The sequence below is a fragment of the Actinomadura kijaniata NBRC 14229 genome (genome assembly GCF_001552175.1).
Lineage (GTDB): Bacteria > Actinomycetota > Actinomycetes > Streptosporangiales > Streptosporangiaceae > Spirillospora > Spirillospora kijaniata.
The window spans coordinates 1-53767 of record NZ_BCQR01000058.1; the positions used below are offsets into that span (position 1 = coordinate 1).

General features: G+C 73.2%; 62 protein-coding genes (1 of these 62 cut by a window edge). 33 read left to right on the forward strand and 29 right to left on the reverse strand.

Annotation, left to right across the window (positions count from 1 at the left end; translation table 11 throughout):
* The 3 genes from AKI01S_RS19130 to AKI01S_RS19140 all read left to right on the forward strand — a co-directional run.
* On the forward strand, window positions 1-661 hold a 661-nt coding region (locus tag AKI01S_RS19130; protein WP_067819334.1), incomplete at its 5' end, for a S1C family serine protease.
* A gap of 6 nt (window positions 662-667) precedes the next feature.
* Entirely contained in the window at window positions 668-1360 is a 693-nt protein-coding gene (locus tag AKI01S_RS19135; RefSeq protein ID WP_067819337.1) for a response regulator transcription factor, read from the forward strand.
* Entirely contained in the window at window positions 1357-2586 is a 1230-nt protein-coding gene (locus AKI01S_RS19140) for a sensor histidine kinase (protein WP_067819340.1), read from the forward strand. The genes AKI01S_RS19135 and AKI01S_RS19140 overlap by 4 nt, the downstream gene beginning before the upstream one ends.
* Here AKI01S_RS19140 and AKI01S_RS19145 read toward each other — a convergent pair.
* Complete coding sequence (locus tag AKI01S_RS19145) at window positions 2564-3040, reverse strand: MarR family winged helix-turn-helix transcriptional regulator (protein ID WP_067819343.1); 477 nt, start codon at window positions 3038-3040, stop codon at window positions 2564-2566. The genes AKI01S_RS19140 and AKI01S_RS19145 overlap by 23 nt on opposite strands.
* Before the next feature lie 80 nt (window positions 3041-3120).
* Between AKI01S_RS19145 and AKI01S_RS19150 the strand changes: the two genes are divergently transcribed.
* Both AKI01S_RS19150 and AKI01S_RS19155 read left to right on the forward strand, forming a co-directional pair.
* Window positions 3121-3570: an SgcJ/EcaC family oxidoreductase gene (locus AKI01S_RS19150; RefSeq protein ID WP_067819346.1), complete on the forward strand. Its 450-nt coding sequence runs from the start codon at window positions 3121-3123 to the stop codon at window positions 3568-3570.
* Complete coding sequence (locus AKI01S_RS19155) at window positions 3567-3890, forward strand: hypothetical protein (protein ID WP_067819349.1); 324 nt, start codon at window positions 3567-3569, stop codon at window positions 3888-3890. The genes AKI01S_RS19150 and AKI01S_RS19155 overlap by 4 nt, the downstream gene beginning before the upstream one ends.
* Here the strand turns inward: AKI01S_RS19155 and AKI01S_RS19160 are convergent.
* The 5 genes from AKI01S_RS19160 to AKI01S_RS19180 all read right to left on the reverse strand — a co-directional run bounded on the left by AKI01S_RS19160 (window position 3880) and on the right by AKI01S_RS19180 (window position 8428).
* Entirely contained in the window at window positions 3880-4707 is an 828-nt protein-coding gene (locus AKI01S_RS19160) for an oxidoreductase (protein ID WP_067819351.1), read from the reverse strand. The genes AKI01S_RS19155 and AKI01S_RS19160 overlap by 11 nt on opposite strands.
* 116 nt (window positions 4708-4823) lie before the next feature.
* The gene (locus AKI01S_RS19165) at window positions 4824-5792 is read right to left on the reverse strand and encodes a zinc-binding dehydrogenase (protein ID WP_067819354.1); all 969 of its coding nucleotides are present in this window, start codon (window positions 5790-5792) and stop codon (window positions 4824-4826) included.
* Between the two features lie 105 nt (window positions 5793-5897).
* The gene (locus AKI01S_RS19170; RefSeq protein ID WP_083999823.1) at window positions 5898-6770 is read right to left on the reverse strand and encodes an ATP-binding cassette domain-containing protein; all 873 of its coding nucleotides are present in this window, start codon (window positions 6768-6770) and stop codon (window positions 5898-5900) included.
* Between the two features lie 4 nt (window positions 6771-6774).
* Complete coding sequence (locus tag AKI01S_RS19175; protein WP_245681695.1) at window positions 6775-7530, reverse strand: amino acid ABC transporter permease; 756 nt, start codon at window positions 7528-7530, stop codon at window positions 6775-6777.
* Between the two features lie 109 nt (window positions 7531-7639).
* Window positions 7640-8428: an ABC transporter substrate-binding protein gene (locus AKI01S_RS19180; protein ID WP_245681696.1), complete on the reverse strand. Its 789-nt coding sequence runs from the start codon at window positions 8426-8428 to the stop codon at window positions 7640-7642.
* Between the two features lie 441 nt (window positions 8429-8869).
* Here AKI01S_RS19180 and AKI01S_RS19185 point away from each other — a divergent pair, with 441 nt between their 5' ends.
* Window positions 8870-10057 carry an NAD(P)-dependent malic enzyme gene (locus AKI01S_RS19185; RefSeq protein ID WP_067819360.1) on the forward strand — a complete coding sequence of 396 codons (1188 nt, stop codon included), beginning with the start codon at window positions 8870-8872 and terminating at the stop codon, window positions 10055-10057.
* A gap of 277 nt (window positions 10058-10334) precedes the next feature.
* Window positions 10335-10913 carry a CGNR zinc finger domain-containing protein gene (locus AKI01S_RS19190; RefSeq protein WP_067819363.1) on the forward strand — a complete coding sequence of 193 codons (579 nt, stop codon included), beginning with the start codon at window positions 10335-10337 and terminating at the stop codon, window positions 10911-10913.
* On the opposite strand, the gene sodX is transcribed toward AKI01S_RS19190, so the two are convergent.
* Window positions 10874-11272, reverse strand: a complete 399-nt coding sequence (sodX, locus tag AKI01S_RS19195) for a nickel-type superoxide dismutase maturation protease (RefSeq protein ID WP_245681697.1) — start codon at window positions 11270-11272, stop codon at window positions 10874-10876. The genes AKI01S_RS19190 and sodX overlap by 40 nt on opposite strands.
* A 186-nt stretch (window positions 11273-11458) precedes the next feature.
* On the opposite strand from sodX, the gene sodN reads away from it, so the two are divergent.
* From sodN to AKI01S_RS19215, 4 genes are all read left to right on the forward strand, one after another.
* Complete coding sequence (sodN, locus tag AKI01S_RS19200; RefSeq protein WP_083999825.1) at window positions 11459-11866, forward strand: superoxide dismutase, Ni; 408 nt, start codon at window positions 11459-11461, stop codon at window positions 11864-11866.
* A 106-nt stretch (window positions 11867-11972) separates the two neighbouring features.
* Window positions 11973-12467, forward strand: coding sequence for a GNAT family N-acetyltransferase (locus AKI01S_RS19205; RefSeq protein ID WP_067819370.1), 495 nt, complete (start codon window positions 11973-11975; stop codon window positions 12465-12467).
* 161 nt (window positions 12468-12628) lie between these two features.
* Window positions 12629-13057, forward strand: coding sequence for an ATP-binding protein (locus tag AKI01S_RS19210; RefSeq protein ID WP_067819373.1), 429 nt, complete (start codon window positions 12629-12631; stop codon window positions 13055-13057).
* A gap of 71 nt (window positions 13058-13128) precedes the next feature.
* Window positions 13129-13887 carry an RNA polymerase sigma factor SigF gene (locus AKI01S_RS19215; RefSeq protein ID WP_067819515.1) on the forward strand — a complete coding sequence of 253 codons (759 nt, stop codon included), beginning with the start codon at window positions 13129-13131 and terminating at the stop codon, window positions 13885-13887.
* 69 nt (window positions 13888-13956) lie between these two features.
* On the opposite strand, the gene AKI01S_RS19220 is transcribed toward AKI01S_RS19215, so the two are convergent.
* Complete coding sequence (locus AKI01S_RS19220; RefSeq protein ID WP_067819375.1) at window positions 13957-14367, reverse strand: hypothetical protein; 411 nt, start codon at window positions 14365-14367, stop codon at window positions 13957-13959.
* A 155-nt stretch (window positions 14368-14522) separates the two neighbouring features.
* Between AKI01S_RS19220 and AKI01S_RS19225 the strand changes: the two genes are divergently transcribed.
* A complete protein-coding gene (locus tag AKI01S_RS19225; protein WP_369688729.1) occupies window positions 14523-15455 on the forward strand; it encodes a diacylglycerol/lipid kinase family protein in 933 nt (310 codons plus the stop codon).
* Window positions 15456-15748: 293 nt separating this feature from the next.
* A complete protein-coding gene (locus tag AKI01S_RS19230) occupies window positions 15749-16015 on the forward strand; it encodes a WhiB family transcriptional regulator (protein ID WP_067819381.1) in 267 nt (88 codons plus the stop codon).
* A gap of 171 nt (window positions 16016-16186) precedes the next feature.
* Here AKI01S_RS19230 and AKI01S_RS19235 read toward each other — a convergent pair whose 3' ends face one another.
* Window positions 16187-17860: a GAF domain-containing sensor histidine kinase gene (locus AKI01S_RS19235; RefSeq protein WP_067819384.1), complete on the reverse strand. Its 1674-nt coding sequence runs from the start codon at window positions 17858-17860 to the stop codon at window positions 16187-16189.
* Window positions 17861-17930: 70 nt separating this feature from the next.
* On the opposite strand from AKI01S_RS19235, the gene AKI01S_RS19240 reads away from it, so the two are divergent.
* The 3 genes from AKI01S_RS19240 (at window position 17931) to AKI01S_RS19250 (ending at window position 20691) form a co-directional block, all read left to right on the forward strand.
* Window positions 17931-19094: an 8-amino-7-oxononanoate synthase gene (locus AKI01S_RS19240; RefSeq protein ID WP_067819387.1), complete on the forward strand. Its 1164-nt coding sequence runs from the start codon at window positions 17931-17933 to the stop codon at window positions 19092-19094.
* 91 nt (window positions 19095-19185) lie between these two features.
* Complete coding sequence (locus AKI01S_RS19245; RefSeq protein ID WP_083999843.1) at window positions 19186-19935, forward strand: GntR family transcriptional regulator; 750 nt, start codon at window positions 19186-19188, stop codon at window positions 19933-19935.
* Window positions 19936-20016: 81 nt separating this feature from the next.
* On the forward strand, window positions 20017-20691 hold the full coding sequence (locus AKI01S_RS19250) for a Uma2 family endonuclease (RefSeq protein ID WP_169813978.1): 675 nt from the start codon (window positions 20017-20019) through the stop codon (window positions 20689-20691).
* A 129-nt stretch (window positions 20692-20820) separates the two neighbouring features.
* On the opposite strand, the gene AKI01S_RS19255 is transcribed toward AKI01S_RS19250, so the two are convergent.
* Window positions 20821-21366, reverse strand: coding sequence for a TetR/AcrR family transcriptional regulator (locus AKI01S_RS19255; RefSeq protein ID WP_067819393.1), 546 nt, complete (start codon window positions 21364-21366; stop codon window positions 20821-20823).
* 275 nt (window positions 21367-21641) lie between these two features.
* On the opposite strand from AKI01S_RS19255, the gene AKI01S_RS19260 reads away from it, so the two are divergent.
* A complete protein-coding gene (locus tag AKI01S_RS19260) occupies window positions 21642-22094 on the forward strand; it encodes a nuclear transport factor 2 family protein (RefSeq protein ID WP_067819395.1) in 453 nt (150 codons plus the stop codon).
* Window positions 22095-22233: 139 nt separating this feature from the next.
* Here AKI01S_RS19260 and bioB read toward each other — a convergent pair whose 3' ends face one another.
* A complete protein-coding gene (gene bioB / locus AKI01S_RS19265; protein ID WP_067819398.1) occupies window positions 22234-23229 on the reverse strand; it encodes a biotin synthase BioB in 996 nt (331 codons plus the stop codon).
* Window positions 23226-23957 carry a dethiobiotin synthase gene (gene bioD, locus AKI01S_RS19270; RefSeq protein ID WP_067819519.1) on the reverse strand — a complete coding sequence of 244 codons (732 nt, stop codon included), beginning with the start codon at window positions 23955-23957 and terminating at the stop codon, window positions 23226-23228. Before bioD ends, bioB begins: the two co-directional genes overlap by 4 nt.
* A 204-nt stretch (window positions 23958-24161) precedes the next feature.
* Here bioD and AKI01S_RS19275 point away from each other — a divergent pair, with 204 nt between their 5' ends.
* Together AKI01S_RS19275 and AKI01S_RS50675 are read left to right on the forward strand one after the other, a co-directional pair.
* Window positions 24162-24890: a hypothetical protein gene (locus AKI01S_RS19275; RefSeq protein ID WP_067819401.1), complete on the forward strand. Its 729-nt coding sequence runs from the start codon at window positions 24162-24164 to the stop codon at window positions 24888-24890.
* A gap of 116 nt (window positions 24891-25006) precedes the next feature.
* Complete coding sequence (locus AKI01S_RS50675; protein WP_157419940.1) at window positions 25007-25225, forward strand: hypothetical protein; 219 nt, start codon at window positions 25007-25009, stop codon at window positions 25223-25225.
* Here AKI01S_RS50675 and AKI01S_RS19280 read toward each other — a convergent pair.
* The 4 genes from AKI01S_RS19280 to AKI01S_RS19290 all read right to left on the reverse strand — a co-directional run bounded on the left by AKI01S_RS19280 (window position 25182) and on the right by AKI01S_RS19290 (window position 28296).
* Window positions 25182-26861, reverse strand: a complete 1680-nt coding sequence (locus AKI01S_RS19280; protein ID WP_067819404.1) for a carotenoid oxygenase family protein — start codon at window positions 26859-26861, stop codon at window positions 25182-25184. The genes AKI01S_RS50675 and AKI01S_RS19280 overlap by 44 nt on opposite strands.
* Window positions 26862-27095: 234 nt before the next feature.
* Complete coding sequence (gene bsaP, locus AKI01S_RS49300) at window positions 27096-27293, reverse strand: biotin synthase auxiliary protein BsaP (protein WP_245681698.1); 198 nt, start codon at window positions 27291-27293, stop codon at window positions 27096-27098.
* Window positions 27294-27425: 132 nt separating this feature from the next.
* On the reverse strand, window positions 27426-27827 hold the full coding sequence (locus AKI01S_RS19285; protein WP_067819407.1) for a PPOX class F420-dependent oxidoreductase: 402 nt from the start codon (window positions 27825-27827) through the stop codon (window positions 27426-27428).
* 73 nt (window positions 27828-27900) lie between these two features.
* Window positions 27901-28296: a RidA family protein gene (locus tag AKI01S_RS19290; protein WP_067819410.1), complete on the reverse strand. Its 396-nt coding sequence runs from the start codon at window positions 28294-28296 to the stop codon at window positions 27901-27903.
* Window positions 28297-28379: 83 nt separating this feature from the next.
* Between AKI01S_RS19290 and AKI01S_RS19295 the strand changes: the two genes are divergently transcribed.
* A complete protein-coding gene (locus tag AKI01S_RS19295; RefSeq protein WP_218009729.1) occupies window positions 28380-29114 on the forward strand; it encodes a winged helix-turn-helix transcriptional regulator in 735 nt (244 codons plus the stop codon).
* On the opposite strand, the gene AKI01S_RS19300 is transcribed toward AKI01S_RS19295, so the two are convergent.
* From AKI01S_RS19300 to AKI01S_RS19325, 6 genes are all read right to left on the reverse strand, one after another.
* A complete protein-coding gene (locus AKI01S_RS19300; RefSeq protein WP_245681699.1) occupies window positions 29078-30436 on the reverse strand; it encodes an acetyl-CoA carboxylase biotin carboxylase subunit in 1359 nt (452 codons plus the stop codon). The two genes, AKI01S_RS19295 and AKI01S_RS19300, sit on opposite strands and share 37 nt — an antisense overlap.
* A gap of 107 nt (window positions 30437-30543) precedes the next feature.
* Window positions 30544-31905 (reverse strand): HD-GYP domain-containing protein, encoded by a 1362-nt coding sequence (locus AKI01S_RS19305; protein WP_067819414.1) that lies wholly within the window; start codon window positions 31903-31905, stop codon window positions 30544-30546.
* 18 nt (window positions 31906-31923) lie between these two features.
* Window positions 31924-33273 carry an HD-GYP domain-containing protein gene (locus AKI01S_RS19310; RefSeq protein ID WP_067819417.1) on the reverse strand — a complete coding sequence of 450 codons (1350 nt, stop codon included), beginning with the start codon at window positions 33271-33273 and terminating at the stop codon, window positions 31924-31926.
* A gap of 407 nt (window positions 33274-33680) precedes the next feature.
* Window positions 33681-34592: an NAD-dependent epimerase/dehydratase family protein gene (locus AKI01S_RS19315; protein WP_067819419.1), complete on the reverse strand. Its 912-nt coding sequence runs from the start codon at window positions 34590-34592 to the stop codon at window positions 33681-33683.
* An 87-nt stretch (window positions 34593-34679) separates the two neighbouring features.
* Complete coding sequence (gene rsrA / locus AKI01S_RS19320) at window positions 34680-34958, reverse strand: mycothiol system anti-sigma-R factor (RefSeq protein ID WP_067819422.1); 279 nt, start codon at window positions 34956-34958, stop codon at window positions 34680-34682.
* Window positions 34959-35002: 44 nt separating this feature from the next.
* A complete protein-coding gene (locus AKI01S_RS19325) occupies window positions 35003-35608 on the reverse strand; it encodes a sigma-70 family RNA polymerase sigma factor (RefSeq protein ID WP_067819425.1) in 606 nt (201 codons plus the stop codon).
* A gap of 356 nt (window positions 35609-35964) precedes the next feature.
* Between AKI01S_RS19325 and AKI01S_RS19330 the strand changes: the two genes are divergently transcribed.
* Window positions 35965-36843, forward strand: a complete 879-nt coding sequence (locus AKI01S_RS19330) for a methyltransferase domain-containing protein (RefSeq protein WP_083999833.1) — start codon at window positions 35965-35967, stop codon at window positions 36841-36843.
* Between the two features lie 77 nt (window positions 36844-36920).
* On the opposite strand, the gene AKI01S_RS19335 is transcribed toward AKI01S_RS19330, so the two are convergent.
* The 3 genes from AKI01S_RS19335 to AKI01S_RS19345 all read right to left on the reverse strand — a co-directional run bounded on the left by AKI01S_RS19335 (window position 36921) and on the right by AKI01S_RS19345 (window position 39244).
* Window positions 36921-38012, reverse strand: coding sequence for a hypothetical protein (locus AKI01S_RS19335; RefSeq protein WP_157419941.1), 1092 nt, complete (start codon window positions 38010-38012; stop codon window positions 36921-36923).
* Between the two features lie 66 nt (window positions 38013-38078).
* A complete protein-coding gene (locus tag AKI01S_RS54285) occupies window positions 38079-38411 on the reverse strand; it encodes a TraR/DksA family transcriptional regulator (RefSeq protein WP_067819436.1) in 333 nt (110 codons plus the stop codon).
* 68 nt (window positions 38412-38479) lie between these two features.
* A complete protein-coding gene (locus AKI01S_RS19345) occupies window positions 38480-39244 on the reverse strand; it encodes an SOS response-associated peptidase (protein ID WP_067819524.1) in 765 nt (254 codons plus the stop codon).
* Window positions 39245-39345: 101 nt separating this feature from the next.
* Here AKI01S_RS19345 and AKI01S_RS19350 point away from each other — a divergent pair, with 101 nt between their 5' ends.
* From AKI01S_RS19350 to AKI01S_RS19360, 3 genes are all read left to right on the forward strand, one after another.
* Window positions 39346-39993, forward strand: a complete 648-nt coding sequence (locus tag AKI01S_RS19350) for a DoxX family protein (RefSeq protein ID WP_067819439.1) — start codon at window positions 39346-39348, stop codon at window positions 39991-39993.
* Between the two features lie 127 nt (window positions 39994-40120).
* Window positions 40121-40714, forward strand: coding sequence for a sigma-70 family RNA polymerase sigma factor (locus AKI01S_RS19355; protein WP_067819442.1), 594 nt, complete (start codon window positions 40121-40123; stop codon window positions 40712-40714).
* On the forward strand, window positions 40711-41445 hold the full coding sequence (locus AKI01S_RS19360; protein WP_067819445.1) for an anti-sigma factor family protein: 735 nt from the start codon (window positions 40711-40713) through the stop codon (window positions 41443-41445). Before AKI01S_RS19355 ends, AKI01S_RS19360 begins: the two co-directional genes overlap by 4 nt.
* A 54-nt stretch (window positions 41446-41499) precedes the next feature.
* On the opposite strand, the gene AKI01S_RS19365 is transcribed toward AKI01S_RS19360, so the two are convergent.
* Window positions 41500-42453 carry an SDR family NAD(P)-dependent oxidoreductase gene (locus AKI01S_RS19365; protein WP_067819448.1) on the reverse strand — a complete coding sequence of 318 codons (954 nt, stop codon included), beginning with the start codon at window positions 42451-42453 and terminating at the stop codon, window positions 41500-41502.
* 53 nt (window positions 42454-42506) lie between these two features.
* On the opposite strand from AKI01S_RS19365, the gene AKI01S_RS19370 reads away from it, so the two are divergent.
* Window positions 42507-42908, forward strand: coding sequence for a MerR family transcriptional regulator (locus AKI01S_RS19370; RefSeq protein WP_067819451.1), 402 nt, complete (start codon window positions 42507-42509; stop codon window positions 42906-42908).
* A gap of 88 nt (window positions 42909-42996) precedes the next feature.
* A complete protein-coding gene (locus tag AKI01S_RS19375; protein ID WP_067819454.1) occupies window positions 42997-43902 on the forward strand; it encodes an alpha/beta hydrolase in 906 nt (301 codons plus the stop codon).
* Between the two features lie 16 nt (window positions 43903-43918).
* Here the strand turns inward: AKI01S_RS19375 and AKI01S_RS19380 are convergent, their stop codons facing one another.
* Together AKI01S_RS19380 and AKI01S_RS19385 are read right to left on the reverse strand one after the other, a co-directional pair.
* Complete coding sequence (locus AKI01S_RS19380; RefSeq protein ID WP_067819457.1) at window positions 43919-44587, reverse strand: cysteine hydrolase family protein; 669 nt, start codon at window positions 44585-44587, stop codon at window positions 43919-43921.
* Window positions 44588-44621: 34 nt separating this feature from the next.
* Window positions 44622-45128 (reverse strand): MarR family winged helix-turn-helix transcriptional regulator, encoded by a 507-nt coding sequence (locus AKI01S_RS19385; protein WP_067819460.1) that lies wholly within the window; start codon window positions 45126-45128, stop codon window positions 44622-44624.
* Between the two features lie 99 nt (window positions 45129-45227).
* On the opposite strand from AKI01S_RS19385, the gene AKI01S_RS19390 reads away from it, so the two are divergent.
* From AKI01S_RS19390 to AKI01S_RS19410, 5 genes are read left to right on the forward strand one after another with little or no spacing between them, the layout of a single operon-like run.
* On the forward strand, window positions 45228-46427 hold the full coding sequence (locus AKI01S_RS19390) for an MFS transporter (protein WP_067819463.1): 1200 nt from the start codon (window positions 45228-45230) through the stop codon (window positions 46425-46427).
* A 38-nt stretch (window positions 46428-46465) separates the two neighbouring features.
* Window positions 46466-47749 carry a 3-phosphoshikimate 1-carboxyvinyltransferase gene (gene aroA, locus AKI01S_RS19395; RefSeq protein WP_067819467.1) on the forward strand — a complete coding sequence of 428 codons (1284 nt, stop codon included), beginning with the start codon at window positions 46466-46468 and terminating at the stop codon, window positions 47747-47749.
* A gap of 32 nt (window positions 47750-47781) precedes the next feature.
* Entirely contained in the window at window positions 47782-48774 is a 993-nt protein-coding gene (gene rsgA, locus AKI01S_RS19400) for a ribosome small subunit-dependent GTPase A (protein ID WP_067819470.1), read from the forward strand.
* 54 nt (window positions 48775-48828) lie between these two features.
* Entirely contained in the window at window positions 48829-50352 is a 1524-nt protein-coding gene (locus AKI01S_RS19405; protein WP_083999837.1) for a serine/threonine-protein kinase, read from the forward strand.
* 48 nt (window positions 50353-50400) lie between these two features.
* Window positions 50401-51888, forward strand: coding sequence for an FAD-binding oxidoreductase (locus tag AKI01S_RS19410; protein ID WP_067819473.1), 1488 nt, complete (start codon window positions 50401-50403; stop codon window positions 51886-51888).
* On the opposite strand, the gene AKI01S_RS19415 is transcribed toward AKI01S_RS19410, so the two are convergent.
* Window positions 51885-52727, reverse strand: coding sequence for a hypothetical protein (locus AKI01S_RS19415; RefSeq protein WP_067819476.1), 843 nt, complete (start codon window positions 52725-52727; stop codon window positions 51885-51887). The two genes, AKI01S_RS19410 and AKI01S_RS19415, sit on opposite strands and share 4 nt — an antisense overlap.
* Window positions 52728-52848: 121 nt before the next feature.
* Between AKI01S_RS19415 and AKI01S_RS19420 the strand changes: the two genes are divergently transcribed.
* Entirely contained in the window at window positions 52849-53652 is an 804-nt protein-coding gene (locus AKI01S_RS19420) for an inositol monophosphatase family protein (protein WP_067819534.1), read from the forward strand.
* Window positions 53653-53751: 99 nt separating this feature from the next.
* Window positions 53752-53767, forward strand: partial view of a tail-anchor membrane protein gene (locus tag AKI01S_RS19425; RefSeq protein ID WP_067819479.1) — the beginning only. Its footprint extends 182 nt past the window's final position; the window shows 16 of its 198 coding nt (coding positions 1-16); the start codon lies at window positions 53752-53754; its stop codon lies beyond the right edge, outside the window.

Consider the following 53767-nt stretch of genomic DNA (forward strand, 5'->3'; position numbering starts at 1 on the left):
CGGGCGGGCCCCCGCGCCGATCCGCCAGTCCTCCGCCGGGCCGGTGAACGGCCCCGGCGACCTGTCCGACATGGCCGCCCGCGTGCAGGTGAGCGTCGTGTCGGTGGAGGTGGCCAGCGGCCGGGCCCGCGCCTCGGGGTCGGGGTTCGTGGTGGACCGGGGCGGCCACATCGTGACCAACGCCCATGTCGTGGACGGCGTGGCCGGGCAGGGCGGCGAGGTCGCCGTCGTGCTGTCGGACCGGCGGCGGCTCGCCGCCCGCGTCGTCGGGGCCGACGAGGCGCAGGACATCGCCGTGCTGGCCGTGGAGCCGCGCGACAGCCCGCCGCCGCTGGTGATGGGCCGGTCGGCGGACGTGCGGGTCGGCGACCCGGTGCTGGCGATCGGGTCGCCGCTGGGGCTGGCCGGGACCGTCACCGGTGGCATCGTCAGCGCCCTGGACCGCGAGCTGCCCGGCGGCGGCTCCCTGAACGGCCCGGTCCTGCAGACCGACGCCTCCATCAACCCCGGCAACTCCGGCGGCCCGCTGGTGAACGCGCGCGGCGAGGTCGTCGGCGTCAACACCGCGATGCTCAGCCGGGGCGGATCGGGTTCGATCGGGATCGGCTTCGCGATCCCGGCCGACCGGGCTGTCGACACGGCCCGCCGGCTCATAGGGTGAACGGCCATGCGGGTACTGCTCGTCGAGGACGAGGAAGACCTGGTCGAGGCGTTGCGGTTCGGCCTGGTGCGGGCCGGTTACGCGGTGGACGTCGCGCTGGACGTGGCGACCGGCACCGAGAAGCTGTACGCCGCCGCCTACGACCTGATGATCCTGGACCTGAACCTGCCCGACGGCGACGGCATGGAGTTCTGCCGGTCGATCCGCGCCGGGGAGGTGGCCGGGGAGACCGGGGCGGACCTGCGCATCCTGATGCTCACCGCCCGCGACCGGCTCGCCGACCGGGTGCAGGGCCTGGACCAGGGCGCCGACGACTACCTGGTGAAGCCGTTCGCGTTCCCCGAGCTGCTGGCCCGCGTGCGGGCGCTGCTGCGCCGCGACAGTGGCGGCGGGACGGCCGTGCTGACGGTGGGGGCGCTGCGGCTGGACACCTCCCGGCAGGAGGCGTTCCGGGGCGACCGGGCGCTGCGCCTGACGCCCAAGGAGTTCGCGGTGCTGCGCTACCTGATGGGCCGCCCCGGCGAGGTCGTCTCCAGCGAGGAGCTGCTGGAGCACGTGTGGGACGAGAACGCCGACCCGTTCACCAACACCGTGCGGGTCACGGTCGGCACGCTGCGCCGCAAGCTCGGCGACGACGACCCGCCGCTGATCGAGACGCTGGTGCGGCGCGGGTACCGGCTGCGGGAGGTGCCCGCGTGAGGCCGCCGGCGTTCACCCAGACGATCCGCTTCCGGCTGACCGTCATGTACTCGACGCTGCTGTTCGTGCTGACGGCGCTGGTGCTCGGCGGCGTCTACTGGGTGATCGCCGCCAACACCGACGCGCGCCCGATCAGCAAGACGTTCAACGCCGAGAAGGTCCGCGTCACCGCCGACGGCAGCAAGCTGTCCACCGGGCAGGTGGTGGAGGTGGTGAAGGAGAGCGAGGTCGCCTCCGCCATCCACTACGAGACGCAGCGGACGCTGCGGAACTACTCGCTGGGGGTGCTGGGCGGGCTGTTCGTGGCGAGCCTCGGCATCGGCTGGGTGCTGTCGGGCCGCGCGCTGCGGCCCGTCGCCGCGATCACCGCCGCCGCCGAGGAGATCCAGGCGACCGACCTGTCGCGGCGCATCCGGCTGGCCGGGCCCAAGGACGAGCTGCGGTCGCTGGCCGACACGGTCGACTCGATGCTGGACCGGCTGGACGCGGCGTTCGAGGCGCAGCGCCGCCTCATCGACGACGCCTCGCACGAGCTGCGCAGCCCCCTGGCGATCATCCGGGCGAACCTGGACGCCGTGCTGACCGCGCCCGGCACCGACCCCGCCGACCACGACCGCGCGGTGCAGGTCGTCGACCGCGCCACCACCCGCATGACCCGGCTGGTGGAGGACCTGCTGGCCACCGCCCGCCGGTCCGCGCCCGCCCTCGACGACGCCGACGTGGACCTGGCGACCGTCGCGCGGGAGGCCGTGGAGGAGCACGGGCCCCTGGCCGCCGAGCGCGGCCAGACCCTGGTGCTGCGCACCACCCCCGGCCTGACGGTGATCGGCGACCATGACGCGCTGCGCCGCGCCGTCGGCAACCTGCTGTCCAACGCGGTCCGCCTGGCCCCGCCCGCCTCCGCCGTCACCGTCGGCGCGGGCCGCCGCGACGGCTGGCTGTGGCTGGCGGTCAAGGACACCGGCCCCGGCATCCGCGCGGACGACCGGGAGCGCGTGTTCGACCGGTTCTGGCGCGGCGACCGGCACCGCCCCGGCGAACGCCGCACCGGCCTCGGCCTGGCGATCGTCCGGCACATCGCCGAGTCGCACGGCGGCCAGGTGCGGCTGCACTCGGAGGAGGACGTCGGCAGCACGTTCGTGCTGTGGTTCCCGGTCTCCCCGACCGGCGAGCAGCCGCCGCCGGTCGATCCGCTCGCCGCCCCTAACGCCGCTTCCGGTCCCTGAGCGCGGCGCGGATCTCCTCGGTGGCCTCGCGGAACGCCGGGGCGGCGCGGTGGAAGTAGTCGAACAGCACCTCCCGCTGCTCGGGCGTGTACCGCTCCAGCACCTCGCCGACGCGGCGGCGCGCCGGTCCCACGATGGCGTCGATGTCGACGTCGGGCGCGTCCGGCGCCGGTTCGACGACGACCCGGCGGCGGTCGCCCGGATCGGCGACGCGCCGCACGCGGCCCGCCCGCTCCAGCCGGTCGATCAGCCGGGTGGTCGCGCCCGTGGTCAGGCCGGTGCGCGCGGACAGCTCGCCCGGGGTCAGGCTCCCGGCCAGGGAGATCTGGCTCATCGCGTACCACTCGGACGCCTGGAGCCCGGCCGCCTCCGCCCCGGCCAGGGCGTGCAGCCCCACCGCGTCGAGGTAGTCGCGGAAGATCTCGTGCCGTTCGCCCGAAGGCCGCTGCGCCATGACACTCCTTGAATATCTGCATGTGTGCAGATACTGTCTCCATGCAGAAACTGTTCCAGTCTAACGAACAGGAGCATGCCATGCCGGTCGCGCACGACCCCACCGAGGTCACCGCCGTTCTGGACGCCCTCAACGACGCCTGGGAACGCGGCGACGCCGACGCCTACGGGGAGCTGTTCACCGAGGACGCCACCTACACGACGTACGTCGGCACCCGGTACCGGGGGCGCCGCGACATCGTGGAGAGCCACCGCATGCTCTTCGGGAGGTTCCTCAAGGGGACCCGGCTCGCCGGGGAGATCGCGGACGTCCGCTTCCTCACCCCCGACGTCGCGGTGATCACGGGGCGCGGCGACACCTACAAGGGCAGGGCCCCGCGCAAGCTCGACAAGGTGCAGACCACCACGCTGGTCCGGGAGGGCGACGGGCGGTGGCGCATCGCCGCGTTCCACAACACCAAGCGGAAGCCGTTGCTGGAGGCCGTCGGCTTCCGGGTCGCGCCGGGCACCGTTCCGGGAGGCCGGCGGTGAGCGCGGCGCCGCTGGCCGAGGAGACGGGCCACGTGGACCGCGCGCCCGCCGAGGTCCGGCGGGCGCTGGTCGCGATGTTCTCCGACGGGTACCTGAGGGTCGAGGAGCGGGACGACCTGGTCGCCGTCCAGGGCGGATGGTGGTACCGGGGCGAGTACCACCTCGCCCCGGAGGGCGACGGCACGCGGATCACCCACCGCGTGCTCAACGTCGCCACCCGGGGCCGCTGGGCCGTTCCCCTGGCCAACCGGTTCTTCGTCGGCTTCCGGGAACGGACCCGGGAGGGGTTCGCCGGGACGCTGCGCGCGCTCAGTCGCTGAACCGGGTGTCGCGGGCGACCTTCTCCCAGGCGGTGACCTCGGCGCGGACCGCGTCGAGGTGCCCGAGGACCGCGTCCACCGCGTCGTCGCCGAGCGGCAGCCGCAGCGGGGTCTCCTCCGCCTCCAGGGCCGCCAGGATGGCGGCGGCGGCCTTGGCGGGGTCGCCGGGCTGCGCGCCGTCGCCCGTCTCGACCATCCGCCGGGTCGGGCCGACCGTGTCGGCGTAGGCGTCGCTCGGCTCGCTGAGGCCGACGTTGGCGAACAGCGAGGTCCGGAACGCCCCCGGCTCCACCACCAGCACCTTGATCCCGAACGGCCGCACCTCGTCGGCCAGCGCCTCCGACAGGCCCTCCAAGGCGAACTTGGTGGCGCTGTAGGCCCCGAAGCCCGCGAACGACATCTGCCCGCCCATGCTGCTCATCTGCACGATCGCGCCGCCTCCCCGGCGGCGCATGTGCGGCAGGACGGCGCGGGTCAGCGCGGCCGGGCCGAACACGTGCACCTCGAACAGCGCCCGCAGCTCCGCGTCGGTGGTCTCCTCCACCGCTCCGACGTGGCTGCGGCCCGCGTTGTTGACCAGCACGTCGACGCGCCCGTGCCGCTCCACGACGCCCGCCACGGCCGCGTCGACCGCGGCGGCGTCGGTGACGTCCAGCTCCACCGCCTCCACCCGGCCCGGGTGCGCGGCCACCAGGTCGTCCAGGGCGGCCGGACGGCGCGCGGCGGCGACCACCACGTCCCCGGCGGCCACGGCGGCCTCGGCGATCGCACGCCCGAAACCGCTGGTGGCGCCGGTGACCAGCCATACCTTGCTCATCGGGAAACTCCTCGCGTCATGGTCGGGGGGAACGCGTCCGACTCTGCCGCCGCACGTCCCGCCCCGTCCAAGACACGTCGCGATAACCGATGGCTATGACCGTCCGGGAGGAGCACTCAGGGAGTGAAGACGATCTTCCCGAAGAGGTCGCCCCCGTGCATCGCCGCGAAGCCCTCGCCCGCCCGCGACAGCGGCAGCACCCGGTCGATGTGCGGACGCACACCCGTCTTGACCAGGAACTTCGCCAACCGTTCCAGTTGCGCCCGGGTGCCCATCGTCGAGCCGACGACCGACAGCTGGAGGAAGAACACGCGGTTCAGCTCGGCCGGCGGCACCTGCCCGCTGGTCGCCCCCGACACCACGATCCGCCCGCCGGGCCGCAGCGACTTCAGCGAGTGCGACCAGGTCGCCTCGCCCACGGTCTCGATGACGGCGTCGACGCGTTCGGGCAGCCGCGCCCCCGGCTCGAACACCGCGTCGGCCCCCAGCTCCAGGGCCCGCTTGCGCTTGGCCTCGCTCCGGCTGGTCGCGAACACCCGGAACCCGGCCGCCGCCCCCAGCGCGATGGCGGCGCTCGACACGCCCCCGCCCGCGCCCTGTACCAGCACCGACCCGCCCGGCCGCAGCTCCGCCTTCTCGAACAGCATCCGGTAGGCGGTCAGCCACGCCGTCGGCAGGCAGGCCGCCTCCTCGAACGACAGCCCCTCGGGCTTGGGCACCAGGTTGCGGCGCGGCACCACGACCTTCTCGGCGAACGTCCCGTCGTGCTTCTCCGACAGCAGCGTCCGCTTCGGGTCCAGCGTCTCGTCCCCGTCGCCCCGGTCCGGGTCGCCGATGACGGCGTGCACGATGACCTCGTTGCCGTCCTCGTCCACCCCGGCCGCGTCGCACCCGAGGATCATCGGAAGCTGCTCCTCGCGCAGCCCCACGCCCCGGAGCGACCACAGGTCGTGGTGGTTGAGCGCGGCGGCCCGCACCGTGACGGTCGCCCACCCGTCGGGGGCCTGCGGATCGGGCCGCTCCCCCGCCGTCAGCCCGTTGAGCGGATTGTCTGCGTCGAAACTCGTAGCCGTGACAGCGAACATGCCCCGACCCTAGTCCGCCGCCCCCCACCGGATCAGCACCCGGTTACCGGAAACGCGAACGGCCCCCGCCTCCCGGAGGGGAGGCGGGGGCCGCCGACGCGTGGGCTAGAGCGCTCCGACGCCTCCGGCGCCGGCGCCCTCGCCGCCGTGGCGGCTCGGGCCCTTGACCATGTCCGGGGACTCCTCGCCGGTGAGGCCCCGGTGCGGGTGCCCGGTGTCCAGCTCGTCCGGCTCGGCGTGGGTCGGGTCCAGCACGCGGCGCAGGAACGTCTGCGTGCGCGGGTGCTCCGGCGCGCCGATCACCCGGTCCGGCGAGCCCTCCTCGACGATCACGCCGCCGTCCATGAACACCACGCGGTCGGCCACGTCGCGGGCGAACGCCATCTCGTGCGTGACCACGATCATGGTCATGCCCTCGTCGGCGAGCTGCCGCATGACCGCCAGCACGTCCCCGACCAGCTCGGGGTCGAGCGCCGAGGTGGGCTCGTCGAACAGCATCAGGTCGGGGTCCATCGCCAGGGCGCGGGCGATGGCGACGCGCTGCTGCTGGCCGCCCGACAGCTGCGCCGGGTAGCTCCTGCCCTTGCCCTCCAGGCCGACCTTCGCCAGGTTCTCCTCGGCGACCCGGACGGCCTCGGCCTTGCCGCGCTTGAGCACGCGTCGCTGCGCGATGGTGATGTTGTCCAGCACCGTCAGGTGCGGGAACAGGTTGAACTGCTGGAACACCATGCCGACGCGGCGGCGCGCGGCGTCGATGTCCACGTCGGGGTGGGTCAGCTCCAGCCCCTCGACGAACACCTGCCCCTTGGTCGGGGTCTCCAGCAGGTTCACGCAGCGCAGCAGCGTCGACTTGCCCGAGCCGGACGGCCCGATGACGCAGATGACCTGGCCGCGGTCGACCGTGAAGTCGATCCCCTTCAGCACCTCCAGGGATCCGAACGACTTGTGCAGGTCGCGGATCTCCACCATGTGGGTCATCGGGTCACCGTGCCTTCGCCTGTCGCGCTTCGAGCCGCCGCACCACGATGCCCAGCGGCACCGTGATGATCAGATAGGACGCGCCCGCCACCACGAACGGCGTCGCGTCCGCCGTGTTGATGGCGAAGTCCGAGCCCATCTTGGTCAGCTCGACGCCGGCCGCCGCGATGCCGAGCGCCGACACCAGGGACGAGTCCTTGAACAGCAGCACCAGTTCGTTGGTCAGCGGCGGGATGATGATCCGCAGCCCCTGCGGGATGACGATCGAGAACATCGCGCGGGGATAGGACATGCCCAGCGAGCGGGCCGCCTCCATCTGGCCGCGCGGCACCGCCTGGATGCCCGCCCGGAACGTCTCGGCCATGTAGGCCGCCGCGACCAGGCCCAGGCCGACCGCGACGGCGCCGACCGTCCCGCCGGGCACCGGCCCGCCGAGGGCGACCGGCAGGCCGAACCCGATGATCAGCAGGGTGAGCAGCGCCGGCAGTCCGCGGAAGATCTCCACGAACAGCAGCGCGACCCAGCGGTACAGCGCCACCGACGACAGCCGCATCAGCGCCACGACCAGGCCGAGCACGAAGCCCACCACGTAGGCGCTGACGGTGTAGATGACGGTGTTCTTCAGGGCGACCGTGAACAGGTCCGGGTACATCTCCCGGGTCGCCTTGAAGTCGAAGAACGTCTCCTGGATCTTCGGCCAGTCGATGGTGAAGGCCAGCACGACCAGCACGACCACGAACAGGACGTACTGCGTGATCATGCTGATCCGGCGCCGTTGCCGGGGGGACAGCCCGGACCGGCCGGCGGTGGCGCCGGCAGGTCCGGACGGTTCCTTGCTGGTGGTAACCATGATCGAGATCAGGCCCCCGTCAGAACTTCGGCGTGGTCTGCGGCTCCGAGCCGATCCACTGGACGTAGCTCTTCTTCCAGGTGCCGTCGGACACCGCGGTCTTGATGGTCTCGTCGATGACCTTCAGCAGCTCGGGGTTGCCGCCCTTCTTCACCGCGAAGCCGTACTGCATGCCCGACGGGAACTGGTTGCTCAGCTCGTACTTGCTGGACACGTCGGGCTTCTTCATCCAGTCGTTGACGACCGGCAGGTCCTGGAGGATGACGTCGATCTGCCCGGACTGCATGGCCAGCAGCTGCTTGCCCGCGTCGTCGAACTCCTTGGCCGGGATGCCCTTCTTCTTGGCCTCGTCCAGGCTGGTGGTGCCGGTCTGGACGCCCAGGCGCAGGTTCTTGGCCTTCACCTCGTCCAGCGACTTGACCCCCGCCCCCTTCTTGATCATCAGACCGAGGGTCTCGGGGAAGTAGGGCACCGAGAAGTCCAGGTTGGCCTTGCGCTCGTCGGTGATCGTCATACCGGCGGCGGCCACGTCGCAGCGGCCCGAGTTGAGCGCCGCGCCGCTCTTGATGATGTCGAACTTCACGTCGACGATCTCCTGGGTGACGCCGAGCTTCTTGGCGACCAGGTCGATCATGTCCACGTCGAAGCCGACGGTCTTGCCGCCCTGGGGGAACTGGAACGGCGGGTAGGGCAGGCTGGTGCAGGTCTTCAGCTTGCCGGGGGTCACCAGCTTCACCCCGGGGACCTTGGGCTGCTGTGCCGACGAGTTCTTGTCGTCGCCGCCGGCGCACGCTCCCAGCGCGAGCACACCCGCAAGGGCAATTGCGGCCGTCACGGCACGACGACCCAGAGAACCGGTGCTCATCAGGTCCCCCTCCATTTTCTTCACGTCAGATCCGGGCAGATCCGAGGGTTGAGGGCACATCCTGTCGCATGACGAGGACGTATCCGATTAAGGATGCGAAACAATCACACAACAGTGCGGACCTATCCGCGTGCCCACCGATCACCTGCCGATCATTGCCGACGCCGCCCGCCCGCGTCACGCACCGGTGTCGCCGGCGTCCCGGCGCGGCGGGTCGCGTGACGATCCTCACCTGCCGTTTCCTGGAAGTCCGGCGGCCGTGTGGCACAATCGGACAACGGGTGACCCCCGTACGTCGCGAGATGCCTCCCGGGTGCACGGCCACCAGACCGCACCACCTTGCGGCGGGCATCGCCCGAATCCATTTCACTGACAGGGGTCGCTGTGGCTGCTGAGCCCATTCCCACCGAACCGTCCCTCGACGACGATCCGGCGTTCTCGCTGCACCGCGGCGGCAAGCTGGAGATGCGTTCCAGCATCCCGGTGCGCAACGCCGAGGACCTCTCGCTGGCCTACACGCCCGGCGTGGCCCGGGTCTGCACCGCCATCGCCGACAACCCCGAGCTCGCCCACGACTACACCTGGACCTCCAGGGTCGTCGCGGTCGTCACCGACGGCACCGCCGTGCTCGGACTGGGCGACATCGGCCCGGCCGCCTCCATGCCGGTCATGGAGGGCAAGTCGCTGCTGTTCAAGGAGTTCGCGGGCGTCGACTCGGTGCCGATCGCGCTGAACTGCACCGACGTGGACGAGATCGTCGACACCGTCATCCGGATGGCCCCGAGCTTCGGCGGCATCAACCTGGAGGACATCTCCGCGCCGCGCTGCTTCGAGATCGAGGACCGGCTGCGCGCCGCGCTGGACATCCCGGTGTTCCACGACGACCAGCACGGCACGGCGATCGTGACGCTGGCGGCGCTCAAGAACGCCGCCCGCCTGGTCGGCAAGGACCTGTCGGAGCTGCGCGCGGTCGTGGCGGGCGCGGGCGCGTCCGGCATCGCCGTGTCGAAGATCCTCATCAACGCGGGCATCGGCGACATCGCGCTGTCCGACAGCAAGGGGCTGATCTACGAGGGCCGGGACGGGCTCAACCCCATCAAGCAGGAGATCGCGACGATCACCAACCGGTCGCGCCTGGAGGGCTCCACCGAGGAGGCGCTGGGCGGCGCGGACGTGTTCATCGGCCTGTCCGGCAGCACCGTCCGGGAGTCGTGCGTGGCGACGATGAGCGAGGACGCCATCGTGTTCGCGCTGTCCAACCCGACCCCGGAGGTCCACCCGGAGGTCGCGCGGCGGCACGCGAAGGTCGTGGCGACCGGCCGCAGCGACTTCCCCAACCAGATCAACAACGTGCTGGCGTTCCCCGGCATCTTCCGCGGCGCGCTGGACGTGCGGGCGCACACCATCACCGAGGGCATGAAGCTGGCGGCCGCCGACGCGCTGGCCGCGATCGTCGGTGACGACCTGTCGGCCGACTACGTGATCCCGAACCCGTTCGACGAGCGGGTCGCCCCGGCGGTGACCGAGGCGGTCGCCGCGCAGGCCCGCCGGGAGGGCGTCGCCCGCGCCTGACCCAGGCATCCGACGCACGACGGCCCGTGATCCCCCGGGGGGATCACGGGCCGTCACCGTTCCGGTCACCCCGCGCCACCCCGAGGCGGCCATGGAGTTTGTTTCCGATCGGCCGTCCGACGATCAATTTGACGGCCGCCACCGGCCACGACCGCACAATATTTCATATTCTGCGACTCTCGTGCCTGCTTCCTTCGTCACCCAAGGTGTAATACTCGACATAGGGGAATCACCACCTCAACGATTCGCACATCAGGTCACTCCGTCAGGAGCGCACGTGGACCTCGCCTCTTACGCGGACCTGGCGATCGAACTCGTGAACACGCGGGATTCCGCCGGCGACGCGCTACAGGACCTGACCGGACTACAGACCCTGCTGCGGGACAAACCGCACATGGGCGGCCGCATCGGCCACCGCGACCTGGACGTCATGCGCAGCCTCCGCGCCGAGCTGCACGCCGTCTTCGTCGCCGCCGCGGCCGGACGCGAGCAGGAGGCCATGGACCGCCTCAACTCGCTGCTCATCCAGCATCCCGTCCATCCGCAGATCTCCGACCACGACGGCGAGTGGCATCTGCACCTCAACGAGGGCGGCTCGATCCCCGACCGGTTCGCCGCCCGCGCCGCGATGGGCCTGGCCGTGAAGATCAGCGACCACGGCCTCCAGCGCCTCGGGGTGTGCCGCGCCGACGGCTGCGAACGGGTGTTCTTCGACGCCACGCCCACCCGGACCCGCCGCCACTGCGCCGTCCACTGGACGGGCCGCCCCGGCGTCGCCGCCGCCCGCCGCACCAGCGACCAGGTCACCGCCGAGGTTCAGCCCCCGGCGGGGAACACCCGGGGCGACGGCCAGTAGCGGGCCACCACGCGCCCCAGCACCAGCCGGTCCGGCACCGCGTCGAAGTCCCAGCTGTCCTGGCGCCCGGCGGCCCCCTGGTTGTCGCTCTCCAGCCACCAGCCGTCCCCGGACCGGAACGCCGCGCGCTTCACCACCAGCGTCCCCGGCCGCAGCGGATGCCGCGCGACCACCACGTCCCCGGCCGACACGCGCGCCCCGTTCCGCACCAGCAGCCAGTCCCCCGGCCGCAGCGCCGGCAGCATCGACTCCCCCGTCACCGCGACCGCCCGCACCCGCCGCCGCGCCAGCAGCACGCCTCCGGCGGCCAGCGCGCCCCCGGCCGCCAGCAGCGGCCCGGCGGCTCCCCTCGACTTCATCCCGCGCTCCTCGATTGAACGGCCGCCGAGCGGTGAAGGACCGGCGAGTCCGGCGAACCCGGCGCACGGGCCGTGGCCTGTGGGTCCTACGCCCAAAGACCGAGCGCCCTGACGCGCCGCCGCCGCGCGCACAAGAGTAATGTCAGAGACCTGAGCATGATCCGTTACGAGGGAAGGGAAACGAAGGTGCTCGTCAACCTTCTGCGCCCCACGACCAAGGTGAGCGCGCACTGCGACCTGCCGTGCGGCGTCTACGACCCCGCGCAGGCCCGCATCGAGGCCGAGTCGGTCAAGGCGATCATTGAGAAGTACCACGCCAACGAGGACCCGGTCTTCCGCGCCCGCGCGCTGCAGATCAAGGAGCAGCGCTCCAACCTGGTCAAGGAGCACCTGTGGGTGCTGTGGACCGACTACTTCAAGCCGCCGCACTTCGAGAAGTACCCGCAGCTCCACGAGCTGTTCAACGAGGCCACCAAGCTGGCCGGTGCCGCGGGCACCAAGGGCAGCGTGGACGTGAAGGTCGCCGAGGAGCTCCTCGCCAAGATCCAAGAGATCAGCGACATCTTCTGGGAGACCAAGAAGGTCGCCGCCTGACCTCCGCCTGACCTCCGGGCGAACCCGCGCACGCGCGGACCGGGCCCGCCCGCCGCACTCCGGCGGGCGGGCCCGTCGCGTTCCCGGTACGCGATAACCTGCGGCAATGATCCGCAATGCGACCCCCGAGGACGTTCCGGAGATCCTCCGGCTGATCCGTGACCTGGCCGAGTACGAGCGCGCCCTGCACGAGGTGCGGGCCACCGAGGAGCAGCTGAACGCCGCCCTGTTCGGCCCCGAGCCCAAGGTCTTCGCGCTGATCGCCGAGCACGAGGGCCGGGTCGTGGGCTTCGCGGTCTGGTTCCTGACGTTCTCCACCTGGCTCGGCCGCCACGGCATCTACCTGGAGGACCTGTACGTCGACCCGGAGATGCGGGGCCGGGGCTACGGCAAGCTGCTGCTGGCCGAGCTCGCCCGCATCGCCGACGAGCGCGGCTACGGCCGCGTCGAGTGGGCCGTGCTGAAGTGGAACACCCCGTCGATCAGGTTCTACGAGTCGCTCGGCGCCCGCCCGCAGGACGAGTGGGACGTCTACCGGCTCACCGGTGACACCATCGGGGAACTCGCCGGGAGCGCCGTCACGCCCGTCACGGGACGTTGAGCTCGTCACACGGCGTGACTTATTTCGCTTCGTGTACGGGTTTGCGGGGCGAACTGCGAAGTCGGCGCGACATCGGTGGGAAAGCCACGCGCGCCGAACGCTCGCACCGGGCCCCGTTAGCGGTAGTTTCGAAACAGCGGGACCATCCCACGAGGAGTGACGTGACCGAGGAAACCGCTGCACTGGCGGCCAGTACGAAGTTGTCCGAGCGCGACGTGGTGACGGTGAAGCTGCCGGCCGCCTCCGCGTACCTGTCCGTGCTGCGGACCGCGACGGCGGGTCTGGCGGCGCGCCTGGACTTCACACTGGACGAGATCGAGGATCTGCGCATCGCCGTGGACGAGGCGTGTGCGATGCTGCTCGCGCAGGCGGTCCCGGGGACCGACCTGACCTGCGAGTTCGAACTGACCGACGACACCGTCCGGATCGCGGTGTCCGTGCTGACCGTCGACGGTCAGGAGCCCAGCCGCGAGACGTTCGCCTGGACCGTTCTGTCGTCGCTGGCCGGTGAGGTGGACGCCCGCGCGGGCGCCGACGACCGGGTCACCGTGACGCTCCAGAAGCGCCGCGGTTCTGCGGGGGCCCCGTGACGGAAAAGACGACATCCCTGGCGGGCGAGGGTAACGAGCGCCCCGAGGCCGTGACCGGCAACAGCAGCGCCGTGCCGGACCGCGCGCGGGCGCGCGCGCTGTTCGAGCGGCTCGCCGAGCTGCCCGAGGGCGACCCCGAGCGCCAGCGCATCCGCGACCAGCTCGTGGAGCTGCACCTGCCGCTGGTGGAGTACCTGGCGCGCCGGTTCCGCAACCGCGGCGAGTGGCTGGACGACCTGATCCAGGTCGCCACCATCGGCCTGATCAAGTCGATCGACCGGTTCGACCTGGGCCGGGGCGTGGAGTTCTCCACCTACGCCACGCCCACGATCGTCGGTGAGATCAAACGGCACTTCCGCGACAAGGGCTGGGCGGTCCGGGTCCCCCGGCGGCTCCAGGAGCTGAAGCTGTCGCTGACCAAGGCGATCAGCGACCTCGCGCAGCGCGAGGGCCGCGCGCCCACCGTCAGCGAGCTGGCGGCGCACCTCCAGATGAGCGAGGAGGAGGTGCTGGAGGGCCTGGAGTCCGCCAACGCCTACTCCACCGTCTCGCTGGACGCCCCCGACTCCGGCGACGAGGACGCCCCGGCGGTCGCCGACTCGCTCGGCATGATCGACGAGTCGCTGGAGGGCGTGGAGTACCGCGAGTCCCTCAAGCCGCTGCTGGAGAAGCTCCCGGCCCGCGAGAAGAAGATCCTGCTGCTGCGCTTCTTCGGCAACATGACGCAGTCGCAGATCGCGGCGGAGCTGGGCATCTCCCAGATGCACGTGTCCCGCCTGCTGGCGCGGACGCTGGCCCAGCTGCGCGAGGGCCTGACCGCCGACGAGTGACGCGACGGACGACGAACGCCGTGGAGCGCCGGACCCCGGAAGGGGCCGGCGCTCCACGGCGTCGCGGGGTCACTCCGAAAGCTCGGAGGTGTCCTCGTCCTCCTCGGCCTCGGCCAGCCAGCGGGTCGTCGGGCCCGCCAGGACCGTCACCAGCGCGCCGACCGCGGCCACGCCCAGCGGGATCGCGTACGCCGGCTGGTCGCTCTGCCACAGGCTCCACGTCACCGGCAGCGCGAAAAGCTGGGTGACGACGACCGGCGCGCGGGACCAGTGCCGCGCCAGCAGCAGGCCGCGGGCGACACCCACCATGACGGCCCCGCCCACCAGCGCGAACACGGTCAACGCGACGGCGGTCGCCGGATCGACGGCCTTGCCGAGGACGGTCTCCAGGCCGACGAACAGCCCGAAGCCGAGGGCGGCCAGGCCCTCCAGGCCCTCGAACGCGGCGGCGGCGTAAACGGTGCTGGGACGCTTGGACACAACCCGAAACCCTACTGCCCGCTCCGCGCGGGCCCGCCGCGACCCGACGCGATCGGGCTCCGGTCCGGGCACTGACCGGGTGTTGGGGCGTTCGCGGTGGACCCATGGTGGGCTCATGCCCCGGACGAGGTGGATACCCTTGCGCCGTGCGCGCGATGCTGATCGCCAACCCCATGGCGACCTCCACCTCCCGGCGGGCCCGCGAACTGCTGCTGCGGGCCTTCACCGGCGACCTCGACGTGGACGTCGCCGAGACCGGGCACCGCGGCCACGCCACCGAGCTGGCCCGCCGCGCCGCCGACGAGGGCTTCGACATGGTGATCGCGCTGGGCGGCGACGGCACCGTGAACGAGGCGGTGAACGGCCTGCTCGCGCAGGGCGCGGACCCGGAGCTGCCCGCGCTGGCGGTGCTGCCGTGCGGGAGCGCCAACGTGTTCGCGCGCGCCCTGGGCCTGCCCAACGACCCGATCGCCGCGACCCGCCCGGTGCTGGAGGCGCTGCGGGCCGGGCGGCACCGTTCGGTGGGGCTGGCGGTGGCCGAGCTCGCCGACGGGACCGAGCGGTACTTCACGTTCAACGCGGGCGTGGGCCTGGACGCCGAGGTGGTGCGCGAGGTGGAGCTGCGGCGGCTGGGCGGCGCGAAGGCCGACCCGTCGCTGTATGTGCGCACGGCGCTGCGGCATTTCTTCACCGGCACCGACCGGCGCCATCCGGCGCTTACGTTGGAAGTGCCGGGACGGCCCAGCAAAGAAGGCCTCTTTCTCGCCTTTGTGTCCAATGCCGCGCCGTGGACTTTCCTCGGGCCGTTGCCGGTGAATCCCAGTCCGAAGGCGAACTTCTCGCGCGGGCTGGATGTGTTCGGGATGCGTTCGCTGGACGTGGCGCCGACGCTGGCGGCGCTGGTGCGGATGATGTCGGCGCGGACCCGGCCGGTGGAGGGGCGGCAGGTGGTGAACGTCCACGATGCGGCGCAGGTCACACTGCACGCCGACCGCCCGGTGGCGTTCCAGCTGGACGGCGACTACCTGGGCGAGCAGGAGGGCTTCGTGTTCCGGGCGGTGCCCAGGGCGGTGCGGATCGTCATTTGAGGCCGCCGCCGGACCCTGTTAACAGGAAAGCAACAGCGGCGACCCACTGATGTGACACATACGACACCCAACCTTTGAGAAACATTTCTCAAAGGTCTTGCGTCTGCCCAGGCGGCCCTGACACGCTCAAAGTGCGCCAGCCGACAGGTGGCCCAGTGCCGTCAGCCTCCTGATCGCAGCGCCGCCACACCGTCACCCCTGACCAAACCTTTTGGATCTTGGGGTGTTCGCGACGTGTGAATCTGTTCACAAGTGAAGTGACTTCCACCATCGCTGACGAAGGAGTGGACCGCATGGACTGGCGCCACCGCGCAGCCTGCCGTGACGTGGACCCCGAGCTGTTCTTCCCGATCGGTAACACCGGGCCCGCGCTCCTGCAGATCGAAGAGGCCAAGCAGGTGTGCCGGCGTTGCGACGTGACCGACGCCTGCCTGCGCTGGGCCCTGGAGTCCGGCCAGGACTCCGGCGTCTGGGGCGCCATGGGCGAGGACGAGCGCCGCGCCCTCAAGCGCCGCGCCGCCCGGGCCCGCGCCCGCGCCAACGCCGACGTGTCGGCCTGACGGCGGCCGCACGACGACACCGCGACACCACAACTCCACGAGGACCGCGACACTTCGACGGCGGCGCCGCCTCCGAACCTCCCGGCCGGAGAGCCCAGGGCGTCTCAGGCGAACGAACCCCCGTGACACCACGGGGGTTCGTCGCGTCCCGCCCCTTCGCCGCGGCACCCGTCAGCGCGGCGGTCCGGGGCGCTGCCCGTGGTCGAGGGGGACGTCCACCTCCACCTCCGTGCCGCCGCCGGGCCGGGCCCGGAAGTCCAGCCGGCCGCCCAGCTCGCCGACGATCAGCGTGCGGACGATCTGCAGGCCGAGGCTGTTGCTGTTCTCCACGTCGAAGTCGTCGGGCAGGCCCACGCCGTCGTCGGAGACGGTGACGACCAGCCGCCGCCCCTCGCCCGCCGGTTCGCGCGGCGCGGCCTGGGCGTCGCCGGAGTCGGGCCACTCCCCCCACACGGGGGTCTGCGCCGTGTCCACGGCCGTCCTCACCGCGGGGCCGGGCTCGCCGTAGCGGCGGGCCGAGACCTCCAGGGTGCCGCCCCGGTGGTTGGCCAGGCCGTGCTCCAGGGCGTTCTGCAGCAGCTCGGTCAGCGCCATCGCCAGCGGGGTGGCGATCTCGGCGGACAGCACGCCGAACGTCCCGGTGCGCTTGGGCACCACGCGCGTCTCGGGCGTGGACACCTCCCCCGCCATCATGATCACCCGGTCGGCGATGTCGTCGAAGTCGATCAGCTCGTCCGGGGTGAGCGACAGGGTCTCGTGCACGATCGCGATGGACCCGACGCGCCGCACCGCCTCGTCCAGCGCCGCCCGCCCCTCGGGGATGCGCAGCCGCCGCGCCTGGAGCCGCAGCAGCGCCGCCACGGTCTGCAGGTTGTTCTTCACCCGGTGGTGGATCTCCCGGATGGTGGCGTCCTTGGTCATCAGCTCCCGGTCGCGCCAGCGCAGCTCGGTGACGTCGCGGCACAGCACGATCGCGCCGATCCGGGTGCCGCCGACCACCAGCGGGATGGTCCGCAGCTGCATGATCGACCCGTTGGCCTCGACCTCGACCTCGCGGGGGGCGCGCCCGCTGAGCACGGCGCTGACCGCCTCCTCCACGGGCTCGCCGGTGTCGCACAGCGCACCGGTGACCGTTCCCAGGGACTCGCCGACCAGGTCGCCGGAGAACCCCAGGCGCCGGAACGCCGACTGCGCGTTGGGGCTGGCGTAGGTGATGCGGCCGGCGCGCTCCAGGCGGATCAGCCCGTCGCCGACGCGCGGGGAGCGCACCAGGTTGGGCTCCTCCCCCGGCACCGGGAACCGCCCCTCGGCGATCATCTGGGCGAGGTCGCTGGCGCTCTGCAGGTAGGTCAGCTCCAGGCGGCTGGGCGTGCGGGCGGAGCTGAGGTTGGTGGAGCGCTGGATGACGCCGACCAGCTTGGTGCCGCGCCGGACCGGGATGGACTCCTCGCGGACCGGTATCCCGCTGCCCCACTCGGGGTCGCCCTCGCGCACGATGCGGCGTTCCCGCCAGGCCACGTCGATCAGCCCGCGCCGCCCGGTCCGCACGACCTTGCCCACCAGGTCCTCGGGGTAGGCGGTGGGGCCGGTCGTGGGGCGCATCTGGGCGATGGCGACCCAGCCGGGCACCGCGTCGGGCGCGGCCGGGCGCGGGTCGCCGCCCCGGGGCCGCCGCCCCGGCTCCTCGGGCGGCGCGGCGTCCGCCTTCAGCGGGACCCACAGCAGCAGGTCGGCGAAGGACAGGTCGGCCAGCAGCTGCCAGTCCGACACCAGGGCGTGCAGCCACTCCACGTCCTCGGCGGTCAGATCGGTGTGGTCGCGCACCAGGTCGCTCAACGTAGGCACAAAACACATCATCGCTCATTTGTCGCCCTGCCCCATCCCCGACACCGCTCCCACCTGGCAGGATGCGCGCATGACCGACGTCCTGGCCCGTTTCCGCGCCGCCGCGCTCCGCCGGGAGGAGGCGGGCCTGCGCCGCCGCCTGCACCCCCGCACCGCCGACCACGACGGGCTGCTCGACCTGGCCTCCAACGACTACCTGGGGCTGTCACGCGACCCCCGCCTGATCGAGGGCGCGGTCCGCGCGGCACGGCACTGGGGCACCGGCTCGACGGGATCCCGCCTGGTCACCGGCACCACCGAGCTGCACGCCGAGCTGGACCGGCGGCTGGCGGCGTTCACCGGGGCGGCGGCGGGGCTGACGTTCTCCTCGGGCTACCTGGCGAACCTGGGCGCGGTGGCGGGGCTGGCCGGCCCCGGCGTGCTGGTGGTGTCCGACCAGGTCAACCACGCCTCCATCGTGGACGCCTGCCGCCTGTCGCGGTCCCGCGTGGTGATCGTCCCGCACCGGGACGCCGCCGCCGTGGAGCAGGCGCTCGCCGAACGCGAGGAGGCGCACGCGCTGGTGGTCACCGACGCGGTGTTCTCGGTGGACGGCGACCTGGCCCCGCTGGGCGACCTGCACCGGGCCGCCCGCGCCCACGGCGCCCTGCTGGTGGTCGACGAGGCGCACTCGCTGGGCGTCGTCGGCCCCGAGGGCCGGGGCGCGGCCCACGCCGCCGGTCTCACCGGCGAACCGGACGTGGTCCTGACCCTGACGCTGTCCAAGTCCCTGGCCGCGCAGGGCGGGGCGGTCCTGGGCGCGCCCGAGGTGATCGACACGCTGGTGGACACGGGACGCTCGTTCATCTTCGACACCGGCCTCAACCCGGCGGCGGCCGGCGCGGCCCTGGCGGCCCTGGACGTCGTCGAGGCCGATCCGGACCTGCCGGCGCGGGCCCGTTCCAACGCCGCCGCCCTGTCAAACCTCGCGGCCGGTCTCGGCCTGGAGACCGCCGTCCCGGCCGCCGCCGTCGTCCCCGTGTTCCTCGGTGAACCCCATCTCGCCCTCCAGGCCCGCGAAACCTGCCGTGACCACGGTGTCCGGGTCGGCTGTTTCCGTCCCCCCTCGGTCCCCAAGGGCCGCGCCTGCCTGCGCCTGACGGCCCACGCGGGCCTGAACGAGACCGATATCGCAACACTCCGGGGGGCCCTGACGCGGGTGGCGGCCTCTACCGCCCGTAGTCTTCGGACGTAACATCGGGGACAACCGGTGATGAACGTGAGGAGAGGCCGTGACGGAGGTCAGTGGCAGGCCCCGCCACGGGGTCGGCTACGAACGCGCGCCGTTGGGTGACATCAACAGGCGTCACCCGGCGTCGACGCCGGCGAGGATTCCCAAGTACTACAAGCTCAAGGAACTGCTGGTCGAGCTGATCCAGTCCCTCCCGCCGGGCAGCCCGCTCCCCCCGGAGCGCACCCTGGCCGAGAAGTACGAGACCTCCCGCACCACGGTCCGCCAGGCCCTCGCCGAGCTGGTCGTCGAGGGGCGGCTCCAGCGCATCCAGGGCAAGGGGACGTTCGTCGCCAAGCCGAAGGTCTCCCAGGAACTCCAGCTCGTCTCCTACACCGAGGACATGCGCCACCACGGCCTGCACCCGGAGACCCGCATCCTGGAGATCGGCTACGTGAGCGCCGACGAGCGCCTGGCGGCGCTGCTCGGCATCCGCCCCGGCGGCCGGGTCCTGCGCATCCACCGCCTCCGCCTGGCCGACGGCGAACCGATGTCGATCGACACCTCCCACCTCCCGGCCCGCCGCTTCCCCGGGCTGCGCCGGGAGCTGCCGAGGCACCGTTCCCTGTACGAGACGCTGGGCACGGCGTACGACGTCCACCTGGCGGAGGCCGAGGAGACGATCGAGACCGTCCTGGCCACCCCGCACGACGCGCAGCTGCTCGGGGTGGACGTGGGGCTGCCGATGCTCCTGCTGTCGCGGCACGCGTTCGACTCGACGGGCCAGCCGGTGGAGTGGGCGCAGTCCCTGTACCGGGGCGACCGCTACAAGTTCATCACCCGCCTGCGCCGCGACCGCCACTGACGCCCGGTCACTCTCGGCGACCGCTCCTGCCGTTCTGGGTACGCTCAGAGTCAAGGACCCCTACGATGACTGGAGCAGATCGTGAGGGAGGAGTCGCCGAACGTGACCGTCACGCTTCACTACAGGGACCCGGAAGCCTTCCCCGACACCCTGTTCAACCTGTGGGCGAACGACAGGCTCGATGACTTCTTCCCCGTGCCCGAAGGCTCCAAAGTCGAAGTCGTCGAAGGCGAGATCATCGTGTCCCCCGCCGCACCCCCCGAACACAACGGCTTCGTCGCCGACATCATCGACTCGCTGGGCGACGCACGGCGGGACCAGCCCGATTTCCCGTGGGGATACGACGTCGGGAGCGGGCTCGTACTCGTGGGCACGGAGAAGGGGTTCGTCCCCGACCTGACCGTCCTTGACCGGCAGGCCGCCCTGTCCGTGCGCAGGACGAGGGCCAAGAAGCTCGTCTCCGACGAGGCCGAGATGGTCGTGGAGATCACTTCGCCCGGGAACGCGGACACCGACCGACGTCCCCGGACACGCCGGAACGACAACAAGTGGAACTCCTACGCCGCCTCGGGCATCCCCTACTACCTGCTCGTCGACCGCGACCCGAAAGTCGCCCGCGTCTTCCTGTACTCCATCCCGGACGAGGCGACCGCCGCCTACCTCCACGAGGACTCGTGGGCGTTCGGCGAGACCATCCGCCTCCCGGAGCCGCTCGACTTCGAGATCGACACCGAGCTCTGGGAGCCCTGGGAGTAACGCTCATGTTCCTCCCGGAACGGACACGGAACACTCCGCCCGCCGTGCCCTACGCCATGTGGGCACGGGGCGAGATCACCGTCTCCGTGGCCCCGTGGGACATCCGGCACGACTTCAGGGCCGGTGGGGTCAGCCGCGCAGGGTGCGGGCCCAGGGGGCGTCGACGGTCGTGGCGCCCACCGCGTGGACCACGTTGACCAGCAGGGAGTCGGCGAAGTAGCGGCGGAGCCGCTCGTCGGACGCGCCGGAGACCGCCCTGATGTACTCGACCTGCTTGGCGTAGCAGGCGCGGACCGCCTCGCCGATGACCGGGACGCTCGCGGCGCAGTTGCCGTGCATGAGGATCATCAGCAGGTCGCGGTCGGCGACCACCTTGTCGTAGGACGAGCCCAGGGCCCTGAGGACGACCTCGGGGTCGGTGCCGTCGACGGCCGCGACCGTCTCGGCCGCCGCCTCGCGCAGCCGGGCCGAGCAGTAGTCGATCACGGCCGCGAACAGGGTCTCCTTGTCGGGGAACAGCCGGTAGAGGTAGCCCTGCGAGATGCCCGCGGCCTTGGCGACGTCCATGGTGGAGGTGCCGTAGTAGCCGCGTTCGGCGAACGTGCCGACCGCCGTGCGCAGGACGGTGGCGCGTCGCTCCTCGGCGGTCGAACGCTGCCGCTCCCTGGTGCTCATGCGATTAATCAACCACTTTCATCTCGCGCCCGTCAAACCGGCTGACCGGGGCCGCAGACGACCGCCGCCCGAGATCGGCGGTTTGACATCTCCAAGATGTGAGTGGTTAATTGCTTCCATGTGAGCCGGACGGCCGCCCGTCGGACCGCCGCTCACCGGAGGGGACGCGCGCCGTCCCCCGCCGTTCAACAGCCATGGGCTCAGTGCGCCCTCACAAGAAAGTGGTCAACCGCTTACTAGAGGGCCGGCCCGCACGCGAAAGGACGTCAGGAACCATGACCACCGGCACCGAAGTCGTTCGCGCCCGCGCCCAGCGGACCTTCCGGGACCACCTCGACCTGCTCTCGGCCGGGCGGATCCCCGAGTGGGTGGACCTGTTCACCGAGGACGGGGTCCTGGAGTTCCCCTACGGTCCCGAGGGCTACCCCCGCGAGGTCAGGGGCAAGGCGGGGCTGCACGCCTACATGAGGAACTTCCCCGAGCACTTCCAGGTCGAGTTCACCGACCTGCGCTTCCACGAGACCACCGACCCCGCGCTGGTCGTCGCCGAGTTCCGGAGCCGGGGCACCGCCCGGTCCACGGGCCGCCCCTACGAGCAGACCTACATCTCCCTGGTCTGGACGGAGAACGGCAGGATCAGCCGCTACGTCGACTACTGGAACCCGCTGGTGGCCATCGAGGCCCTCGGCGACGACGCCGACGACATGGTCTCGGCCTTCGGCGCCTGACCTCCGGCACGCGAGGGGCCGCCCCGGCGGCCCCTCCTTCCGATCCCGTTCCCAAGCGGTCGACCACCGACCCGGCACCGACGAGGTGCCGGGCCGCCGCCTGGCCTCGCGAGGGGTGCGCCCGGCGGGGCCGCGGGTGTCAGAGCGTCTTGGACAGGGCCTTGATCGGCATCTGGAGCTCGGTCAGCAGCTCCAGGTCCTTCTCGGCCGGGCGGCCCAGCGTCGTCAGGTAGTTGCCGACGATGATGGCGTTGATGCCGCCCAGCATCCCGTCGCGGGTGCCGAGGTCACCCAGGGTCAGTTCGCGGCCGCCCGCGTAGCGCAGGATCGTGCGCGGCAGCGCCAGGCGGAACGTCGCGATCGTCTTCAGCGCCTCCGGGCCCTCCACCAGCGGCAGGTCCGCGAACGGCGTCCCCGGGCGGGGCGCCAGGAAGTTCAGCGGCACCTCGTCCGGCTCCAGTTCGGCGAGCTGGGCCGCGAACTCGGCGCGCTGCTCGACGGTCTCGCCCATGCCGATGATGCCGCCGCAGCACACCTCCATCCCGGCCTCCTTGACCATCCGCAGCGTGTCCCAGCGCTCCTCCCACGAGTGGGTGGTGACGACGTTGGGGAAGTGGGAGCGGGCGGTCTCCAGGTTGTGGTTGTAGCGGTGGACGCCCATCGCCGCCAGCTCGTCGACCTGCTCCTGGGTGAGCATGCCGAGCGAGCAGGCGATGTTGATCTCGACGGCCGCGTTGATGGCCTTGATCCCCTCGCGGACCTGCGCCATCAGCCGCTCGTCGGGCCCCCGCACGGCGGCCACGATGCAGAACTCGGTCGCGCCGGTCTTCGCGGTCTCCCTGGCGGCCTCGACGAGCTGCGGGATGTTCAGCCACACCGAGCGCACCGGCGACTCGAACTGGCCCGACTGCGAGCAGAAGTGGCAGTCCTCGGGGCAGCCGCCGGTCTTCAGCGACACGATGCCCTCGACCTCGACCTCCGGGCCGCACCAGCGCATCCGCACCTCGTGCGCGAGGGCCAGCAGGTCACCGATCCGGTCGTCGGGCAGGGTGAGGCACTCCAGGGCCTGCGCGGCGGTCAGGCCCCTGCCCTCCTCCAGCACCTGTCGGCGGGCCACATCGAGAATGTCCGTCACGGTCTCTCCTTGTTCAGGCCGAAGGCGTCGCGGAAGGCCGCGGCGTCGAACGAGCCGCCGAACGCCGGGGCCAGCCCGCGATGGGCGGCCACCAGGAACTCGGCGGGGTCCAGGGCGCCGGCCCCGGCGGGCAGTGCTCCGGCCAGCGGGCGGGCGGCGATGGTCTCCAGGTCCTGGATGTTGCTGCGCATGGCCAGGTCGGGGTCGTCCGGCCACTCGCCCAGCACCAGGCCCGCGAGCTGCACGCCGCGGTGCGCCATCGCCTCCAGGGTGAGCGCGGTGTGGTTGAGGGTGCCGAGGTCGGGACGGGCGACCACGACGACGGCCGCGCCCAGCCAGCGCGCCAGGTCGGCGATCGTGGTGCCCTCCTCGTCGTAGCGGACCAGCAGCCCGCCCGCGCCCTCCACCAGCACCAGGCGGCGGGTCGCCGCGAGCTCGCGGACCCGGCCAACGATCTCGGCGAGGCGGACGGGGGGCGTTCCGGCGTGCCGGGCGGCGGCGGCCGGGGACAGCGGGTCCGGGTAGCGCGCGTACTCGTGCAGGTCGTCGATCGCGGCCAGGCGGCGCACCGCGTCCAGATCGCCGGGCTCGCCGTCGGCGATCCCGGTCTGGCCCGGCTTCACGACGGCGACCGACGAGCCGCGGGCCGCCGCCAGCGCGGCGAGCGCGGCGGTGACGACCGTCTTTCCGACGCCGGTACAGGTCCCGGTGACCACGAGCACACTCACGAGCGGCACCCTAGCGTGACCCCGCGCGGAGCACGTCCACCGGAACCCACAGTCTTGCCCCTCCCCTTTTTGTACGGCCGGGAACCGGAACGGCGCCCGCCGCGTCCCACTCGCATGGCCGGTCCATCCGCACGACCCAGGAACGCGACCAGTCGGGGTATCGCGGCGGCCGTCGCGGGAGCGGCGCTCACCGCCTGCGGCCCGGTGGGGAACGGCGCTCCGGAGACGACCCCGCTTCCGGATCGGGCGCCGACCACCTCCCCCGCGCCCACCGCCGCGCCCGCCACGCCCGCCACACTCGTCCTGCGCTGGCGGACGCTCGGCGGCATCGCCGGGCTGGGCGAGCCGGGCGGTCTCCCCGACTTCTCCCTCTACGGCGACGGCCGCGCCGTCACCGCCGAACGCGGCGCCCTCCGGGAGTACCGTCTCCGGCCCGAGGCCCTCCGGCGCCTCCTGGACGAGGCCCGCACCGCCGGGCTGGACCGGAGCCGCACCGCCGGAGACCACCGGATCCCCGACGCGTTGACCCTCGAATTCGTCATGGGCGGGGCGCGCGTCCGCGTCGCGCAGCCCGAGGCGGCCCCCGGCGACCCGGCCGTGCGCTTCCAGAAACGCCTGGATCCGCGCGCCTGGCCCGACGGCGACCAGGCGGCCCCGCCGCGCCCCTACGTTCCGCGGCGCGTGGCGGTGCTGACCGGCGAGGACCCCGCCCCCGACGCCAGGCCGTGGCCGCTGCCCGCGCTCGGCGGGGGCGAGCGGCTGGGCGGCGCGGCGTGCCGGGTCTACACCGGCGCCGACGCCGGGAAGGCCGCTTCCCTGGCCCGGACCGCCAAGCCCGCCGACCGGTGGCGCAGCCAGGGCAGGACCTACTCGGTCCGCTTCCGCCCGCTCCTGCCCGACGAGACCACCTGCCGGGACCTCGCCCGGCCCTGACGCCCATGATGATCACCACCCGAAGGGGCGATGCCGCGTAGGCGGCCGAGCGCCCTGCGCGCCGACTTCCGCCGGGCGGGATCTGCCCGCGCTGCCGCCTCCGCCAGGAGTACGCGGTGGACTTCGACTCGTACCTGTGCGCCTCCTACGACCGCTGGACCAACGGCACCTGCTGGGACGACTCCTGCGCCTTCTGCCGGAACCGTCCCGAACGCCCCAGCCTCGCCCGCGAGCTGGTCCCCGATGACGAGGTCCTCCGCAGGGCGGCCCGCCGCGCCGGGCGGAGGCGCGTCAGGGCGCGCCGGCGTCCAGTTCGGCGGCGACCTCGCGGGTGAGGGCGACCAGCTCGGGATCGAGCCGGTCGAGGCGTTCGTCCAGGTCGTCGGCGAAGCGCAGCCGGTCCAGGCCCTCCGGCGCGGGCACCGCCCGCGGCATCCACGCCGAGTGGATCAGGAACGGCACCGTCGTGCCGTGCGGCGGCGCCAGCACCGCGACCGGGCCGCGCCCCACGTCGGCGGCGTCGAACACCTCCACCCGGAAGCGGTCGTCGTTGTGGACCGCGAGCACCAGGTACCCGTCGTGCCCGCCGGGGGCGGCCCCGGCGTAGGGGTCGCCGCCCGCGCCCGGCGAACGCGGCACGAACGCCGGCGACGTCGGATAGTCGTCCAGCGCGAACGTCCACTCCGCCAGCGGCTTCAGCCCCTCCCGGTCGAACGACGCCAGCACCGCCGGGGTCTCCTCCGCCGGGAACAGCGACCGGTCGATCCGGTCGCCGTAGTTCCGCAGCGCCCGCTGGTTGACCGCCTCGGGGTGGAAGCCGAGGAAGACCAGGTGGTGCCGGGTCGGGGCGAGCTGCCCGGGGAAACTCCAGTCGATCGCCGACAGCTCCGCCTGCCACCAGCGCCGCGGATCGCGGGCACGGGCCCGTTCGGTGACCTCCCCGGTCCCGGGGTCGAAGCGGAGCAGGGTCGTCAGCGCGGGCGTCATGCCGTGGCAGTACATCCCGCGCAGCGCCGGGTCGATCGGCCGCCCGAACGCGTCCACGTCGTCCTCGCGGAGGTACATCCCGATGTCCACGCCCGGCGTGTGCTCCATGACGACCTCGACGCCGTCGGCGTCGTCGTACCGCGCGTAGAAGTGGTTGACCTCCGGCGCGATCCGGAACTCCGCGCAGGTCACCGTGGTGCGCCCCGGGACCAGGTCGTCCTTACGGACCAGCAGCACGGGGCCGTCGGGGTTGTTGGCGACGGTCCGGTCCCCGCCGAAGATCTCCTGCGGATCGACCTTGTAGGCGGTGTCGGCCAGCACCAGCCAGTCCCGGGTCTGGGTGATGGTGTGGGTGGCCTGCGGCAGCGTGGCGTTCTCCACGACCCAGCGGCGCACGTGCTTCCCGGTCCCGTCGTAGCGGACCACCGACACGGCGCCGGACACGACGTCGCGGCTGACGTTCCACATGCAGTCGCGCTCGGGGTCGATCACCGGGTGCGCCGACGAGGAGACCAGCGGCAGCACGGCCTGGTCCAGCGCGGGCCTCCAGTCGTCGCGGTGCCCGACCTCGGCGACGAACGCCAGCGTCACCGGATCGACCTCCACGGGCCGCCCGGCGTCCCAGGTCGCGAACAGCCGGTCGCCCCACGGCAGCGGCGCGGTGTTGGCGGCGTTCACGAACCCCCACGGCGAGCCGGTCCCCACGGGCCCGGCGGTGAACAGGTCGGGCCGCCTGCGCCGCAGCCGCACCGACGGGGTGTCGATCAGGTGGACGCGCCAGGCGAACGTCCCGCCCGGCCCGGGCCGCAGCGCCAGCCGCGCCATGATCCCGTCGCCGAAGAACGCGTGGACGGGATGGGTGCGCTGGTCGGAGGTGCTGACCACGAACTGGCCGGTGATGTCGTCCGGCCAGGCCCCGGCGACGACCGCCAGCTCCAGGTCGGTCATGCCGGCCTTGGACAGGATGGAACGGGGGATCGGCATCACGCCTCCAACAGCGCCCGGCGACACCCCCAACCAACCGCCCCACCCCACCCGTCGTCAAGACCCTAACCACTACGAGCGGGCGGCGTCGCCCGGGGGCTCGCGCCTCACCAGGTCTTGGCGAGCGCGGCATCGCTTCGCGATCTGGCCTGCGGGCCCTCGCCTCCGGCGTCGGCCCCGCAGGTCAGGTAACGCGCTCGCGTGCGTGGCCGAGGCCCACTTTGACGACAGACCCTAGGTCGAGGCGAGTTCCCCATGCCGCGAACAGTGCGCCGTCCACCCCAGCGGCGTCACCTGGACGACCATCCGGCGGCGGCACCGGGGGCAGTACCGGGGCGGCTCCATCGCGCGGGCCGCGCGGCACACCGCGTGGTCGCCCTCCCCGGCGGGTTCCCCGCAACGGTCGCAGTACGTCTCCACAGCGTTCGTCACGGCCGGAACCCTACCTACTCCCCGAGACGGCCACACCAGACCCCATCACCGAACCGCGCGACCACATCAGCGGCACCACCAGTGCGCGGACCGGCCGGGGGGAGGCGTCACCTCGTCGTGGCGGGCCGAGGGTCAGGCGTTCGGCCATGTGGTGGTCACCTTGCCGGGCGTGATCCGCGCGACGACCCACTGCGGGTCCGGTCCGGCGAACCCGGGATACGGTCCGCCCGTGTACTTGTGCGACAGCTCGTCGATCAGCGTGCCGTCCGGGTCGTCCGCGAGGGAGGCGGTGCCCTGCACCTGGACGCTCTCGTAGGGGCGGGCGGGGTCGAAGATCGCCACGGTCGCCCGCGGGTCCCGCTCCAGGTTGGCGACCTTGCGGCGGCTCCTGGGCAGCGCGAACAGCAGGTCGTCCCCGTCGTGCTTCACCCAGACCACGGTCGAATGCGGCCTGCCGTCGGGATCGAGCGTGGAGAGCACGGCGAAGTTCGCGCCGTCGAACAGCGCGCGCACCTTCTCGGTGAGCTGGACCATCGGCTTCCCTTTCCCGTGGGTCGCGGTTTCCGCGTTCGTGGCGGGGTGTCGCGTGCGGCGCGGTCGGTTCGGCTCAGTCCATCGCGGTCGCTTCGAGCGCGACGAGGAGTTGCGGGCTCACGAGACGGTCGACGCCGAGCAGGGTGCTGGCGAAGCGCTCGCCGGCGCCCGCGAAGCGCTCGGTCAGAACGGCGAAGTGCTGGAGCAGCGCGTCGACGTCGGTGGTGTAGACGTTGAGCCGGACCACGTCGGCCAGCGTCATGTCGGCGTCGGCGAGGACCGCTTCGAGGTTGTCGACCGCCATACGGAGCTGGGCGGCCATGTCGCCCGGATGCCGCACGTCGCCGTTGGCGTCGACGGCGTCCTGGGCACTGCAGACGAGTTCCCGGCGCCGGCCCTCGATGAGCTGCGCCTGGTCGAAGCCGAGCCGCACCGACCACGGCCACGGGTTGACGGCTGTGCGTTCCATGATCCCCAATTCCTTTCGTTTTGATAGCAGCTACTTTCTTATGGGAAGTATCTACGCGTCAAGGGCAAGCAGCGGTGAGTACGATGGGGACCATGGCGACGAACCGTCGGTACGGTGACGGGTGCGCGATCGCGACCGCGCTCGACCATGTGGGCGAGCGGTGGGCCCTGCTGATCGTGCGCGAACTCCTGCTGGGGCCGAAACGGTTCACCGACCTGCAGGACGGGCTGCCGGGCGCCGGCCCCAAGATCCTGGCGCAGCGGCTTCGGGAGCTGGAGGGCAACGGTGTCGTGCGGCGCCGCACCCTGCCTCCGCCGGCCGGCTCACAGGTCTACGAGCTGACCGAATGGGGCGCCCGACTGGATGCCGTCGTCGTCACGCTGGGACGTTGGGGACAGGGCGCACCGGAGCCGTCCGGCGAGCACGTGGGGGCGGACTCCGCGATGATCAAGATGCGCGGCCTCTTCCGCCCGCGGCCGGACCGGCCCTGGACCGCCACCTACGAGGTGCGCCTCGGCCGCCACCGCTTCACCATCCGGGTGGTGGACGGCCGGCTCGCCGAGATGAGCCGCGGGGAGCCGCAGGGCCGGCCCGACACGGTCATCGATACCGACCCCGACACCCTGGACCGCGTGGTCGGCATGGACTCGACGGTGCTCACCGGAGCCATCGACGACGGTCGGCTCACCGTCACCGGGGACGGCCGGGCCGGCCGACGCCTGTTCGACGCGGTACGCGTCGAACAGGGCGGCGGCCCGGACCGTGCCACGGACAGCGGGACTCAGGGGCGCATCCGTGCCACCAGGCCGGTGTCGTAGGAGCCGTCCGCGAACTCGGGGTGGTTCAGAAGCTCCAGCAGGAACGGCAGGTTCGTCGTCGGTCCCTCGATCCGGAACGCCTCCAGCGCCTGCGCCGCTCGTCCCAGCGCCGCCTCCCGGTCGGCGCCGAACACGCACAGCTTCGCCAGCAGCGGGTCGTAGAACGGGGTGACGGTGGTGCCCTCGGCGTATCCGGCGTCGATGCGGATGCCCTCGCCGACCGGCTCCTCCCACACCCTGATCCGCCCCGGCGACGGCACGAACCGGCGCGGGTCCTCGGCGTACACCCGGAACTCCACCGCGTGCCCGCGCGGCCGGATCTCCGAGAACGACGCCCGCTCCCCCGCCGCGACCCGGATCTGCTGCTCCACCAGGTCGATCCCGGTGGTCATCTCGGTGACCGGGTGCCCGACCTGGAGGCGGGTGTTCATCTCCAGGAAGAAGAACTCCCCGGCGGCCGGGTCGACCAGGAACTCCACCGTCCCCGCGCCCCGGTAGCCGATCGTCTCGCCCGCCACCACCGCCGCGCCCAGCATCCGGGCGCGCAGCTCGTCGGCCAGCCCGGGCGAGGGGGTCTCCTCCACGACCTTCTGGTGGCGGCGCTGCACCGAGCATTCGCGGTCGCCGAGCGCCACGACCGTGCCGTCGGCGAGCCCGAGGATCTGCACCTCGACGTGCCGGGCGTTCTCGACGAACCGTTCCAGCAGGACGTCGGGGGTGGCGAAGAACCGTTCGGCGCGTCCGCGCGCGGTGCGGTAGGCGGCGCGCACGCCCGCCTCGTCGCGGGCGGGGGCCAGCCCGATCCCGCCGCCCCCGGTGGCGGCCTTCACCATCACCGGGTAGCCGACGCGCGCGGCCTCCTCGACGGCGGTGTCCTCGTCGGGCACCGGCTCCCACACCCCGGGGGTGACCGGCAGGCCCGCCTCCTTCATCAGGTTCCGGGCGTTGATCTTGTCGCCCATGCGGGCGATCGCCAGGGGGTCCGGCCCGATCCAGCCGATCCCGGCGTGCAGCACCCGGCGCGCGAACTCGGCGTTCTCGGCCAGGAAGCCGTAGCCGGGGTGGATCGCCTGCGCGTTGGTGCGGTCGGCCGCCTCCATGATCGCGGGGATGTCGAGATAGCTGCGGCCGGGCTCGGCGGGACCGATCAGGATCGCTTCGTCCGCCTCGGCGACGAACGGCAGTCTCGCGTCGGCCTCCGAGTACACGGCGATGGCCTTCAGGCCCATCGCCCGGACGGTGCGGATGATCCGGGACGCGATCTCGCCCCGATTGGCCACCAGGACCGACTCGAACACCTGGGAGTTCTCCTCTCCGTCCATCGACCCGGCGCCGTCCCGATCCGGCCGCCCGGTCGCCGATCACCGGCTCACGGTTCTGTCCGTGTCCAGTTTGCCCGTGTCCACACCATGTGATCGGTAACTGTGCCTCAGTACCGGGGCCGCCGGTCGACCACGCGGCTCAGCGCCTCGACCACGGTCGGGTCGTACTCGGAGGCCGAGTCCAGGCGCAGCCGCTCCAGCACCGCCGCGCCCCGGTCCCGGTCGGCCGAGTCGCCGACCAGGTCGTCGTAGGCGTTGGCGACCTTGATGATCCGGCTGGCCAGCGGCGGCGGCACCGGCCGCACCCCCGACCCGTCGCCGGGCGCGGCACTGCGGTAGGGGTGGGACGACAGCCGCACGATGTGGGCGACGCGGTCCAGCACCCCGGTCTGCCTGATCACCTCGGCGCCGAGCTCGGCGATGCGGCGCTGCTCGGCGGGCGAGGCCAGCACGGTCGCGCCGCCGGGGATGGGGTCGCCCAGCGACAGCTGCCCGATGTCGTGCATCAGCGCCGCGTACTCCAGCTCCAGCAGCGGGCCCTCGGCCATGCCCAGCTCGCGGCCCATCGCGACGGCCAGCCGCGACACCCGGCGCGAGTGCCCGGTCTCGACGTAGCCGCCGACCTCGGTGACCCGCGACAGCGCCCGCACCGTCTGCAGGTAGGTGGCGCGGATGCCCGCGTACCGGCGGAACGCGAACTGCGTCACCAGGATCGGCGCGGTGAACACCAGCAGCGCGGCCGTGCCGAGGAACGTCGTGGCGACCGCGATCAGCATCGCGGTCGCGCTGGTCGCCGCGCACAGCGGCGCCTTGGCGTGGATCTCGTCGCGCAGCGCGATCCCGAACCGGGCCCGCACCGCCTCCGCCCGGATCATCGCGGCGATCACGACGTCGGCGCAGCAGGAGGCGACGACCACCACGCCCATCGCGGCCAGCAGCACCGGCCAGCCCAGGTCGAGCGAGACCAGCGGCCGGAAGGACACCGCGACGATCCCCACGGTGATCAGCCGCCGGGCGGTGGCGTCCAGCCGGGGGCTGCGGCCGACGGCGACGTGCGGCAGCGACCCGACCAGCATCCCGGCGGCGGTGACCGCGACGACCTGGAGCCAGGAGTGCTCGGCGGGCACCACGCCCAGCGGCCCGACGACCTGCCCGCCGCCGCCCGGCCCGACGCCGACCAGCAGCGCGTAGCCGACCGCGCCCGCCGTGGCGACGGGGGCGACCTCCCGGTTGCCGGGCATGACCATGCGGAACAGCTCGCCGAGCGCGATCAGCACGCCGAACGCGACCGCGACCCGCGCCTGCGCCAGGCCGACCGCGGCGACCTGGGTGACCGCGCCGAGCACGCCGAGGCCCGCGACGGCGATCAGCATGAGCTGGCCGGAGTCCAGGCGCTGCCAGGCGGGCCGGCGGCGGGAGTGCAGGGGGGCGCCGAGCCGTGCGGCGGCGTTGCCTGTGGGGGCGTTCATCCGGGAGCGGTCCCCTTCTCAGCTGCGCACGCCGTCCCCGGCGACCCGGATGGGGGCGCTGGGGTCGTCGTGGTCCTGGCGGGTGGTCTCCACCACGTCGTCGTCGGGCAGGACCGGCGGCCGCGGCGGCTCCCAGCCCTCGCGCTGCAGGGCCCGCAGGAACGCCTCGACCATCACCGGGTCGAAGTGGTCGCCGATCCCGCGCCTCAGCTCGGCCACCGCCTCCTCGATGCTGCGGGCGGGCCGGTAGGAGCGGGTGGAGGTCATCGAGTCGAACGCGTCGGCCACCGAGATCACCCGCGCGAACTCGGGGATCTCGTCCCCGGCCAGCCCCATCGGGTAGCCGCGGCCGTTCATCTTCTCGTGGTGGTGCATGATCCCGGCGAGCGCCTCGTCCAGGAAGCCGATCTCCCGGACGATCTCCAGCCCGCGCATCGGGTGCAGCTGGATGGCGGCGAACTCCTCCTCGGTGAGGGGCCCGTCCTTCTGCAGCACCTTGGTGGGGACGCCGAGCTTGCCGACGTCGTGCAGCATGCCGGCGTAGCGGATCGCCTCGACCCGGTCGGGCCGCATCCCGATCTCCTGGGCGATCATGACGGAGCCGCGCGACACGCGTTCGGAGTGGCCGCGCGTGTAGTAGTCCTTGGTCTCCACGGCCTGGCACAGCGTGGCCAGGGTCGCCTGGTGGGCCTGCTGCTGGGCGTGCGTCTGCTCCATCGCCCACCGCGCGATGAACAGCGGCAGCAGCACCAGCACGGCGGCGAACGGCCCCAGCCGGTCCCACAGTCCGGCGATCAGCAGCCCGAACATGCCGTAGCCGAGGCAGCCGACCGCGAGCTGCCCGCTCTCGCGCAGCAGCTCGCGCGGGGCGGCCTGCTTGGCCAGCAGCAGGATGACGGCCGTGAGGGTCAGGTTGACCAGCACGAACGTGACCAGCGCGCCCAGGAACGGCCCGATCACGTGCTCCACCCAGTGCGGATGTCGGCCGGTGCCGGACGCCGCGCCCCCCAGCGCGACGAACACCATGCCCGAGGCGTAGCCGCTGAGGGCGAACTGGGCGCCGTTGAACAGCCGTTTGACCGGGGCGAAGAACCGCTGCCCGGTGATCACCGCGACGACGCCGAGCAGCGCCGCGCCCTGCGGGCCGAGCAGCACCACCGAGGCGAGGCTGGCGGCGAAGCCCATCGACACCCGCGCCCGCTCCACGTTGAGCTGGGCCGGCGCGGAGTCGCAGATCAGGAACAGTACGGCCAGCACGACCAGCGCGTGCCAGTCCAGCCCCTGGTAGGAGGACGTGACGATGAGGCCGGTCGCCAAGGCGACCACCCCGCAGACGTACGCCCAGGCAGCCAGAGGTAGTCCACGCATTGCCGCCCCCTCGGGAGTCGACTTTCCGGTCGCGCCGTGCGGCGCCTAAACCCAGGACACGCCCTTGCGAGCGGCGTTCGGATGTCCCCCGCCCGTCTTCACACGGTCGTTCAGCATGACCTCTTGCCTCCCCCCGTCGCCGGCTCCCCGGGCGGCGGCCCGTGGGTTCCGGGCCGACCTGGTCCGGGCTCCCCGGATGGGCGCACGCCGCGCCGGTTCGGCGGGCGCGCGCCTGTTCCCATCGCTGATTTCCGGGCCAAGCCTAACGCGAGAGGCCCAGGTCACACAGGCATGCCGGGAATCGTGAGCAAAGCGTGAACTAATCGTCACCGCGTGTGATCAATTCTCCGCGGTGACCCACCGAACGTATCCGCACGGACCTTTTGCACGACCGAAATGCACATGCATCAGCGTTCCCGCGCCCAGGCGACCGTCGCGGCGAGCCCGTCGCGCAGCGCGGTGCGGGGCTCCCAGCCGAGCGCGTCGCGGGTGTCGGCCGGATTGATCGCCATAGCGGGCAGGTCGCCGAGCCGGGGCGGGGCGAACGCGGGCTCGTCGGGCGCCCCGGCCGCCTCCGCGACCAGGGAGTGCAGCTCGCGGTCGGTGGTCTGGAGGCCGGTGCCGACGTTGAGCCGCCGCCCTCCCCCGCCCTCCCCGGCGGCACGGGCGAACGCGTCCACCACGTCCAGCACGTACACGTAGTCGCGGGTCTGCCCGCCGTCGCCGAACACCCGGGTCGGCTTCCCCGTCAGCAGCGCGTCGGTGAAGATCGACACCACCCCGGCCTCGCCCTCCGGCGTCTGCCGGGGCCCGTACACGTTGGCCAGCGTCAGCGCCGTGTAGTCCAGCCCGTGCAGCGCCCGGTAGGTCTGGAGGTAGATCTCGCCGGACACCTTGGAGGCGGCGTAGGGCGAGGCGGGCCGCAGCGCGGCGCCGGACGGCACCGGCAGCGCGTCGGGCACCCCGTAGACCGCACAGCTGGACGCGAAGACGACCTTGCGGGCCCCGGCGCGCCGCGCGCTCTCCAGGACGTTGGCGGTGCCGACGACGTTGGTGCGGGCGTCGGCGAGCGGGTCGCCGACGCTCACCCGCACGCTGACCTGCGCGGCCAGGTGGCAGACCACCTCGGGCCCGAACGCCTCCACCCGCGCGGCCAGCGCGGGGTCGGCCACGTCCAGGCGCCACAGGTCGATGTCGTCGCGCACGTTGGACCCGGTCGACAGGTCGTCGACCCCGGCGACCTCGTGGCCGTCGGCCAGCAGGCGGTCGACCAGATGGGATCCGATGAAGCCGGCGGCGCCGGTGACGAGAACGCGCATCCCTGCACGATAACGGGGGCGGGACCGCTCCCGTGCCGCGGCGTCGCGGCCGGCCCCGGACCGAACCCGGGACCCGGCCGCCGCGTCTCAGGCGTGCTCGTCGGTCTTCAGTTCGCCGCAGATCTGCTCGATGCGGCCCATGACCTTGGCGCGCAGCTCGTCCGGCGCGGGCTCGCAGCCGCACGACTTGCCCACCAGCTTCTTGACGGCCTCCTCGAGGCCGTACTCGCGCAGGCAGGGGCCGCACTCGTCGAGGTGCTCCTTGACCTCGCTGCACCCGCCCTGGTCGAGCTCACCGTCCAGGTAGGTGTAGACCCGGGCCAGCACCTCGCTGCACGGGGTCTCGTGGGGTTCGCCACAGCTCATGGCTCACTCACCCTTCTCGCTCGCCGGGCCGGAGGTCGCGCGTTTCATGCCGAGCCCTCCCTGGCCCCGGTCAGGCCGCGTTCCCGAGCGTAGTCCTCCAGCATGCCGCGCAGCTGGCGACGGCCCCGGTGCAGCCGGGACATCACCGTGCCGATGGGCGTGCCCATGATCTCGGCGATCTCCTTGTAGGCGAAGCCCTCGACGTCGGCGAGGTAGACCGCGATCCGGAACTCCTCGGGCAGATCGGCGAGCGCGCGCTTGACGTCGGAGTCGGGCAGGTGCTCCAGCGCCTCGGCCTCGGCGGACTTCAGGCCGCTGGAGGTGTGCGACTCGGCGCGCGCGAGCTGCCAGTCCTCGATCTCCTCGGTCGCCGCCTGCTGCGGCTGCCGCTGCTTCTTGCGGTAGGAGTTGATGAACGTGTTGGTCAGGATCCGGTACAGCCACGCCTTGAGGTTCGTGCCCTCCTTGAACTGGTGGAAGGACCCGAACGCCTTGGCGAAGGTCTCCTGCACGAGATCCTCGGCGTCCGCCGGGTTGCGCGTCATGCGCAGCGCGGCCGAGTACAACTGGTCCAAGAACGGGAGCACATCGCGCTGGAAGCGTTCCTGGCGCTGCTCCACGGTCTCCGTGGTCCCCGGTACCTGACCCACCCCCTCAGCTGTGGCGACGCTCCCGTGAGCGTCGTACATCACAGACGATATCGGCCCGCGCGGGGAGAACACGCCGCCGGGGGCGGGCGCGGCGCCCCGTGCGCGTTCGGCGAGGGCGGTGGTCATTCGGCTGCACCTCCATGACACGACTGTTGTGATCGGGTGCAACACCGGCGGGGACGATTCGATTCCGCCGATCGTTCTGTGTTGCGGGAAGTGACGGGCGCCGCTCCCCGCGACAATGGAACGGCGAGGAGAAGGTCACCCATCCGCAGGTATACGGAGGGTGATGTCGAGCCCGGACCGGGGAAAGAAGTTCCATACACGCCAAGAACAGGAGCAAACCGTTGCTACCGGTGCCGGCGCGACCGCCCGAGCCCACCATCGCCAGCCTTCGCGGCGCGTCCGGCGACGAGCAGACGCTGCCGCTGTACTGGTCGTTCTACTGGTCGGTGGCGGCCGCCCAGTTGGCCCGCTGGCTGCCCAGGCGCCCGGCGCTGATCGTCGACCTGTCCAACGGCGACGGCCGCACCGCCGCCCAGGCCGCCGCGGCGGGCCACCAGGTGCTGGAGGTCATGGACCCGCTGCTGACCGGCCCGCGGGACCACCATCCCGAGGGCGGGCGCCCGCCGAACGGCGCGCACCGCACCACCCACCGTGACGGCCGCCTGCCCCGCCCGCGCCAGGGCGGCGCGGTGTCGAACGGCCACGCCCACCTGCCGCCCGGCGTGACCCGCCGGGTGATCGCCGACTCGGGGACGCTGCCCTACCTGGGGGACGCGTGCGTGGACGCGGTGGTGGCCGAGCACCGGGCGCTGTCCCGCCACCTGGCGACCGAGGAGACGATCGCGGAGATCGCCCGGGTCCTGCGCCCGGGCGGCCGGGTCCTGCTGTCGGTGGACTCCCTGACCCTGGGCATGGCGCTGCTGGCCGAGCAGAACTGCTGGGCGCACCTGTCGGACGTCCCGGCCGCCGAGGTGGTCCTGGTGCCCTGGCCGGACGGCGCGATCACCCGCTGCTTCTGGTCCGACCAGCTCCGCGAGCTGCTGACGGAGGCGGGCCTGGAGGTGGAGTGGATCCGCCCGCGCACGGCGCTGTCGCCGTCGACGGTGGAGCACGTGCTCAAGCGCTCCCCCGAGGCGATGGAACGCCTGGTCCGGACGGAACTGACGGCCCCGCCGGGCGACGAGTCCCTCGGAGTGCACCTCCTGGCCAGCGCCCGCCGCCGCACCTGATTTCCCAGCCCTGGCCTACGGCGCTCGCGTGCGGCTGAGGCTTTCTTCGAACCAGGTCCCGGGCATGTTCCGGGTGATCACGACGGGTTCGAGGACGGTCGGCGCCGGGACCGGCTCGCCCTGCGCGGTGGGGGCGGGGCCTCGGGGACGGGCTCGACCGACAGGTACCACTCGTGGTCGTCCTCTTCCCCTTCGAGGATCAGGTAACCGGGCCGTGGCAGTCGCAGCCTGCGCTGCCCGTCCTTCGAGCCCCAGACGTTTCGGGACTCCCCCGGCGTCTCAGCGGGCCAGCGGGGCATGTGGCAACGGCAGTCCCGGTCCTGAAGGCATCCGCACACGAACCGGATGCTCCAGGAATCCTTCGATCTGGCCTGCGCGGTGAGCAGCGCGGGGCCGCCGTCGTAGAACAGCACCTCCCTGCCGCCCCTCCCACGCCACTCCGCGCCGAGCGGCGGCGCGGCGGACAGCGGTCTGATGCGCACCGACCAGCGCTGTTCCTCATAGGAGCTCTCGACCCGCAGATGGGTCGGCCCGGGCCACAGCAGGACGCGGCCCTGGCTGGACTCCCGGTAGCTCCGCAGCAGGTCGGTCCCGGTCTCGGTCTCGTCCTCGGTGCGGATGACGGGGGTGACGGCCAGCCTGCCCCCGTTCGTGGAGGTCACCTCGACGATGGCCGGGCGGTCGGGCTCGGGGCGGTCGATGAGCTCCTCGACGGCGCCCTCGCCGCCGCCCACGATCAGGAAGCGCTCTCCGGTCGCGTTCTCCGGCACCTCGGGGGGCTCCGGGGCGTCGCGGCCGGCGTCCAGCGCCGGGAGCGCGTCGATCGGCACCGGGCGGCCGGCCCGCCGGGCGGCCAGCCTGATCAGCGCCGCGCGGCCGTCCCGCAGCGCCGCCAGCGCGGCCCGCTCGCTCCCCGCGGCGGCGGCGCGGTCGTAGGCCGCCAGGGCGAGGCGGTAGTCCTCCAGCAGCCGGGGGTTCGCCTCGGTCTCCTCCGGGGTGACGGTCAGCCCGCGCAGCTCCTCCCCGAACGCCGTGATCGACTCCTGGAGCGGGGCGGGGAGCTCCCCGGGGGCGACGGCGGAGGGACCGCGACGCCGGCCGAGCCAGAGCGCGGTGACGCCGCAGCCCGCCAGGAAGGAGACCACCGCCACCAGCGCGTCGTTCAGCATGAGCGGCATGATCGCAGACGGGCCCGCCCGTGTCACCGGCCGGTTCCCCGGGTGGGTGGGACGGTGTCAGCGCATGGCCCGGTCGTGCTTGGACTGGCAGGTGACGCAGCGGGCCGCGTCGGGGCGGGCCTCCAGCCGGCCCTCGGGGACCTGTTCACCGCAGCCCTGGCACTGGCCGTAGGTGCCCTCCTCGATCCGCTCCAGGGCCGCCAGCACCCCCGCGCGGTGGCGGCCCAGGGAGTCGAGCGCGGCCTGGACCCGGTCGCTGTCGTACAGGTCCGCCCCGGCGTCGGAGGCGGACAGCTCGCGCTCGGGGTGCTCGCCCCGCAGGACCCTGATCGAACGGTCGGCCTCGGCGAGCATCGTCTCCAGGCGGGAACGGGCGGTGGCGGTGTCCACTCGGGACTCCTCCCGGTCGGCCCCGGGTGCGGGGGGTCCTCGCCCTGACCGGGTTTCGGGGGCAGCGGTCAGAACAAGGTGTCGGAGTGGTTGCCTGAACTATCCCCATCTGGAAGGGGTTTCATCAGTTCCGCGCCGTTGTTTCTGACGTTGTTGACCGCCTTCGACACCGGGTAGGCCTCCATCGTCCCGGCCATCGCCGGCACCAGCAGGCCCCGCACCTCCTCGACGTCGGTCAGCGCCGGGTCCAGCCAGGCGTCCCACCGGTCGGGCTCGACGACCATCGGCATGCGGTCGTGGATGCGGCCCAGGTCGTCGGGGGCGTTGGTGGTGATGACCGTGCAGGTCCACAGCCACTCGTCCTCCGGGGACTTCCACAGCTCGTAGAGCCCGGCCATCGCCATCAGCCCGCCGTCCTTGGGGTGGATGAAGAACGGCTGCTTGGCGGGGCGCTTCTTGTCCTTCTCCTCCTCCAGCACGTACCACTCGTAGTAGCCGTCGGCGGGCAGCAGGCAGCGGCGCTTGGCGAACGCCCGCTTGTACGACGGCTTCTCGTGCACCGTCTCCACCCGCGCGTTGATCATCCGGTTGCCGATGGCGGGGTCCTTGGCCCACGACGGCACCAGGCCCCAGCGCAGCTCCCGAAGCTGCCGCAGCGGCTCGGCGGCCTCCTCGTCGGCCTCCCTCGGCGGCCGCGTCAGGACGGCCGGGACCTGTTTGGTGGGCGCGACGTTGTAATCGGCGCGCAGCTCGTCGCCGGTCTCGTCGAGCTGGACCGCGAACTGCTCCAGCAGCTCCTGGCGGGACCGGGCTGTGGCGTATCGACCGCACATGCCCTCCATACTGCCCCGCCCCACCGACACTCGACCATTTCCGGACGCCGCGCGGGGCGGGCGGCGTGCTTGACCGGCGGCGCGATGGGCATGGAGTCGGCATGCGACCCATCACGACCATGGCCCGCCCGTTCGTGGCGGCCCCGTACATCATCACCGGCCTGGAGACGCTGCGTGACCCTCGCGCGCGCGCCGAGCAGGTCGCGCCCACCGTCAAGCCGATCGCCGACCGGATCGACTGGCTGCCCACCAAGGATCCCGAGACGCTGGTCCGGGTGCAGGGGGCGCTCAGCCTCGGCACCGGGGCGCTGCTGCTGACCGGGAAGTTCCGGCGGCTGACGGCGTTGCTGATGGCGGTGCAGGTCGTCCCGACCCTCGCGACCGAGCACCGCTACTGGACCGAGGACGACCCCGAGCGCCGCGCCAGCGAGCGTTCCCACCTGCTGAAGAACGCCGGGCTGTTCGGCGCGCTGATGATGGTGGCGGCCGAGCCGCGCAAGTCGCCGCGCACCGCCGAGCTTCGGCGGCAGCTGCACGACGCCCGCGTCCAGGCGGCGGCCGAGGGCAAGGCGCTGCGCAAGGAGGCGGCGGCCGAGCTGCGCAACGCGCGCCGTGAGACGGCCCGGCAGACGCGGTCGGCCCGGCAGGGCGGCCGGGCCGCCGCGAAGGCGGCCAAGGCCGCCAAGGCCGTGCGGAAGACGCGGCGCGGACGCGGCGGCAACCCGGTGGCCAAGCTCGTCCGGCGGTGAGGCGCCGCTTCCCGAAGGCAACCTTAAGAACGGCTCAACGGCGTTGAACCGCCCGCCGTTCCGGGTCCGTACTGCCCTCTGACCGCCCGTTCCCCAGGGACCCTCGACCCGACGGAGACGCCCGGCCATGGCACTGCCCGGAACGTCCGGCCGCGCGGCCACCGGGCGGCGGAGCCCGCTCCGCCGCCCCCGGCCCGCGCCCGACCGCGACGACACCGCGGACCAACGCGCCATCGCGGCCCTGTACGCCGAGTACCAGCGGCCCCTGACCGCGTTCGCGCTGCGCCTGACGCGGGGCGACCGGCAGTGGGCCGAGGACGTCGTGCAGGAGACGATGATCCGCGCCTGGCGCAACGCCGACCGCCTGGACCGCGGGGCGGCCTCGCTGATGCCCTGGCTGGCCACCGTCGCCCGCCGCATCGTGATCGACCACTGCCGGGCCCGGGACGTCCGGCCGCCCGAGGTGGGCGAGGGTCCCCTGGAGAACCTCCCCGTGGCGGACGAGATGGACGCCCTGCTGCGCAAGGTGGTCGTGGTGGAGGCGCTGGACGCGCTGTCACCCGCGCACCGGCAGGCGTTGACCGAGACGGTGCTGCGCGACCGCACGGTGAACGAGGCCGCCGAGTCCCTCGGGATCCCGGTGGGGACGGTCAAGTCGCGTGTTTACTACGCCATGCGCGCGTTGCGCGTCGCGCTGGAGGAGAGAGGGGTGACGGCATGACCCCGCGGGTTGATCACACGGATGTCGGCGCGTACGCGCTGGGCCTTCTGGAGGACGAGGACCGGCGGGCCTTCGAGGCGCATCTGCGCGGGTGTGAACGGTGCCGCGCCGAGCTGGCGGAGATGTCGGGGCTGGCGTCGCTGCTCACCGACATGGGCCCGGTCCCGGACGCCGAACAGGACGGCGGTGGCGCACCCGCGCCGTCCGAGCCGCCCGCCCAGGTCATCGACCTGATGCGCCGCGGCCGGGAGCGGGACCGCCGGGCCCGCCGCGGCACCTACGCGATCGGCGCGGTCGCGGCGGCGGCGCTGCTGGCCACCGGGACCGTCATCGGCGCCTCGGCCACCGACGACGCCCCGCCGGTCGCGGGCGGCGGGCACTCGCACGGCCCGGCGCAGGCGCTGGTCATCTGGGGCGAGCGGCACTCCGGGCAGAACACCGAGCGCGGCGTGAGCGGCGTGGTGGGACTGGAGAGCAAGGGCTGGGGCACCCACGTGGGCCTGGAGCTGCGGGGCGTGCGCGGGCCCCTGCGGTGCCGGCTGGAGGCGGTCTCCCGCACCGGCGAGCGGGCGGTCGTCACCGGCTGGCGGGTGCCCGACCAGGGCTACGGCGTGCCCGGCAGCCCGAACCCGCTGGTCACCCACGGCGGAACCGCGATCTCCCGGCAGGAGCTGTCCCGCTTCGAGGTGCGGATCGAGGGCGGCGGAACGCTGCTGACCATCCCCGTCTGACCCCGGACGACGCCCGGCGCGGAAGCGGCTCCGCGCCGGGCGTTCCCACGCGCCTCAGGAGAACGCGTCCACCCCGGTCATCCCGCTCGACAGCGCCCACAGCCGCGCCGCGTCCCCGGCGTCGACCGCCCAGGGCTTGACCCCGCCGACGAGCATGTCGTCGGTGGTCGCGGGCTCGGCGACGTCGCAGTCCTGGCAGTACAGTCCGCCCCGTCCCGCCAGCAGCGGCGACGTCGCGGCCCACACCGCCGTGGCCGCCCCCTGGGCGGGCGTCTTGAAGCCGGGCGCGGGCTCGCCGTCCTCGTTCATCCACCCCTGGGCGATCTGGTCCTCGCGCGGGACGTGCCGCTGCAACGGCGTGAGGATGCTGCCCGGGTGCACCGCGAACGCCCGCACCCCGGACCGTTCGCCGAGCGCGTCCAGGTGGACGGCGAACAGCGCGTTGGCGGTCTTGGACTGGGCGTAGGCCAGCCACCGGTCGTAGCCGTTCCGGAAGTGGACGTCGTCCCACCGCATCCCGGACAGGAAGTGCCCCGACGAGGCCACCGCGACCACCCGCGCCCCGGGCGCGAGCGCCGGGCGCAGCAGGTTGACCAGGGCGAAGTGCCCGAGGTGGTTGACCGCGAGGTGCGCCTCCCAGCCCGGCCCCACGCGGGTCTCGGGACAGGCCATGATCCCGGCGTTGGCGATGACCAGGTCGACGGCCCGCCCGGACCCGGCGACCCGCTCGCCGAACCGCCGCACGCTCTCCAGGTCCGCCAGCTCCAGCTCGTCCACCTCGACCCGGTCGACGCCCCGCAGCGCCTCCCGCGCCGCCCCGGTCCGCCGGGCGGGCACCAGGACGCGCGCCCCGGCCCCGCTCAGCGCCCGCGTGATCTCCAGTCCCAGGCCCGAGTACCCGCCGGTGACCAGGGCCGTCCGTCCCGTCAGGTCGATCCCGGCGAGCACCTCCCGTGCCGTGCTGCGCGCTCCGAAACCGCTGCCGATCTTCCGCTGTTCGCTCCACATGCCCGGAACGCTAGAAGTTAGAGTTCACTCAAGGTCAAACCGGAAGGAACGCCGTGTCCGCCCCTCTCTCCATCGGTCAGGTCGCCGAGGCGACCGGGCTGAGCGTCCACGCCCTGCGCTTCTTCGAGCGCGAGGGCCTCATGCTCCGCCCGATCCCCCGCACCGCCGGGGGCCGCCGCGCCTACGACCGTTCCGACGTCGAGTGGCTCCTGCTGTGCAACCGGCTGCGCGACTCGGGGATGCCGCTGGCCACGATCCGGCGGTTCGCCGACCTGGTGCGTTCCGGCCCCGGCAACGAGCCCGAGCGGCTGGCCCTGCTGCGCGGCCACGAACGCGACGTCCGCGCCAGGATCGCCGAGCTGACGGCCTGCCTGGACGTCATCCACACCAAGGTCGTCACCTACGAACGGCACCTCGCCGACGGCACCGCCGCCGGCCTGTGGGCCCCGTCCTAGAACGCCCCTGCGCCCCATACCGGATACACGGGCCGCGCCGTCTCGGGGAGAATGCCCTCCCCCGCCGTTCCCGGGACGGAAAGCGGGCATGAACCTGTCCGTGGCGGAGGAAATCGCTCGGAACGTCGGACCGGCGGGTATCGAGATCGCCTACGAGCGGCTCGGCGACCCGGCCGATCCGCCCGTTCTGCTGATCATGGGGTCGGGCGTGCAGATGGTCGCGTGGCCCGACGGGTTCTGCGCCGCCCTCGTCGAACGCGGCCTGCACGTCGTCCGGTTCGACAACCGCGACGTCGGACGGTCGACGCACCTGCGCGACGTCCCGGCCCCCGACCTCCGGGCGGCGATGTCCGGGGGTCCGCCGTCGGTGCCCTACACGCTGGCGGACATGGTGGCCGACACCGTGGGGCTGCTCGACGCGCTCGGGCTCGGCGGCGTACACCTGGTCGGCGCGTCCCTGGGCGGGATGATCGCCCAGATGATCGCGCTTGACCACCCCGCGCGGGTCCGTTCGCTGACGTCGATCATGTCCACGACCGGCGATCCGGAGGTCGGACGGCCGCGTCCCGAGGCCCTGGCGGGGCTCGGCGCGCCGCCGGAGGACCGGGAGGGGTTCCTCGCCTGGCAGGTGCGGGCGGCGCGCGCGACCGGGTCGCCGGGGTTCGCGTTCGACGAGGCCGCGGTCGCCGCGCGGGTCCGGCTCTCCTACGACAGGGGGCACGACCCCGCGGGAACGGCGCGGCAGTTCGCCGCGGTCTCCACCGCGGGCGACCGCACCGGGCGGCTGCGGTCGCTGACCGTTCCCACCCTGGTCGTCCACGGCGCGGACGACGTGTTGATCGGCGCCGACGGGGGGCGGGCCACCGCCGCCGCGATCCCGGGCGCCGAGCTGCTCGTCATCGAGGGGATGGGCCACGACCTGCCCCGCGAGCTGTGGCCCACGATCACCGACCGCATCGCCGCGCTCGTCCGCCGCGCCGAGTCCGCGCGGTAGGGCCGGTCGGCGGCGGTCACCGGTCGGCGGAGTGGAGCAGGGACAGCAGGTCGCCGGTCGGGCGGACGTCGCCGAAGGAGCGGTAGAAGGTGTGCAGGGTCGCGTTGTGCTCGGCGTCGGTGCGGGCGGCGTTGGCGTCGGCGACCATGACGGTGCGGTAGCCGAGGGTGGCGGCGTCGCGGGCGGAGGACTCGCAGCACACGTTGGTGATGGTGCCGGTGATCAGGACGGTGTCGATCCCGCGCGCGTCGAGCAGGTCCGGCAGCGGACCGCGGCCGGGGAAGAACGCGCTGGGGGCGGTCTTCTCGGCCAGGATGTCGGCCGGGTGCGGGGTGAGGCCCGGCCAGAGGCGGTCGGCGGGCGGGCCCTCGCCGCCGCAGGCGCGGTGGATCTCGTAGACGCGCGGGCCGAAGAACTCCTCGCGGGCGGGGAGGCGCTCGCCGGGGGCGGGCAGCACCCAGGCGACGGTGCCGCCCGCCGGGCGCAGGGCGGCCGCCAGACGGGCGATGTTCGGGACGATGGCGCGGCCGTGGGGGTTGGCCGTGACGAAGAACGGCACCATGTCGATCACGACCAGCGCGGTGCGGGACGGCGTCAGGCTCTCGAACGCGAAGCGGCGGCCCCGGCGCTCCTCGTGCCGGGCGTACTCGCGCGGGTCGATCCACCACCGGTGTCCGGAGGTCACGGGCGTCCCCTCTCGTCGGTTCCCGGCGCTCACGTCAGAGCGTGTCGCCGTTGGACAGCAGGAGCTTGCGGAGCAGGGACGCCAGTTCCTCGCGCTCGGCGGGGGCGAGCGCGGACAGCAGGCGCTCCTGGCCCGCGACGTGGTCGGCGACGGCCGCGTCGATCACGCGGCGCCCCTCGCCGGTGAGGGTGATCAGGACGCTGCGGCGGTTGCCGGGGTCGGTCTCGCGGGTGACCAGGCCGCGGTCGGTCAGCCGGTCGATCCGGTTGGTGATCGCGCCGGAGGTGACCAGCGACGCCTCGCTCAGCGCGCCCGCCGTCAGCCGGTGGGGCGGGCCGGCGCGCAGCAGCGTGGCGAGGATGTCGAACTCCCACGGCTGGAGGCCGTGCCGGGCGAAGACCGCGCGCATCTCCCGGCCGAGCACGTGGGAGGCCCGGGAGACGCGGCCGACCACGCCCATCGGCGCGGCGTCGAGATCGGGGCGCGCGGACGCCCACTGCGCCAGCACGCGGTCCAGATGGTCCTCGGCCTGGCCCGTCATCGCGACTCCTCAACATTGAACTGTTTGACGTAAAGGTATCCGAAGCCTACTCTGCTCAACGTTGAACATTTCAATGTTGAAGCTTAGAGGTGATCCCCCATGCACGCCGACACCGCCATCCCGGCCGTGGAGACGCCGCGCCCGGCCGTTCCGTTGCGGAGCTGGCTCGCGGTCACCGCCGTCGCCGCCGCCACGTTCGCCATGGTCACCGTCGAGTCCCTGCCCGTCGGGCTGCTCACCGCCATCGGCGGCGGGCTCGGCGTCTCGCCGGGACTGGCCGGGCTCACCGTGACGCTGCCGGGTCTGCTCGCCTCCGTCTCGGCGGTCGTGCTGCCGGTGCTGATCCGCCGGACGGACCGACGGCTCGTGCTGCTCGTCCTGCTCGCGGTCATGCTGGTGGCGACGCTCGCCTCCGGCCTGGCGCCGAACTTCGCCGTGCTGCTGACCGCCCGGTTCTTCGTCGGGATCGCGATCGGCGGGTTCTGGGCGCTGGCCGCGAGCGTCGCCGTGCGGCTGGTGCCCGAGCAGCACATCCCCCGGGCGACGGCGCTGGCGTTCGGCGGGGCCACCGCCGCCAACGTCCTCGGCGCGCCCGCCGCCACCCTCGTCGGCGGGCTCACCGACTGGCGGATCGCGTTCCTCGTGGTCGCCGGGCTCGGCGCGTTCGTCGCCGCCGCCCTGTACGCGCTGCTGCCCCAGCTGCCCGCGACCGACCCGATCCGGCCGCGCACCCTCGCCGCGCAGCTCCGCGTCCCGGCCGTGCGGATGGCGGTGACGGCGACGTTCCTGCTGGTGGGCGGGCACTGGGCGGCGTTCACGTTCGTCAGCCCGATCCTCCAGCAGACGTCCGGGCTGGACGAGCGGCTGATCGGCCCGGCGCAGCTCGGCTTCGGCGCCGCCGGGATCGCGGGGACGTTCCTGGCGGGCTCGGCGGCGGCCCGCGACCCGCGCCGCGTGCTGCTGGGCACGGGCGCGCTGCTGACGGCCGCGCTGGCGCTGTTCACCGTCGCGGGGCAGACCCCGGCGGGCGGGGTCGCGCTGCTGCTCGTGTGGGGGCTGGCGTTCGGCGCGGTGCCGGTCGGCGTGCAGACCTGGATCTTCCGGGCGGCCCCGGAGGCGGCCGAGGCGGCGACCGCGCTGAACACCGCCCTGTTCAACCTGGCGATCGCGGTCGGCGCGCTGGTCGGCGGCCTGGTCGTGGACGGCGCGGGCACCGCCGGGGTGCTGTGGACCGGCGCGGCCCTCGGCGCCGTGGCGACCCTGGCGGTGTGGGCGGGCGGCCGCTCCCTCACCCGGTGAGGGGCGGGCGGCGGGCGACCGGCCGATAGCCTTGGGGCATGCCCTCAGCCACGCCGCAGGAACACTGGCCTGCCCCGGTCGCGTCCACGCCGGTCGACGCGACCGTGCCGCTGCCCGGCTCCAAGTCCATGACCAACCGGGCGCTGATCCTGGCGGCCCTCGCCGACGCGCCCGGCACCGTCACCCGCCCGCTGCGCAGCCGCGACAGCGAGCTGATGGCCGGGGCGCTGCGCGCGCTCGGCGTCGGGGTCGGCGAGGACGCCGGCGACTGGCAGGTGCTGCCCGGCGAGCTGGCAGGCCCCGCCCGCGTGGACGTCGGCCTGGCCGGGACCGTCATGCGGTTCCTGCCGCCGGTCGCGGCGCTGGCCTCCGGCGAGGTCCACGTGGACGGCGACCCGCGCGCCCGCGAACGGCCCATGGGCCCGATCATCCGGGCGCTGCGCGCGCTCGGCGTGGAGATCGACGACGGGGGCCGGGACGCGCTGCCGTTCACCGTCCACGGCGCCGGCGGCGTCGAGGGCGGCACCGTCACCATCGACGCCTCCGGCTCCTCGCAGCTGGTCTCCGGCCTGCTGCTGGCCGCGCCCCGGTTCGCCAAGGGCGTGGAGGTCCGGCACGAGGGCCCGCCGGTGCCCTCCGCCCCGCACCTGGTGATGACGGTGGCGATGCTGCGCGAGGCGGGCGCGACCGTCGAGACCGAACGGAACGTCTGGCGCGTCGCCCCCGGCCCGCTGCGCGGCCGCGAGTGGGCGATCGAGCCCGACCTGTCGAACGCGGCGCAGTTCCTCGGCGCGGCGCTGGTGACCGGCGGGCGGGTGACCGTCCCGGACTGGCCGTCGAGCACCACCCAGCCCGGCGACGCGCTGCGCGACCTGCTGGCGGCGATGGGCGCGGAGGTGGCGCTCGGCCCGGACGGGCTGACCGTGCGGGGCACCGGCGCGTTCTCCGGCCTGGACGCCGACCTGCACGAGGTGGGCGAGCTGACCCCGGTGCTGGCGGCGCTGGCGGCGCTCGCCGACGGGCCGTCCCGCCTCACCGGCATCGCGCACCTGCGCGGCCACGAGACCGACCGGCTCGCCGCGCTCGTCACCGAGATCAACGGACTCGGCGGCGACGTCCGCGAACTGCCCGACGGCCTGGAGATCCGCCCCCGCCCGCTGCGCGGCGGGGTCTTCCGCACCTACGACGACCACCGGATGGTGATGGCCGCCGCGCTGCTGGGGCTGGCCGTTCCCGGCGTCGAGGTGGAGAACGTCGCCACCGTGGGCAAGACACTTCCGAACTTCACCGAGCTGTGGACCGCCATGCTGGAGGGTGCTTGATCATCATGCTGCCTGTTCGAGGGACCGGGTAAGTGGCCCGGCGAGCACGCGACTACGACGAGGACGACGTCCGGGTCCGGCCGTCGCGGCGGGGCTCGCGGCCCCGCACCCGGATCCGCCCCGCGCACGAGGACGCCGTCGAGGGGTTCGTGGTGGCGGTCGACCGGGGGCGGTACCGCTGCCTGGTCGAGGACCGCACCGTCACCGCGATGCGCGCCCGCGAGCTGGGCCGCAAGGGCGTGGTCGTCGGCGACCGCGTCGCGCTGGTCGGCGACGTGTCCGGACGGCCCGACAGCCTCGCCCGGATCGTCCGGGTCGAGCCGCGCGGCTCGACGCTGCGGCGCACCGCCGACGACACCGACCCGTTCGAGCGGATCATCGTCGCCAACGCCGACCAGCTCGCCATCGTCACCGCCCTCGCCGACCCCGAGCCGCGCCCCCGCCTGATCGACCGGCAGCTGGTGGCCGCCTACGACGCGGGCATGCACCCGCTGCTGGTGCTCACCAAGGCCGACCTGGCCGACCCCGACGCGCTGCTCGCCGAGTACGCGTCGCTCGGCGTGCCCGCCTTCGTCACCCAGCGCGGCGGCGACCTGGCCGGGCTGCGCGACCTGCTGCGCGGCCAGATCACCGTGCTGGTCGGGCACTCCGGCGTCGGCAAGTCCACCCTGGTCAACGCGCTGGTCCCGGACGCCGAACGCGCCGTCAGCCATGTCAACGCCGTCACCGGCCGGGGCCGCCACACCTCCTCCTCGGCGCTGGCGCTGGAACTGCCGGACGGCGACGGCTGGATCATCGACACCCCGGGCGTGCGGAGCTTCGGGCTGGCGCACGTCAAGCCGGAGAACGTCATCAACGCGTTCGAGGACCTGGCCGAGGGCGCCGCCGAACGCTGCCCGCCGCACTGCGACCACCTGCAGTCCGAGTGCGGCCTGGACGCCTGGGTCGCCGACGGCCACGCCAGCCAGGGCCGTCTGGACTCGCTGCGCCGCCTGCTGCGCAGCCGCGAGGGCGAAGCGGACTGACCGCCCCCGGATAACCGTCCCCCAAGAGGCGATCATGTCGATATCGTCCCTTTCATGCCGCAGGTGATAGCAGGCCGGTACGAACTGGTCGAGGCGCTGGGGCGCGGGGGCATGGGCGCGGTGTGGCGCGCCCGCGACCGCACGCTGGCCCGGGAGGTCGCCGTCAAGGAGGTCGTCCTCCCCACCGGGCTCTCCCCCGAGCAGGTGGAGCGCGTGTACGCCCGCACGTTCCGGGAGGCGCGGGCGGCGGCGCGGCTGGACCACCCCGGCATCGTCACCGTGCACGACGTGGTGGAGGAGGACGGCCGCCCCTGGATCGTGATGCGGCTGGTCCGCGCGCCCGCGCTGGACAAGGTGATCCAGCGCGAGGGGCCGCTGCCGCCCGCCCGGGTCGCCGCGATCGGCCTGGACCTGCTGGCCGCGCTGCGCGCCGCGCACGCCGCCGGGATCGTGCACCGCGACGTCAAGCCGGGCAACGTGCTGCTGCCGCCGCAGGGCGCGGTGCTCACCGACTTCGGGATCGCGACGGCGACCGGCGACGAGACGCTGACGGCGACCGGCGCGATCGTCGGCTCCCCCGCCTACCTGGCCCCCGAGCAGGCCCGGCACCAGAAGGCCACGCCCGCCTCGGACCTGTGGTCGCTAGGCGCGACGCTGTACGCGGCGGTGGAGGGGCGTTCGCCGTTCCAGCGCGGCGACGTGTGGGGCGTGATGGCGGCGCTGCTGTCCGACGACCCCGACCCGATGCGCAACGCGGGCCCGCTGCGCCCGGTCCTGGAGGGCCTGCTCCGCAAGGACCCGGCCCGGCGCCTCCACCCCGACGAGGCCGGACACCTCCTCCGCCAGGTCGCCGCGACCCCCGCGACCCCCGCGTGGTCGTCGCCGATGGGCACCGGCCTGCCGAGCGGCCGCGACACGACGCTGCCACCCCTCTCCCCGCCCCCCACCGAAGGCGTGCCGACACCCTCCCGCCCGAACCGGTGGCCGCTGCTGGTGCCCGCCGGGGTACTCGCGCTCGCGGTGGTCATCGCGGTCGTGACGGTGCTGGCGTTCACGGCCGACGAACCGGGCCCGAGGGGTACGCCGCCGACCGGCCAGGGGACCGGGCCGTCCTCCGCGTCGACCGACAAGGCCCCCGACGGCTACCAGACGTACCGGGGGTCGCATTTCGTCGCCCACATCCCCAAGGGCTGGACCGCGGAGTCCGGCCGGGACAACGACGTGACCTTCAAGGATCCGTCGAAGGAGAGCACGCGCGGCATCGTCGTGCAACGCGTCCTGCCCGGCTCCACCGACAACTCCGTCCAGCTGCGGAACCTGTCGGAGAGCTTCAAGAAGGACTCGACGGAGTGGCCGGACTACGACGAGCAGCAGTTCCGCACCCTCTCCTACCAGGAGGGGAGGGCCGCCGAGATGGAGTTCACCTTCACCAAGAGCGGTAAGCCGGGGCGTGCCCAGCTCCGGATCTTCACCTACCAGGGCGCGACGTGGATGGCCATCCTCGCCGCCAAGCGGGACTCCTGGCCGTCGACGAAACCGCTGTTCGAGGAGTTCCTGCGGTCGTTCCGGCAGCCGTGATCCGGCGACCCCCCGAATCTTTCCGGCGATCCCGGTGAGGATGACGGGATGAACCGACGCGGGTTCCTCGTCGCGGCGGCCGGGACGCTGGCCGCCGCCTGCTCCGACCGTCCCCCCACGACCGCCCCGCCCGCCCGGACGACTCCCCCGGCGGCGTCCCCCTCCCGGACCGGCCCCGCCGACTGGAACGCCCTCGCCAAAGGGCTGGAGGGGAGGCTGATCCGGCCCGGCGACGCCGACTACGGCGCGGCGCGGCGGCTCCACATCCCCCGGTTCGACCGGATCCGGCCCGCCGGGATCGCCTACTGCGGGAACGAGCAGGACGTCGCCGAGTGCCTGACGTTCGCCGCCCGCCAGGGCCTGCCGGTCGCGGTGCGGTCCGGCGGCCACAACTACGCGGGCTGGTCCACCGGCACCGGCCTGGTCGTGGACGTCTCCCCGCTGGACCGGGTCGAGGTCGAACGCGGCCGGGCCGTCGTCGGCACCGGCACCCGCCTCATCGACCTGTACGACCGGCTCGCCGCCGCGAAGGCGCTGGTCCCCGCCGGAACGTGCCCGACCGTCGGGATCGGCGGCCTGACGCTCGGCGGCGGCATCGGCCCGTTGACCCGCGCCTACGGGCTGACCTGCGACGTCCTGGAGTCGGTGCGGATCGTCACGCCCGACGGTCGCATCCGCGAGTGCGACGCGCGGCGCGAACCCGACCTGTTCTGGGCGTGCCGGGGCGGGGGCGGCGGGAACTTCGGCGTCGCGACCTCGTTCGCGTTCCGCACGCACGGGGCCGAGGACCTCACCGAGTTCACGGTGCGGTGGCCGTGGTCGCGGGCCGCCGACGCGGTGCGCGGCTGGCAGGAGTGGGCCCCGGCCGCGCCCGAGGGGATCTGGTCGAGCCTCCAGATCGAGAGCGACCCGGCGTCACTGTCGATCACCGGGTTCGCGCTGGACGACCCCGACGCCGAACTCGACCGCTTCACCGGAAGGGTCGGCGGATCGCCCGACGTCACCACGCGGCGTCTGTCCTACCTGGCCGCGATGAAGCTGACCGCGGGATGCTCGGGCCGGTCGGTCGGCCAGTGCCACACCGGCGGCGACCTGCCCGGGCAGCGCCCCGAAGGGAACTACCCGCGCACCGAGTACACCGCCAAGTCCCACGTCGCGCACCGGCCGCTGCCGCCCGACGCGGTCGACGCGCTGGTGGACCGCTTCTCCGGAGGGGGCCGGCCGGGGCGTTCGGTGCTGATGGACGCGTTCGGCGGCGCGATGCGGCGGACGCGGCCGGGCGACACCGCGTTCCCCCACCGCGAGGCGCTGTTCTGCGTCCAGTACCTCGCCGACACCGGCGACCGGGACTGGCTGCGCGGCACCCACGACGCGGTCGGCCGCCGCCTGCCCGGCGCGGGCGCCTACGTCAACTACATCGACCCGGAGCTGACCGACTGGCGGCGCGCCTACTACGGCGCGAACCTCGACCGCCTGACCAGGATCCGCGCCACCTACGACCCGAACCGCCTGCTGCGCTTCCCCCAGGCCCTCTAGTTGCTGGTCAGGTCCTCCAGGAGGGCCCGGGCGTGTGCCTCGGCGTCCTTCAGGGCCTTGACGTGCTCGGGGGCCAGCTCCTCCACGCAGCGCGTCATCTCGTGGGTGACGTGGCTGAACGCCGACTCCTCCGCGCCCCGCAGCGCCGCCCGCACGCTCGCCGAACGCGCGCCCAGCGTCGCCCACTCCAGCTCCAGGCGGGCCACCGCCTCGTCGAACGTCCGCGCGACCTCCGCGCCCTCCCGCTGGAAGTCCTCCGGGATCGGTCCGCGTCCCGCCTGCCGCGCCCGCAGCGACAGCGCCGAGATCCGGCTCGCCAGCTCCAGCCCCTCGCGGGCCAGCGGCAGCACGTCGTGGATCAGGTCGGTGACGGCCTTGGCCAGCTCCTCCACGCGGGTCAGCAGCGTCGCGGTGGCCCACTCCAGCGCCGCCGACGTGCGCGCGGCGACCCGGTCGGCGACCTCGCGCTGGCGGCGGCCCAGCTCCGGCACCACCTCGGCCTCCAGGCGGCGGCGCAGCTCGGCGCCGGTGACCCGGGTCTCGCCGGACTCGCTCCAGGCCGACCAGATGCGTTCGATGCGTTCGTTGCCGGACGCGGTGATCTCCGCGGTGATCTCGTCGAGGGCCTCGCGGGCCCGTGCCTTGAGCCGCTCCACCCGCCCGTACAGGGCCTCCCGCCGGAACGGGTCGTTGAGGTCGCTGAGCAGCGACTGCAACCGGCGGGACACGTCGATGGAGTGCTCGGCCAGCGGGACGAGCCGGTCGGCGAGCTCGTCGAGCGTCTGCGCCCGGCGGGGGTCGGTCAGCTCGGCCACCCACCCGGGAAGGTCGTGCGCCATGCCCCCATGGTGTCACCGCCGCGCCGCCGGGACCGGCGCAACGCACCGGGCGCGGTCACGGAAAGCGTCCGCTCCCGGTAACGCTGTCGGCGAAAGGCGTGATCACGGTACCGTGGCGGCCGTGGCGGGCTATTCCGATGATCTGCGTCTGGCGCACATCCTCGCCGACGGAGCGGACGACATCACGACCCGGGCCTTCCGCGCGCTCGACGCGCCGGCGCTGGGCCGCCCCGACCTGTCACCGGCCGCCGAGACCGACCGCAGCGTGGAGGAGCAGGTGCGCGGTACCCTCAGCCGGGCCCGGCCCCGCGACGGGGTGCTCGGCGAGGAGTACGGCCGCACCGGGTACGGGCAGCGCGTCTGGATCGTCGACCCGATCGACTGCCCGGAGAACTTCGTGCGCGGCGTCCCGGTGTGGGCGACGATGGTGGCGCTGCTGGAGTACGACGAGGTCGTCGTCGGCGTCGTGTCGGCCCCCGCGCTGAACCGCCGCTGGTGGGCGGCCCGCGACGGCGGCGCGTGGACCGGCCGCAACATCAACCGCGCCCAGCGCATCCGGGTCTCCCAGGTCGCCAAGCTGTCGGACGCGTCCCTGTCCTCCTCCGACCCCGCCGGATGGGAGCGCCACGACCGCCTGGACCACTTCGTGAACCTGACGCGGTCGGTGTGGCGGACGCGGTCGTTCGGGGACTTCTGGTCGCACATGCTGGTCGCCGAGGGCGCGGTGGACATCTCCGCCGAGCCGTCGGCGTCGCTGTGGGAACTGGCCGCCTGCCAGGTCGTCGTGGAGGAGGCGGGCGGCATGTTCACCGACCTGTCGGGGGTGCCGAGCCCCGACGGCGGCAGCGTGCTGTGCACCAACGGCCGCCTGCACGCCGAGGCCCTGCGAGCCCTCGGCGGGGGACCGCTGTCCCTGCGGGTCTGAGCCCCGCCTCTGGCCGATCGCCAACTCGCGACATATCGTGGAACGGCGGACGACGTCGGCTCGTTGTCCGGTTGGGCGGCTCCGTTCTCGGAGGTGGAGATGTCGACCCAGACCA

Bases quoted from the DNA above. Each gene is read 5' to 3' on its own strand.
- AKI01S_RS19295 (WP_218009729.1), top strand. From the start codon at position 28,380: ATGGGGACCATGGCGACGAACCGTCGGTACGGTGACGGGTGCGCGATC.
- AKI01S_RS19385 (WP_067819460.1), bottom strand. From the start codon at position 45,128: ATGACGGGCCAGGCCGAGGACCATCTGGACCGCGTGCTGGCGCAGTGG.
- AKI01S_RS19350 (WP_067819439.1), top strand. From the start codon at position 39,346: ATGCGACCCATCACGACCATGGCCCGCCCGTTCGTGGCGGCCCCGTAC.
- AKI01S_RS19345 (WP_067819524.1), bottom strand. From the start codon at position 39,244: ATGTGCGGTCGATACGCCACAGCCCGGTCCCGCCAGGAGCTGCTGGAG.
- AKI01S_RS19240 (WP_067819387.1), top strand. From the start codon at position 17,931: ATGACCGACGTCCTGGCCCGTTTCCGCGCCGCCGCGCTCCGCCGGGAG.
- AKI01S_RS19225 (WP_369688729.1), top strand. From the start codon at position 14,523: ATGCTGATCGCCAACCCCATGGCGACCTCCACCTCCCGGCGGGCCCGC.
- AKI01S_RS19335 (WP_157419941.1), bottom strand. From the start codon at position 38,012: ATGCTGAACGACGCGCTGGTGGCGGTGGTCTCCTTCCTGGCGGGCTGC.
- AKI01S_RS19300 (WP_245681699.1), bottom strand. From the start codon at position 30,436: ATGGACGGAGAGGAGAACTCCCAGGTGTTCGAGTCGGTCCTGGTGGCC.
- AKI01S_RS19165 (WP_067819354.1), bottom strand. From the start codon at position 5,792: ATGTTCGCTGTCACGGCTACGAGTTTCGACGCAGACAATCCGCTCAAC.
- AKI01S_RS19415 (WP_067819476.1), bottom strand. From the start codon at position 52,727: ATGGCGCACGACCTTCCCGGGTGGGTGGCCGAGCTGACCGACCCCCGC.
- AKI01S_RS19260 (WP_067819395.1), top strand. From the start codon at position 21,642: ATGACCACCGGCACCGAAGTCGTTCGCGCCCGCGCCCAGCGGACCTTC.
- AKI01S_RS19290 (WP_067819410.1), bottom strand. From the start codon at position 28,296: ATGGAACGCACAGCCGTCAACCCGTGGCCGTGGTCGGTGCGGCTCGGC.
- AKI01S_RS19365 (WP_067819448.1), bottom strand. From the start codon at position 42,453: ATGTGGAGCGAACAGCGGAAGATCGGCAGCGGTTTCGGAGCGCGCAGC.
- AKI01S_RS19315 (WP_067819419.1), bottom strand. From the start codon at position 34,592: ATGCGCGTTCTCGTCACCGGCGCCGCCGGCTTCATCGGATCCCATCTG.
- AKI01S_RS19170 (WP_083999823.1), bottom strand. From the start codon at position 6,770: ATGACCCACATGGTGGAGATCCGCGACCTGCACAAGTCGTTCGGATCC.
- AKI01S_RS19255 (WP_067819393.1), bottom strand. From the start codon at position 21,366: ATGAGCACCAGGGAGCGGCAGCGTTCGACCGCCGAGGAGCGACGCGCC.
- AKI01S_RS19410 (WP_067819473.1), top strand. From the start codon at position 50,401: ATGAACCGACGCGGGTTCCTCGTCGCGGCGGCCGGGACGCTGGCCGCC.
- AKI01S_RS19135 (WP_067819337.1), top strand. From the start codon at position 668: ATGCGGGTACTGCTCGTCGAGGACGAGGAAGACCTGGTCGAGGCGTTG.
- sodX (WP_245681697.1), bottom strand. From the start codon at position 11,272: ATGAAGTCGAGGGGAGCCGCCGGGCCGCTGCTGGCGGCCGGGGGCGCG.
- AKI01S_RS19375 (WP_067819454.1), top strand. From the start codon at position 42,997: ATGAACCTGTCCGTGGCGGAGGAAATCGCTCGGAACGTCGGACCGGCG.
- AKI01S_RS19305 (WP_067819414.1), bottom strand. From the start codon at position 31,905: ATGAACGCCCCCACAGGCAACGCCGCCGCACGGCTCGGCGCCCCCCTG.
- AKI01S_RS19390 (WP_067819463.1), top strand. From the start codon at position 45,228: ATGCACGCCGACACCGCCATCCCGGCCGTGGAGACGCCGCGCCCGGCC.
- AKI01S_RS19205 (WP_067819370.1), top strand. From the start codon at position 11,973: ATGATCCGCAATGCGACCCCCGAGGACGTTCCGGAGATCCTCCGGCTG.
- AKI01S_RS19355 (WP_067819442.1), top strand. From the start codon at position 40,121: ATGGCACTGCCCGGAACGTCCGGCCGCGCGGCCACCGGGCGGCGGAGC.
- AKI01S_RS19285 (WP_067819407.1), bottom strand. From the start codon at position 27,827: ATGGTCCAGCTCACCGAGAAGGTGCGCGCGCTGTTCGACGGCGCGAAC.
- aroA (WP_067819467.1), top strand. From the start codon at position 46,466: ATGCCCTCAGCCACGCCGCAGGAACACTGGCCTGCCCCGGTCGCGTCC.
- AKI01S_RS19360 (WP_067819445.1), top strand. From the start codon at position 40,711: ATGACCCCGCGGGTTGATCACACGGATGTCGGCGCGTACGCGCTGGGC.
- AKI01S_RS19405 (WP_083999837.1), top strand. From the start codon at position 48,829: ATGCCGCAGGTGATAGCAGGCCGGTACGAACTGGTCGAGGCGCTGGGG.
- AKI01S_RS19175 (WP_245681695.1), bottom strand. From the start codon at position 7,530: ATGATCACGCAGTACGTCCTGTTCGTGGTCGTGCTGGTCGTGCTGGCC.
- AKI01S_RS19310 (WP_067819417.1), bottom strand. From the start codon at position 33,273: ATGCGTGGACTACCTCTGGCTGCCTGGGCGTACGTCTGCGGGGTGGTC.
- AKI01S_RS19160 (WP_067819351.1), bottom strand. From the start codon at position 4,707: ATGAGCAAGGTATGGCTGGTCACCGGCGCCACCAGCGGTTTCGGGCGT.
- AKI01S_RS19145 (WP_067819343.1), bottom strand. From the start codon at position 3,040: ATGGCGCAGCGGCCTTCGGGCGAACGGCACGAGATCTTCCGCGACTAC.
- AKI01S_RS19230 (WP_067819381.1), top strand. From the start codon at position 15,749: ATGGACTGGCGCCACCGCGCAGCCTGCCGTGACGTGGACCCCGAGCTG.
- rsrA (WP_067819422.1), bottom strand. From the start codon at position 34,958: ATGAGCTGTGGCGAACCCCACGAGACCCCGTGCAGCGAGGTGCTGGCC.
- AKI01S_RS19280 (WP_067819404.1), bottom strand. From the start codon at position 26,861: ATGCCGATCCCCCGTTCCATCCTGTCCAAGGCCGGCATGACCGACCTG.
- AKI01S_RS19150 (WP_067819346.1), top strand. From the start codon at position 3,121: ATGCCGGTCGCGCACGACCCCACCGAGGTCACCGCCGTTCTGGACGCC.